Origin of the sequence: Stenotrophomonas sp. G4, assembly GCF_003428825.1 — a bacterium.
GTDB lineage: Bacteria > Pseudomonadota > Gammaproteobacteria > Xanthomonadales > Xanthomonadaceae > Stenotrophomonas > Stenotrophomonas indicatrix.
In genome coordinates, this window is the sequence record NZ_CP031741.1 from 761831 (window position 1) to 818134 (window position 56304).

51 protein-coding genes and 1 riboswitch (2 of these 52 only partly in view) are annotated in these 56304 nt (G+C 66.8%); of the genes, 34 read left to right on the plus strand and 17 right to left on the minus strand.

Annotated features, from left to right (window positions below):
* The 3 genes from ftsA to lpxC all read left to right on the plus strand — a co-directional run.
* Positions 1-341 carry the final stretch of a cell division protein FtsA gene (gene ftsA / locus D0Y85_RS03345; RefSeq protein WP_025876580.1) on the plus strand. It extends 895 nt beyond the left edge of the window, so the window shows 341 of its 1236 coding nt (coding positions 896-1236); the start codon falls outside the window, past its left edge; its stop codon occupies positions 339-341.
* Between the two features lie 171 nt (positions 342-512).
* Positions 513-1748: a cell division protein FtsZ gene (gene ftsZ, locus D0Y85_RS03350; RefSeq protein ID WP_117309539.1), complete on the plus strand. Its 1236-nt coding sequence runs from the start codon at positions 513-515 to the stop codon at positions 1746-1748.
* Positions 1749-1919: 171 nt separating this feature from the next.
* The gene (gene lpxC / locus D0Y85_RS03355; RefSeq protein WP_025876575.1) at positions 1920-2831 is read left to right on the plus strand and encodes a UDP-3-O-acyl-N-acetylglucosamine deacetylase; all 912 of its coding nucleotides are present in this window, start codon (positions 1920-1922) and stop codon (positions 2829-2831) included.
* A 280-nt stretch (positions 2832-3111) separates the two neighbouring features.
* Here the strand turns inward: lpxC and D0Y85_RS03360 are convergent, their stop codons facing one another.
* Positions 3112-3561: a DUF721 domain-containing protein gene (locus D0Y85_RS03360; protein WP_025876573.1), complete on the minus strand. Its 450-nt coding sequence runs from the start codon at positions 3559-3561 to the stop codon at positions 3112-3114.
* Positions 3562-3573: 12 nt separating this feature from the next.
* Here D0Y85_RS03360 and D0Y85_RS03365 point away from each other — a divergent pair, with 12 nt between their 5' ends.
* The 3 genes from D0Y85_RS03365 to D0Y85_RS03375 all read left to right on the plus strand — a co-directional run bounded on the left by D0Y85_RS03365 (position 3574) and on the right by D0Y85_RS03375 (position 8649).
* Positions 3574-4527 (plus strand): M23 family metallopeptidase, encoded by a 954-nt coding sequence (locus tag D0Y85_RS03365; RefSeq protein WP_025876571.1) that lies wholly within the window; start codon positions 3574-3576, stop codon positions 4525-4527.
* 339 nt (positions 4528-4866) lie between these two features.
* Complete coding sequence (gene secA, locus D0Y85_RS03370; protein WP_117309540.1) at positions 4867-7599, plus strand: preprotein translocase subunit SecA; 2733 nt, start codon at positions 4867-4869, stop codon at positions 7597-7599.
* Between the two features lie 96 nt (positions 7600-7695).
* A complete protein-coding gene (locus D0Y85_RS03375; protein WP_117309541.1) occupies positions 7696-8649 on the plus strand; it encodes a Nudix family hydrolase in 954 nt (317 codons plus the stop codon).
* Positions 8650-8800: 151 nt separating this feature from the next.
* On the opposite strand, the gene D0Y85_RS03380 is transcribed toward D0Y85_RS03375, so the two are convergent.
* Together D0Y85_RS03380 and metF are read right to left on the minus strand one after the other, a co-directional pair.
* Entirely contained in the window at positions 8801-9379 is a 579-nt protein-coding gene (locus tag D0Y85_RS03380) for a DUF4124 domain-containing protein (protein WP_117309542.1), read from the minus strand.
* A gap of 41 nt (positions 9380-9420) precedes the next feature.
* Entirely contained in the window at positions 9421-10248 is an 828-nt protein-coding gene (metF, locus tag D0Y85_RS03385) for a methylenetetrahydrofolate reductase [NAD(P)H] (RefSeq protein ID WP_059066021.1), read from the minus strand.
* A 204-nt stretch (positions 10249-10452) separates the two neighbouring features.
* On the opposite strand from metF, the gene D0Y85_RS03390 reads away from it, so the two are divergent.
* From D0Y85_RS03390 to D0Y85_RS03400, 3 genes are read left to right on the plus strand one after another with little or no spacing between them, the layout of a single operon-like run.
* The gene (locus D0Y85_RS03390) at positions 10453-11388 is read left to right on the plus strand and encodes an alpha/beta hydrolase (RefSeq protein WP_117309543.1); all 936 of its coding nucleotides are present in this window, start codon (positions 10453-10455) and stop codon (positions 11386-11388) included.
* 37 nt (positions 11389-11425) lie between these two features.
* Positions 11426-12475 (plus strand): histidine kinase, encoded by a 1050-nt coding sequence (locus D0Y85_RS03395; protein ID WP_117309544.1) that lies wholly within the window; start codon positions 11426-11428, stop codon positions 12473-12475.
* Positions 12472-13203: a LytTR family DNA-binding domain-containing protein gene (locus D0Y85_RS03400; protein WP_117309545.1), complete on the plus strand. Its 732-nt coding sequence runs from the start codon at positions 12472-12474 to the stop codon at positions 13201-13203. Before D0Y85_RS03395 ends, D0Y85_RS03400 begins: the two co-directional genes overlap by 4 nt.
* A gap of 6 nt (positions 13204-13209) precedes the next feature.
* Here the strand turns inward: D0Y85_RS03400 and D0Y85_RS03405 are convergent, their stop codons facing one another.
* Positions 13210-14733: an amidohydrolase family protein gene (locus D0Y85_RS03405; RefSeq protein ID WP_117309546.1), complete on the minus strand. Its 1524-nt coding sequence runs from the start codon at positions 14731-14733 to the stop codon at positions 13210-13212.
* Between the two features lie 136 nt (positions 14734-14869).
* On the opposite strand from D0Y85_RS03405, the gene D0Y85_RS03410 reads away from it, so the two are divergent.
* Entirely contained in the window at positions 14870-15427 is a 558-nt protein-coding gene (locus D0Y85_RS03410) for a DUF3228 family protein (protein WP_117309547.1), read from the plus strand.
* An 83-nt stretch (positions 15428-15510) separates the two neighbouring features.
* Entirely contained in the window at positions 15511-16128 is a 618-nt protein-coding gene (locus tag D0Y85_RS03415) for an energy transducer TonB (RefSeq protein ID WP_205420728.1), read from the plus strand.
* Here the strand turns inward: D0Y85_RS03415 and D0Y85_RS03420 are convergent.
* From D0Y85_RS03420 to ahcY, 3 genes are all read right to left on the minus strand, one after another.
* Positions 16125-16628, minus strand: coding sequence for a hypothetical protein (locus D0Y85_RS03420; RefSeq protein ID WP_117309549.1), 504 nt, complete (start codon positions 16626-16628; stop codon positions 16125-16127). The genes D0Y85_RS03415 and D0Y85_RS03420 overlap by 4 nt on opposite strands.
* Positions 16628-17101 (minus strand): Cys-tRNA(Pro) deacylase, encoded by a 474-nt coding sequence (gene ybaK, locus D0Y85_RS03425; protein ID WP_117309550.1) that lies wholly within the window; start codon positions 17099-17101, stop codon positions 16628-16630. Before ybaK ends, D0Y85_RS03420 begins: the two co-directional genes overlap by 1 nt.
* 319 nt (positions 17102-17420) lie before the next feature.
* Positions 17421-18866: an adenosylhomocysteinase gene (ahcY, locus tag D0Y85_RS03430; protein ID WP_025876541.1), complete on the minus strand. Its 1446-nt coding sequence runs from the start codon at positions 18864-18866 to the stop codon at positions 17421-17423.
* Between the two features lie 36 nt (positions 18867-18902).
* Positions 18903-18985: riboswitch (S-adenosyl-L-homocysteine riboswitch) on the minus strand.
* Positions 18986-19108: 123 nt separating this feature from the next.
* Between ahcY and D0Y85_RS03435 the strand changes: the two genes are divergently transcribed.
* Positions 19109-21625, plus strand: coding sequence for a prolyl oligopeptidase family serine peptidase (locus D0Y85_RS03435; RefSeq protein WP_117309551.1), 2517 nt, complete (start codon positions 19109-19111; stop codon positions 21623-21625).
* A gap of 172 nt (positions 21626-21797) precedes the next feature.
* Positions 21798-24509, plus strand: a complete 2712-nt coding sequence (gene ppc / locus D0Y85_RS03445) for a phosphoenolpyruvate carboxylase (RefSeq protein WP_117309553.1) — start codon at positions 21798-21800, stop codon at positions 24507-24509.
* A gap of 147 nt (positions 24510-24656) precedes the next feature.
* Here ppc and D0Y85_RS03450 read toward each other — a convergent pair whose 3' ends face one another.
* Positions 24657-25163 (minus strand): acyl-CoA thioesterase, encoded by a 507-nt coding sequence (locus tag D0Y85_RS03450; protein WP_025876535.1) that lies wholly within the window; start codon positions 25161-25163, stop codon positions 24657-24659.
* Positions 25164-25311: 148 nt separating this feature from the next.
* Positions 25312-26523 (minus strand): methionine adenosyltransferase, encoded by a 1212-nt coding sequence (gene metK, locus D0Y85_RS03455; protein WP_117309554.1) that lies wholly within the window; start codon positions 26521-26523, stop codon positions 25312-25314.
* Positions 26524-26836: 313 nt separating this feature from the next.
* Between metK and D0Y85_RS03460 the strand changes: the two genes are divergently transcribed.
* The 3 genes from D0Y85_RS03460 to D0Y85_RS03470 all read left to right on the plus strand — a co-directional run bounded on the left by D0Y85_RS03460 (position 26837) and on the right by D0Y85_RS03470 (position 30519).
* Positions 26837-28546 (plus strand): GNAT family N-acyltransferase, encoded by a 1710-nt coding sequence (locus D0Y85_RS03460; RefSeq protein ID WP_117309555.1) that lies wholly within the window; start codon positions 26837-26839, stop codon positions 28544-28546.
* Positions 28543-29343, plus strand: coding sequence for a UDP-2,3-diacylglucosamine diphosphatase (locus D0Y85_RS03465; protein WP_117309556.1), 801 nt, complete (start codon positions 28543-28545; stop codon positions 29341-29343). Before D0Y85_RS03460 ends, D0Y85_RS03465 begins: the two co-directional genes overlap by 4 nt.
* Before the next feature lie 117 nt (positions 29344-29460).
* Complete coding sequence (locus tag D0Y85_RS03470) at positions 29461-30519, plus strand: metal-dependent hydrolase (RefSeq protein ID WP_117309557.1); 1059 nt, start codon at positions 29461-29463, stop codon at positions 30517-30519.
* Positions 30520-30598: 79 nt separating this feature from the next.
* Here the strand turns inward: D0Y85_RS03470 and D0Y85_RS03475 are convergent, their stop codons facing one another.
* The 5 genes from D0Y85_RS03475 to D0Y85_RS03495 form a co-directional block, all read right to left on the minus strand.
* Positions 30599-31426 carry a class I SAM-dependent methyltransferase gene (locus D0Y85_RS03475; protein WP_117309558.1) on the minus strand — a complete coding sequence of 276 codons (828 nt, stop codon included), beginning with the start codon at positions 31424-31426 and terminating at the stop codon, positions 30599-30601.
* 10 nt (positions 31427-31436) lie between these two features.
* Positions 31437-32432 (minus strand): tRNA dihydrouridine synthase DusB, encoded by a 996-nt coding sequence (gene dusB / locus D0Y85_RS03480; protein WP_117311837.1) that lies wholly within the window; start codon positions 32430-32432, stop codon positions 31437-31439.
* A 184-nt stretch (positions 32433-32616) separates the two neighbouring features.
* Positions 32617-33027 carry a hypothetical protein gene (locus tag D0Y85_RS03485; RefSeq protein ID WP_117309559.1) on the minus strand — a complete coding sequence of 137 codons (411 nt, stop codon included), beginning with the start codon at positions 33025-33027 and terminating at the stop codon, positions 32617-32619.
* Positions 33028-33158: 131 nt separating this feature from the next.
* Entirely contained in the window at positions 33159-34124 is a 966-nt protein-coding gene (locus D0Y85_RS03490; protein ID WP_117309560.1) for a ribokinase, read from the minus strand.
* 26 nt (positions 34125-34150) lie between these two features.
* On the minus strand, positions 34151-35449 hold the full coding sequence (locus D0Y85_RS03495; RefSeq protein WP_032974926.1) for a nucleoside transporter C-terminal domain-containing protein: 1299 nt from the start codon (positions 35447-35449) through the stop codon (positions 34151-34153).
* Between the two features lie 193 nt (positions 35450-35642).
* On the opposite strand from D0Y85_RS03495, the gene D0Y85_RS03500 reads away from it, so the two are divergent.
* The 7 genes from D0Y85_RS03500 to D0Y85_RS03530 all read left to right on the plus strand — a co-directional run bounded on the left by D0Y85_RS03500 (position 35643) and on the right by D0Y85_RS03530 (position 42148).
* On the plus strand, positions 35643-36614 hold the full coding sequence (locus tag D0Y85_RS03500) for an aldo/keto reductase (protein WP_117309561.1): 972 nt from the start codon (positions 35643-35645) through the stop codon (positions 36612-36614).
* 198 nt (positions 36615-36812) lie between these two features.
* A complete protein-coding gene (locus tag D0Y85_RS03505) occupies positions 36813-37007 on the plus strand; it encodes a hemin uptake protein HemP (RefSeq protein ID WP_005412278.1) in 195 nt (64 codons plus the stop codon).
* A 152-nt stretch (positions 37008-37159) separates the two neighbouring features.
* A complete protein-coding gene (locus D0Y85_RS03510; RefSeq protein WP_205420729.1) occupies positions 37160-39346 on the plus strand; it encodes a TonB-dependent hemoglobin/transferrin/lactoferrin family receptor in 2187 nt (728 codons plus the stop codon).
* Positions 39347-39350: 4 nt separating this feature from the next.
* Positions 39351-39953, plus strand: coding sequence for a Hemin transport protein (locus D0Y85_RS03515; protein ID WP_117309562.1), 603 nt, complete (start codon positions 39351-39353; stop codon positions 39951-39953).
* 72 nt (positions 39954-40025) lie between these two features.
* On the plus strand, positions 40026-40961 hold the full coding sequence (locus tag D0Y85_RS03520; protein WP_117309563.1) for a DUF6607 family protein: 936 nt from the start codon (positions 40026-40028) through the stop codon (positions 40959-40961).
* A gap of 265 nt (positions 40962-41226) precedes the next feature.
* On the plus strand, positions 41227-41757 hold the full coding sequence (locus D0Y85_RS03525; RefSeq protein WP_117309564.1) for a hypothetical protein: 531 nt from the start codon (positions 41227-41229) through the stop codon (positions 41755-41757).
* Between the two features lie 151 nt (positions 41758-41908).
* Positions 41909-42148, plus strand: a complete 240-nt coding sequence (locus D0Y85_RS03530) for a hypothetical protein (RefSeq protein WP_117309565.1) — start codon at positions 41909-41911, stop codon at positions 42146-42148.
* An 85-nt stretch (positions 42149-42233) separates the two neighbouring features.
* Here the strand turns inward: D0Y85_RS03530 and D0Y85_RS03535 are convergent, their stop codons facing one another.
* Together D0Y85_RS03535 and D0Y85_RS03540 are read right to left on the minus strand one after the other, a co-directional pair.
* Entirely contained in the window at positions 42234-44747 is a 2514-nt protein-coding gene (locus D0Y85_RS03535; RefSeq protein ID WP_117309566.1) for an FtsX-like permease family protein, read from the minus strand.
* Positions 44744-45391: an ATP-binding cassette domain-containing protein gene (locus D0Y85_RS03540; protein ID WP_117311839.1), complete on the minus strand. Its 648-nt coding sequence runs from the start codon at positions 45389-45391 to the stop codon at positions 44744-44746. Before D0Y85_RS03540 ends, D0Y85_RS03535 begins: the two co-directional genes overlap by 4 nt.
* A 75-nt stretch (positions 45392-45466) precedes the next feature.
* On the opposite strand from D0Y85_RS03540, the gene D0Y85_RS03545 reads away from it, so the two are divergent.
* The 3 genes from D0Y85_RS03545 to D0Y85_RS03555 all read left to right on the plus strand — a co-directional run bounded on the left by D0Y85_RS03545 (position 45467) and on the right by D0Y85_RS03555 (position 48340).
* A complete protein-coding gene (locus D0Y85_RS03545; RefSeq protein WP_059066041.1) occupies positions 45467-46114 on the plus strand; it encodes an arylesterase in 648 nt (215 codons plus the stop codon).
* 90 nt (positions 46115-46204) lie between these two features.
* The gene (locus D0Y85_RS03550) at positions 46205-46918 is read left to right on the plus strand and encodes a response regulator transcription factor (RefSeq protein WP_002811889.1); all 714 of its coding nucleotides are present in this window, start codon (positions 46205-46207) and stop codon (positions 46916-46918) included.
* Between the two features lie 150 nt (positions 46919-47068).
* Positions 47069-48340 carry a HAMP domain-containing sensor histidine kinase gene (locus D0Y85_RS03555; protein ID WP_032974932.1) on the plus strand — a complete coding sequence of 424 codons (1272 nt, stop codon included), beginning with the start codon at positions 47069-47071 and terminating at the stop codon, positions 48338-48340.
* A 151-nt stretch (positions 48341-48491) separates the two neighbouring features.
* On the opposite strand, the gene D0Y85_RS03560 is transcribed toward D0Y85_RS03555, so the two are convergent.
* Positions 48492-49190: an SGNH/GDSL hydrolase family protein gene (locus tag D0Y85_RS03560; RefSeq protein ID WP_117309567.1), complete on the minus strand. Its 699-nt coding sequence runs from the start codon at positions 49188-49190 to the stop codon at positions 48492-48494.
* Between the two features lie 235 nt (positions 49191-49425).
* On the opposite strand from D0Y85_RS03560, the gene D0Y85_RS03565 reads away from it, so the two are divergent.
* From D0Y85_RS03565 to D0Y85_RS03600, 8 genes are all read left to right on the plus strand, one after another.
* On the plus strand, positions 49426-49821 hold the full coding sequence (locus D0Y85_RS03565) for a diacylglycerol kinase (protein WP_117309568.1): 396 nt from the start codon (positions 49426-49428) through the stop codon (positions 49819-49821).
* 32 nt (positions 49822-49853) lie between these two features.
* Positions 49854-50603, plus strand: coding sequence for a TerC family protein (locus D0Y85_RS03570; RefSeq protein WP_059066043.1), 750 nt, complete (start codon positions 49854-49856; stop codon positions 50601-50603).
* Between the two features lie 274 nt (positions 50604-50877).
* A complete protein-coding gene (locus D0Y85_RS03575) occupies positions 50878-52038 on the plus strand; it encodes an MFS transporter (RefSeq protein WP_117309569.1) in 1161 nt (386 codons plus the stop codon).
* A gap of 557 nt (positions 52039-52595) precedes the next feature.
* Complete coding sequence (locus tag D0Y85_RS03580) at positions 52596-53216, plus strand: LemA family protein (RefSeq protein WP_025877902.1); 621 nt, start codon at positions 52596-52598, stop codon at positions 53214-53216.
* A 3-nt stretch (positions 53217-53219) separates the two neighbouring features.
* A complete protein-coding gene (locus D0Y85_RS03585) occupies positions 53220-54104 on the plus strand; it encodes a TPM domain-containing protein (RefSeq protein WP_025877904.1) in 885 nt (294 codons plus the stop codon).
* Positions 54104-54598, plus strand: coding sequence for a TPM domain-containing protein (locus D0Y85_RS03590; protein ID WP_117309570.1), 495 nt, complete (start codon positions 54104-54106; stop codon positions 54596-54598). Before D0Y85_RS03585 ends, D0Y85_RS03590 begins: the two co-directional genes overlap by 1 nt.
* An 84-nt stretch (positions 54599-54682) precedes the next feature.
* On the plus strand, positions 54683-55570 hold the full coding sequence (lgt, locus tag D0Y85_RS03595) for a prolipoprotein diacylglyceryl transferase (protein WP_117309571.1): 888 nt from the start codon (positions 54683-54685) through the stop codon (positions 55568-55570).
* Positions 55567-56304, plus strand: the 5' portion of a protein-coding gene (locus D0Y85_RS03600) for a thymidylate synthase (RefSeq protein WP_117309572.1). 57 nt of this gene lie beyond the right edge of the window; only the first 738 of its 795 coding nucleotides appear in the window; its start codon is at positions 55567-55569; its stop codon lies beyond the right edge, outside the window. Before lgt ends, D0Y85_RS03600 begins: the two co-directional genes overlap by 4 nt.

Consider the following 56304-nt stretch of genomic DNA (forward strand, 5'->3'; position numbering starts at 1 on the left):
AGGGCCGCTACGAAGAGATCTTCGAAATGGTGCAGGCCGAACTGCGCCGCTCCGGCTTCGAGGAACTGGTGCGCGCCGGCATGGTGCTGACCGGTGGTGCCTCGAAGATGGAAGGCGTGGTCGAACTGGCCGAGGAAATGCTGCAGATGCCGGTACGCGTGGGCATCCCGCAGCACGTTACCGGGCTGGGCGAAGTGGTGGGCAACCCGGTGCATGCCACCGGCGTGGGCCTGCTGCTGATGGGCAGCCAGATCGAGCATCCGCGCCGGCCGTCGCTGCCGACCGGCCGCGCCGGAAGCATGTTCAAGAAGCTCAAGACCTGGTTCCGCGGCGAATTCTGACGCGGCACCTGTAACACCCGGGCGAAGCCCGGTCGCAACACCCGCAGTACCCGCATCACGACGCAACAACGCAACACACAACCCACACAGCCGCAACGGCAACATGACACGCGAAGGCAGGAGGCCCGACCGTCCATGCCACCGACAAGCGGATACAACGAGGACACGGACATGGCGCATTTTGAACTGATCGAAAAGATGGCACCCAATGCGGTGATCAAGGTGGTTGGCGTGGGCGGCGGCGGCGGCAATGCCGTGGCGCACATGGTCAACTCGGCAGTGGATGGCGTGGAATTCATCACCGCCAACACCGACTCGCAGGCCATCAAGAATTGTGGTGCCAAGCTGCAGCTGCAGCTGGGTACCAATGTCACCAAGGGCCTGGGCGCAGGCGCGAACCCCGAAGTCGGCCGCCAGGCTGCGCTGGAAGACCGTGAGCGCATCATGGACGCGCTGCAGGGTGCGGACATGGTGTTCATCACCGCTGGCATGGGCGGTGGCACCGGTACCGGCGCTGCGCCGGTGGTGGCACAGCTGGCCAAGGAAATGGGCATCCTGACCGTGGCCGTGGTCACCAAGCCGTTCCCGTTCGAAGGCCGCCGCCGCATGCAGGTCGCGCTGAAGGGCATCGAAGAACTGAGCCAGCACTGCGACTCGCTGATCACCATCCCCAACGAGAAGCTGATCACCGTGCTGGGTCGCAACGCGACCATGATCCAGGCCTTCCGTGCCGCCAACGACGTGCTGCAGGGCGCCGTGCAGGGCATCGCCGACCTGATCGTGCGTCCGGGCCTGATCAACGTCGACTTCGCCGACGTGCGCACCGTCATGTCCGAAATGGGCCTGGCGATGATGGGTACCGGTACCGCCCGCGGCGATGACCGCGCGCAGGCCGCGGCCGAGTCGGCCATCCAGAATCCGCTGCTGGACGATGTGAACCTGGCAGGCGCCAACGGCATCCTGGTCAACATCACCGCCGGTGCCGACTTCACCATGGCCGAGTTCGACGAGATCGGCCGCACCATCGATGGCTTCGCTTCGGAAGACGCGACCGTGGTGGTGGGTACCGTGCTCGATCCGGACATGCAGGACGAAGTGCGCGTGACCGTGGTCGCCACGGGCCTGAACCGCGTCTCGGCCAGCAAGACCCAGCGTCCGGGCGAGCGTGCACCGATCAAGCTGGTCCGCAACGCCACCACCGGCCAGCCGGAGTTCGGCGAGTTCGACAACGGCGGCGACGCCGTGTCCAAGGCCGTCGGCGGCATGGGCCTGGGCCTGCGTCGTGCCAGCAGCGACAGCGTGGCAGCTTCCTCCCCGTCGGCTCCGGCCTCCTCGGCCCCGGCCGCGGCGGAACTGCCGAACGATTACCTGGACATCCCGGCGTTCCTGCGCCGCCAGGCGGACTGATCGACGCTGCTCGGGGCTTGTCCCCCCCGGGTTGCGTCACCATGTCCTGAAAACGCGGGCGCCGGGCCAGGATGGGCCCGGCCGCCCTGCTTCACGCGCGTCCCACCGGCGTTTCAGCCGGGGTAGGGGACCCTGCGTGTTAATCTACTGTGTCACTTCCGGTCGTCCCCCATGATCCAGCAACGCACCCTCAAGAACACGATCCGCGCCACCGGTGTAGGCCTGCACAGCGGCGACAAGGTCTACATGACCCTGCGTCCGGCGCCGGTCAACCATGGCATCGTGTTCCGGCGCGTGGACCTGGATCCGGTCGTGGAAGTGCCTGCGAAGGCCGAACTGGTCACCGAAGTGACCCTGTGCACCGGCCTGACCTGCAATGACGCCAAGATCCAGACCGTCGAGCACCTGATGTCGGCCCTGGCCGGCCTGGGTGTGGACAACATCATCGTCGAACTGTCCTCGGCCGAGCTGCCGATCATGGACGGTTCGTCCGGCCCGTTCGTGTTCCTGCTGCAGTCGGCAGGCATCGTCGAACAGGATGCGCCCAAGCGCTTCATCCGCGTGCTGAAGACCGTGGAAGTGACCGAGGGCGACAAGATGGCCCGCTTTACCCCGTATGAGGGGTACAAGCTGGGCTTCACCATCCAGTTCGACCACCCGATGATCCCGGCCAAGCAGTCGCGCCAGGAAATCGAGTTCTCGACGATGGCCTACACCAAGGAAATCTCCCGCGCGCGCACCTTCGGCTTCATGCGCGACCTGGAATACATGCGCGAGCGCAACCTGGGCCTGGGCGGTTCGATGGACAACGCCATCGTGCTCGACGAGTTCCGCGTGCTCAACGAAGACGGCCTGCGCTACGCCGACGAATTCGTGCGCCACAAGATTCTTGACGCGATCGGCGACCTCTATCTGGCCGGCGGCCAGGTGCTGGGTGCCTACGAGGGCTTCAAGTCCGGCCACGCGCTCAACAACAAGCTGGTGCGGGCGCTGATGGCCGATGCCACTGCCTGGGAATGGGTCACTTACGACTCGCCGGCCGTGCCGGACCCGGTGGTGTACGCCACACCGGCCTATGCCTGATTTCACAAGTTGTTGAATTTGAATGCAAAAACGCCGCCTTCCAGGGCGGCGTCTGCGTTTCCGGCGTTGTTTGACGCACTGGCGCAGTTGGTGACGCGACGGCGGGGCCGAGGTCACGGTTTTGTGAACCTGTTGGATCCGAAGCCTGAATTTAACGTTGTTTTAACAACAATCTAACGACTGGCCCACCGGGGCCAGCTAGGATGCGACCCGGCCCCCGAAATGTTTCACGCTGCGGTGACACGCGCGACGGGGAGTGGAGCAGGACGCTCCGCTGCTTTCAGGTTTCCCGCTTCGGTTTCGAAGGAAGGTCCTGCAGAGCTGCCAAGGCGTCGCGTAGCCCTTTGTGCGTGGCGGCTGAAACTGCGTGGGGTCCATTCCGGTTGTCGAGCGCTGGGGAGCGCGTGGGAGTGGGAGACGCAGTCTTGACGGTCACCTTGGTGGCCTTCAGCCCGATGGACCGGGCCGCGTCGAGCAACTGGGCTTCGGCAAGCCGCAACTTGGCATGCCAGACCGGGGACTCGACGAGAAAAACGAGGTGTTCCCCGTCCACATTGGCCAGCCGGCAACGGCTGCGCAGAGGTGGCGGCAACTGGGGGCGCAACTGACGGTCCAGCGCGTCGAGCCATAGGGCACGCCGCAGCGGGTTCCCGCTTTTGTCCGCCATCACTGCATCCAGGGCCGGTTTCGGTCGGGATGCGGGACGAACGCTGGATTTCGGCTCAGACATGAAAACTCACTGATGGCATTCAAAAAGATCGTAATCAAAACGCGTGAAGGACAGGCCAAATCGGCGCTCACGCGTTTGCGGTTCTACTTCGAGGACCGCCCCCGAGCCCTGCTGGGCAGCGTGCTCGGCGCAGGTTGCATTATCGGCCTTGCCGGTGGAATTGGCGTCAGCGCGCTCAATGACTCGCGCCTGCAGGCCAAGGTCGACCGCCAGGAGGCCGAGCTGGCCAAGGTCCAGCGCGATGCGCAGACCCAGGTCAACGCGCTGGCTGCCCGCCTCGGCGAGCTGCAGGCGCAGGCCACCCGCCTGAACGCCCTGGGCGAGCGACTGACCCAGATGGGCAAGCTGGAAGACGGCGAATTCGACTTCAACGAGACCCCCGGCCTCGGTGACGGCGATGCCGGCGGCCCGACCGCCGACATTCCGGTGAAGGACGTCAACGCCGACTTACAGGTGCTGGAGCAGCGCTTTGCTGCTTCAGGCCGCCAGTTGTCGGTGATGGAATCGCTGATGTTCGACCACCAGCTGCAGCAGAACGCCGTGCCCTCGCGCATGCCGATCCGCAACAGCTACGTCACCTCCGGCTTTGGTACCCGTGCCGACCCGTTCGGTCGCGGTGCCGCCACCCACAAGGGCATGGACTTCCACGCCCGCGTCGGTGACCCGGTGATGTCGGTGGCCGACGGCGTGGTCAGCTTCTCCGGGGTCAAGGGCGGCTACGGCAACGTGGTCGATGTGGACCACGGCAATGGCTATGTCACCCGCTACGCGCACAATTCGCGCCTGGTGGTGAAGGTCGGCGACCTCGTCCGTGCCGGCCAGGAAGTGGCCAAGGCCGGTTCCACCGGTCGTTCGACCGGCGCCCACGTGCACTTCGAGGTGTGGGAGAACGGCAACGTGGTCAACCCGCGCAAGTTCCTCGGCGATGGCGGCAATACCCCGGTCGGGCGCATCACCCGCGGCTGATTCCGCTTTGGGGTGCCGGCCGGCGGCCGGCACTACCGCCCCCGGAGTACGGGGGCAGCGCCGTAGGCGCGGGGGTGTGGAGACCAGGTAAGCGGGGCCCGCGGTTCGCGCAGCGAAGCGTGGGAGCGCCAGCGCGCATGCGCTGACGCGTACCCGGCCAGCGGCCGGCACTACCGGAATGTTCGGATGCCAATGCCGCCACAGGGTTGAAACCCCAGCGGCCCATCCCAAGCTACAATGGGTGTTGCCATCGACAGGGCGCCAGGCGCCCTGATTCGTTTGCGGCGGACGGATCCTTCCCGGAGCCGTGCGGCATTTCCATCCAACCCGGTTCCCTCAATGATCAACAGCCTGCTTACCCGCGTATTTGGCAGTCGTAATGAACGACAGCTGCGCCAGCTCAACCGCATCGTCGCCAAGATCAATGCGCTGGAGCCGGAGATCGAGAAGCTTTCCGACGAGCAGCTGCAGGCCAAGACGCCGGAGTTCAAGCAGCGCATCGCCGGTGGTGAAGCCTTGGACAAGGTGTTGCCCGAAGCGTTCGCGGTCTGCCGCGAGGCCGGTCGCCGCGTGCTGGGCATGCGCCACTACGACGTGCAGCTGATCGGTGGCATGGTGCTTCACCTGGGCAAGATCGCAGAAATGCGCACCGGTGAAGGCAAGACCCTGGTGGCGACCCTGCCGGTGTACCTCAACGCGCTGGAAGGCAAGGGCGTGCACGTGGTCACCGTGAACGACTACCTGGCCCGCCGCGATGCCGCGCAGATGGGCAAGCTGTACAACTGGCTGGGCCTGAGCGTAGGCGTGGTCTACCCGGGCATGCCGCACAGCGACAAGCGCGAAGCGTATGGTTCGGACATCACCTACGGCACCAACAACGAATTCGGTTTCGACTACCTGCGCGACAACATGGCGCTGTCCAAGGCTGACCGCTACCAGCGCGGCCTGCACTACGCCATCGTCGACGAAGTCGACTCCATCCTGATCGACGAAGCGCGTACCCCGCTGATCATCTCCGGCCCGGCCGACGATTCCCCGGAGCTGTACATCCGCGTCAACCGCATCGTGCCGAACCTGGTCAAGCAGGAAGCGGAAGACGGCGAAGGCGATTTCTGGGTCGATGAGAAGGGCAAGCAGGTGCACCTGTCCGAAGCGGGCATGGAGCACGCCGAACAGCTGCTGGTGGAAGCGGGCATCCTCGATGCCGAGACCGAAGGCCTGTACGCGGCGCAGAACCTGACCGTGGTCCACCACCTCAACGCCGCCCTGCGCGCGCACGCCATCTACCAGCGCGATGTGGACTACATCGTGCGCGATGGCGAAGTGGTCATCGTCGACGAATTCACCGGCCGTACCCTGGCCGGCCGCCGCTGGTCCGATGGCCTGCACCAGGCGGTGGAAGCGAAGGAAGGCGTGCCGGTCCAGCGCGAGAACCAGACGCTGGCCAGCATCACCTTCCAGAACCTGTTCCGCATGTACAAGAAGCTGTCCGGCATGACCGGTACGGCCGATACCGAAGCGTTCGAATTCCAGAGCATCTATGGCCTGGAAGTGGTGGTGATCCCGACCAACCGCCCGACCATCCGCAAGGACAGCCCGGACCAGGTGTTCCTCAACCGCAAGGGCAAGTTCAATGCGGTGCTGGCCGACATCGAAGAGTGCGCCAAGCGCGGCCAGCCGGTACTGGTGGGTACCACCTCGATCGAAACCTCGGAAATGCTGTCCGAGCACCTGCGCAAGGCGGGTGTGAAGCACGAAGTGCTCAACGCCAAGCAGCACGACCGCGAAGCGACCATCGTCGCCAACGCCGGTCGTCCGGCCGCCGTGACCATCGCCACCAACATGGCCGGTCGTGGTACCGACATCGTGCTGGGCGGTTCGCTGGAAGCGGAAATCCACGAGCTGGGCGAAGGCGCGACCGACGAGCAGAAGGCAGCGGTCAAGGCCGAGTGGCAGAAGCGCCATGACGCGGTCAAGGCGGCCGGCGGCCTGCACATCGTCGGCACCGAGCGCCACGAATCGCGTCGTATCGACAACCAGCTGCGTGGCCGTTCGGGCCGCCAGGGTGACCCGGGCTCGTCCCGTTTCTACCTGTCGCTGGAAGACAACCTGATGCGCATCTTCGCCTCCGACTGGGTGCAGAAGGCCATGCGCATGATGGGCATGAAGGAAGATGACGTCATCGAAGACCGTCTGGTCAGCCGCCAGATTGAAAAGGCGCAGCGCAAGGTCGAGGCCCACAACTTCGACATCCGCAAGAACCTGCTGGACTTCGACGACGTCAACAACGACCAGCGCAAGGTGATCTACGCCCAGCGCGACGAACTGCTTGACGCCGAGTCGGTGAAGGACAACGTCGATGGCATCCGCGACGACGTGATCTTCGACGTGGTCGCCCGCTTCGTGCCGCCGAACTCGGTGGACGAGCAGTGGGACCTGCGTGGCCTGGAAGCCACGCTGCAGTCGGACTTCGGTGTGGACATGTCGCTGACCGATCTGGTCAAGTCGCACGAGGAGCTGGACGCCGAAGGCATCACCGCCAAGGTGCAGGAGCGCATCAACCAGCACTTCGCCGAGAAGGAAGCGGGCGTGGGCGAAGAGACCATGCGCGCGCTGGAGAAGCACGTGATGCTGACCGTGCTCGACCAGAGCTGGAAGGAGCACCTGGCGCGCATGGATTACCTGCGCCAGGGCATCTACCTGCGCGGTTATGCGCAGAAGCAGCCGAAGCAGGAATACAAGAAGGAAGCCTTCGAGCTGTTCTCGGACATGCTGGAGAACGTCAAGCGCGAAGTAGTGACCCTGCTGGCCCGCGTGCGCATCCGCAGCGACGAGGAAGTGCAGGCTCTGGAAGCGGCCGAGCGGCAGCAGGTGGAAGCCCGCCTGAGCCAGTCGCAGTTCCAGCACCAGGACGCTGGCGGCTACGGCGCCGACGAAGAGGCGGCGCAGGTGGAGGCCGCCCAGCAGGGCGTGGCGCAGCTGCAGCGTGACGAGCCCAAGATCGGTCGCAACGATCCGTGCCCGTGCGGCAGCGGCAAGAAGTACAAGCACTGCCACGGCCAGCTGAGCTGACCCCCGGAGAGCCCCGCGAAAGCGGGGCTTTCCTGTTCTGGGCCTTGAAGCGCCCGGCGATTGCGCCGGTGCCCCGCTTTTCGGCATGCTTCGGCCATGCCTTCCCCGAAACGATCGATCCACGTCGTAGCCGCCGTCATCACCGACGCCCGCGGCCGCATCCTGCTCAACCGCCGTACCGAAAGCCGCGACATGGCCGGCCTCTGGGAATTCCCGGGCGGCAAGCGCGAGCCCGGTGAGACCTCCGAACAGGCGCTGGTGCGCGAGCTGCACGAGGAGCTGGGCATCGAGGCCGAGGTGGGCGAGTGGATCATGGACGTGCCGCAGCGCTACCCGGACAAGGACCTGACCCTGGAAGTGCGCCACGTGCGCAGCTGGAAGGGCGCCCCGCGTGGACGCGAGGGCCAGGCCATCACCTGGGTGACGCCGGACAAGCTGGTCCGTTATTCAATGCCGCCGGCTGACCTGCCGGTGGTGGCCGCACTGCGCCAGCCGGACTGCTACCTGATCACCCCTGCGCCGGACATCGATGAGGGCGGCCTGCAGCGTTGGCACGGCCAGCTGCAGCAGGCGGTGGCTTCGGGGCAGCAACGCATCCAGCTGCGCCTGCCCGCCGAGCATCCGCAGCGTCAGGGCGTGATCGAGCAGGCCGTGCGCGCGCATCGGCGCGGTGTGCAGTGGCTGCTCAACCGCGATATCGAACTGGCGCGCACCCTCGGCGTTGGCGTGCACCTGGGCAGCGAGCAGCTGCAGTCGCTGCAGGAACGGCCGCTGCCGTCCGGGCAGCTGGTGGCCGCCTCCTGCCACGGGCTTGAGCAGTTGCTGGCCGCACAGCGGCTGGGCTGCGACTTCGCCGTGCTGGGGCCGGTGCAGGCCACTGCGAGCCATCCCGATGCAGTGCCATTGGGGTGGGAGGCCTTCGCCGCGCTGCGCGCCCAGGTCTCGCTGCCGATCTATGCGCTCGGCGGCATGACACCGCAGCATGTGGTCGAGGCACGCCGGCATGGCGGGCAGGGTATCGCCGCCATCCGCGGACTATGGCCGGCGTAGCGCGATACACAGGATCGGATCCCGCGACGCGGGGCTCTGACCTCCTCGCTTGAATCCGGGGTCGGAGCCCTTTCCGCTGGAAGGGGATCCGACCCCTCACCGCAAGCAGTAGATCCACGCCATGCGTGGATGGCGGTTCAGCAGCACCCGCTCACAACGTAATCCAGAAACACCCATACTGCCGCCGCAGCCCAAGCACGGTCGCCGCACGCGTGGCGCTGCCCGGCAGGGTCTGCTCCAACCGCAACCCGATCGGATGGCGCCGTGCAGCCGGCATCGGCACCGTTTCCGAATCCTGCGAGGCGATGCCCTGGCCCTCATCCAGATCCTGGCGCGGATACACCGGCACCACGTCCACCAGCGGCCGCCGCACCACCGATTCCAGCTGGCCAAGAATCCGCTGTGCGCCGGCATCGGACACCGCGCCCCACAGGTACAGCGAAGAAAGCCGGTTCACATCACCGATGCCGACCGCCGTGTGCAAAGCCTGCACCAGTTCGCTCAGCCGGCGCGGGCAGCTGCTGCCGAGGCTGTCGCGTTGCAGGGTATTGCCGGAAGGCGCCGGCGGTGGCCGCCGGGACTGCGCGCCCAGGCTGTCGCAGGGGCGGTCGGTATAGACACTTTGCCCCTGCGGATCGGTGCAGCGGTTCAAGCGCGTGGTCTGCGCCTGCACACCGGCGCAGACACCGGGCAGCAGCAGGACCAGCAACAGGGACAGGACGAGCTTCATCGACGCAGCGTAGCGCCGATTGCGATAACGCAGCGTACTTTTCAGCCTTGCAGCAGCTTCAGTACCGAGACCGTCGGCTTGGCCAGGTTCAAGGTGTAGAAGTGCAGGCCCGGTGCGCCGCCTTCGACCAGGCGCTGGCACAGCTTGGCCACCACTTCGGCGCCGAAGGCGCGCACCGATTCGGCGTCGTCACCGTAGGCCTGCATCTTGCGGCTGATCCAGCGCGGGATTTCCGCACCGCACTGTTCGGAGAAACGGCGCAGCTGGCTGAAGTTGGAGATCGGCATGATGCCCGGGGTGATCGGCACCTGCACGCCGAGCCGCTGCACTTCGTCGACGAAGTGGAAGTAGGCGTCGGGATTGAAGAAGTACTGGGTGATGGCGGCATCGGCACCGGCGTCGACCTTGGCCTTGAAGTGCTTCAGGTCGAGCAGGGCGTCCTGCGCTTGCGGATGCGTTTCCGGATACGCGCCCACTTCGATGCGGAAGGCATCACCGTGTTCGGCACGGATGAAGGCGATCAGTTCGGAGGCATAGCGCATGTCGCCAGGAAAGCCCATGCCCGAGGGCAGGTCGCCGCGTAGTGCCACCAGGCGCCGGCAGCCGATGGCGCGGTAGAGCTTGAGCAGTTCGCGGATTTCCTGGCGGGTACCGCCGACGCAGGACAGGTGCGGTGCCGCGTCGAAGCCGTGGTGCTGGTTGAGATGGCGCACGGTCTCGGAGGTGTAGCTGAGGGTCGAGCCACCGGCGCCGAAGGTGCAGGACACGTACTCGGGGGCATAGGCCTTCAGCCTGGCCGCGGCACGGTCCAGCTGGGTGCGCTGTTCGTCGGTCTTGGGCGGATAGAACTCGAAGCTGATGGCGGTCATGGCACGGGCGGCGGCATCGGGTGCGAAGCAGTATATCTCTTCATCGAGATGGATGTGTGATGGATGTGCGGGGTCAGGCCGTCCCGTGCAGGCGACCGTTCGCCCCGCTGACGGGCCGTTGCTCCGTAATCGCAACCGGGGCAACGGGAGCGAAGCCAGGCTGGTCCCAATCCCGGCACCACCCACGCGATGAAGGAGCAGACGATGAAGATCTTCCAGGCACTCTGGTACGCGATGAAGGACTTGGCCGGGCTGGCGATGATCGGCATGGCGATGGCCGTGCTTGGCTCAGGCCCGGCCCATGCCACAGCCGTCGATAAAGCCGCCGTTGCAGGCGCAGTGCAGGTCGAGGTGCTCGGCAAGGGCCGTCCCTTGCTGATGATTCCCGGGCTCAACAGCAGTGCGGAGGTCTGGCGTGAGACCTGCCTGACCCTGAAGGACGTGCAGTGCCATCTGGTGCAACTGCCGGGTTTTGCTGGTGCGGCGCCTGCCGATCCGCGGCCGGCCGATTTCCTGCCGGCGATGCGCGACGAACTGCTGGGCTATCTGCAGGCGCGGCACCTGTCGAAGGTCGCCGTGATCGGTCACAGCCTGGGGGGTGTGCTGGCGATGCAACTGGCACTGAAGGCACCCGATAGCATCGGCCCGCTGGTGATCGTTGATTCGCTGCCGTTCTATGCGGCGGTGATGAACCCGCAGGCCACCGCGCAGAACGTGGGGATGATGGCCGGGCAGCTGCGTGAAGGGCTGCTGGCGGCCGATGAGGCCAGCTTCAATGCACGCAACGATGCGACCGCCAAAGCCCTGACCCGCAGCACCCAGCATCTGCCGGAGCTGCAGCGTTGGGGGCGCGACAGTGATCGCACGAGCATGGCCGATGCGATGTACTCCATGCTGGTGCGCGATCTGCGTGATGACATCGCCGGCATCCACACGCCGGTCCTGGTGCTGGGCAGCTGGGCCGCTTACCAGTCGATGGGGAGTACGCAAGCCAGTACCCGTGCGCAGTTCCAGGCGCAGTACGCGAAGCTGCCGGGTGTGCAGATCGAGATGAGCGCACAGGGTTACCACTTCCTGATGTGGGATGATCCGCGTTGGCTGCAGGCGCACGTGCGCCGCTTCCTCGCCGCACATCCCTGACCGCCGTATGCCCTTTCCTCCACCGCCAAGGCTGCTCATGGACGCTACCACGCCATCCCGCCGCTTCTGGATCCTCAATGCGCTGGCATGGGCAGGCTATGCGACGTACAGCCTGTGGCTGGGGGTGCGTATCGGCGGCGGTACGCTGTTCAGCGGCGTGGTGTTGATCTCCCTCAGCATTGCCGTTTCCCTGTGGTTGTGCAGCGGCGCGCTGCGTTCGGTCGCACTGCGGCAGCGCTGGTGGGATGGCAGTCTGGGCAGCCTGGTGTTGAAACTGGCAACTGGCGTGGTGGTCGGCGCCAGCATTGCACAGGGGCTGACGGCGGCATTGCTGTTGCCGGCGCTGGCCCTGGGCTGGGTGCAGTTGCCCGGTGGGCATGCCGACTACCAGTTGTCGTCGGTCGTGCTGTACTGGATGAACACCGCCCTGTTCCTTTTGATGTGGACGGGCCTGTGGGCGGGCCTGCATGGCTTGCGCCGCGCGCGCCACAGCGAGCTGGCGCGATTGCGGGTGGAGGCGGAGCGCAGCGCCCTGGAACGCGATGCGTTGCGTGCGCGGCTGAATCCGCATTTCATGTTCAACGCATTGAACAACCTGCGAGCGCTGATTCTGGAAGACCCCGAGCGTGCCCGCGACATGGTCACCCGCCTGTCGCGTACGCTGCGCCACGCGTTGGCCCACAATCGCAGCGAGCAGGTGACCCTGGCCGAGGAACTGGAAGTGGTCGACGACTATCTGGCCATCGAGGCGATCCACTTCGAACAGCGTCTGCAGGTGCGGCGGGAGATAGCCGCAGAGGCTGTGCAGGCACAACTGCCTGCGATGGCATTGCAGCTGTTGGTGGAGAACGCAATAAAACATGGCATTGCCAGCCGCGCGGGCGGCGGCGAGGTACATATCCGCGCGTCGCTGGAAGATGATCTGCTGCGCCTCCAGGTGGACAACCCGCTCTGCACTGGCGGTGAGCCTGCGCACGGGCATGGTGTGGGACTGGCCTACCTGCGCGCGCAGCTTGGCACGCGCGGCCGTTTCGTCCTGCAGCCGGTCGGCGACCGCATGCAGGCTCTGCTGGAGATTCCGCAATGACGGCCGTGCTGCGTGTGTTGATTGTCGATGATGCACGGCTGGCGCGACAGGAACTGCGGACGCTGTTGTCGGCGCTGCCGTGGGTGCAGTGCGTGGGCGAGGCCGACGATGTGCCTGCTGCGCGCGAGGCGATCGCCACGCTGGCGCCGGACCTGGTGTTGCTGGATGTGCAGATGCCGTCCGGTACCGGCTTCGATGTACTGGACGGGTTGGAAAGGGTGCCCTCGGTGGTGTTCGTCACTGCCTACGACACCTATGCAGTACGCGCGTTCCGGGCCAATGCACTGGATTACCTGGTGAAACCGGTGGAAGCGCCGCGACTGCTGGAAGCGCTGCAGCGTGCACGCCATCATGCGGCGTTGGATACCGAGCCTCCCATGATGCACGGCACGCTGGGTGCGCAGGACCAGGTGTTCGTGCGCGAAGGCGAGCGCTGCTGGTTCGTGTCCATTGCCGAGATCCGTCGATTGGTTGTGGACGGCAACTACACGCGGCTGTGGTTCCGAGACCAGAACGCATTGCTGGCCCGCAGCCTGAGCGCGTTGGAGGCACGCTTGCCATCGGACCTTTTCTTTCGTGCCAACCGCAACACGCTGGTCAACCTGCGGCGCATCCGTGCGGTCACGCCGAGCATTGGCGATGGCTACGATCTGGCACTGGATGATGGCAGTGAAGTGGAGGTATCGCGGCGGCAGGCACGGGAGCTTCGCGAGCGGATGGCGCTTTAGCCGATCCTACAGTTCCGCGCTGACCGGGCTGGTCACGAATCCCCACAGCAGCCGCGCCATGACCGCAGGTGAGCGTGCCTGCGCGCGGGAGTAGGCCAGCAGTGCATCCAGCCTTGGACGGTCGTAGAGGTGACCGGCCAGCAGCACCGCATGCACGCGCCGGCTGTTGCCGATGTCCAGCAGAGGATTGCCGTCCAGCAGCACCAGGTCGGCCGCTTTGCCGACCTCGACACTGCCATGCCGGGCCTGCAGGCGAAGGTGCTGTGCGGCGTGCAACGTGGCTGCGCGCAGCACGTCGGCCTGGCTGAGTCCGGCCTGGTGCAGCAGTTGCAGTTCATCGTGATAGCGGAAGCCGCCAAGCCCGGTGTCGGTGCCCACCAGCACCGGAACGCCAGCGCGGTGCGCAGCGCCGGTCAGTGCCAGGCCATGATTGAAATAGGCCTGCAGCGCGCGCTCTCCACGTTGGCCTGGGTAGCGGGTGACGGTGGCCTGCAGGTCGTCGCGCCAGGCCCAGCGCGAAAGCGGATCGAGGTGCGCCAGCCGCGGGTCGTCGATGAAGCCCGGATCGCGCGCGCGGGCGTCCTCCTCGCGGGTGACATGGGTGGGCACGAACGCGCTGCCACTGGCCTGCATCAGTGCGAAGGCGGCGCTGCACGTTGCAGGCTCGTAGCTGTCCACCATGCGCTCGGCCAGGGCTGCCGGGTCTTCTCCATCCAGCGCCCCGCTGCGCCATGCCGCTGCGGATCCGGCGCAGTGGCGAACGAACAGATGTGCGTGTTCAAAGCTGTGCTGTCCCGCCTGCAGTGCCTCTTCCAGCGCCACCGCCCTGGGCAGGTGGCCCACCAGCGGACGATGCAGTTGCCGCGCCTCGGCAGCCAGCCGTTGGTAGGTATCCGGGCGCAGCCGGTTGTAGACCTTAAGTGCATCCACGCCGCGCTCGGCGTACTCACGCGCGCGACGGACGGCGTCCTGTGGTGCCAGCGCAGGGTCTTCGAAGTAGAAGCTTGCCACCTGTACGAATCGCGGCGCGGTCAACGTGCCAGCGATGGCCTGTGCGCTCCAGCGACGCTTGTCAGCGACGCAGGCGATCAGCGGATCGGTCGGCTGCGGGCAGTCCATCATGTCGCGGGTGCCGGTGATGCCGTTGGCCAGCATCAACGGGAACTGCAGTTGCGGCGACAACTGCAGTGCGTGGGTGTGCATGTCCCAGAAGCCGGGCAGCAGCCAGCGGCCACCGGCGTCGAATACGTGCAAGGTGGCGTCGTGGGGGCCATTGCCGATGGCGATGATGGTGCCGTTGCGCACCGTCACAGTGGTGGGCGCGCTGGCGACGCCGTTCTGCACGTCCACCACCCGCGCATTGATGATCACCCGGCTGTTGCCGACATCGGGTTGCGGCGGCGCTGGCAACGGCCAGATCAGGGCGGCAGCGAACAGCAGGGCCGGAGCGAGAAGCACAGCCGCTACTGCCTTCAGCAGAGGCCGTTGGTGTGATCGACGGGAAGGGGACAACGCGCGTGCTGCATCCATGAGCCTGCAATCCCTACGGTAGGTCGAGGGCAGGGTGGGGCAAGTCCGGTTCGGATGCCAGTGACTCTCGGCCTGCTCCCCTTGCACCGCCGGTGGCGGTTACCCTGTGCAGCGGATTCTTCGATCACACCGCGCCATGTCCATCGTCCTCACCGATTTCGCCCGCCCCCGGCTGTTCCCGCGCGTACCGCGCGCCAACACCATCCAGGACTGCAGCGCCGAGCAGTTCCAGGCGCATCTCAACGCGCACCCGCCGCTGAAGGTGCTCGATGGCTATGCACCGTTCTGCAAGCTGTTCGTCTATGAAAACTGGACCAGTACGCGCTGCCTGACGGTGCCGATCACCGACGCCAACCGGCACCTGCTGCGCAGTGGCTACGAGGCGCGCAACCGTGAGGAACTGCCGGTGCTGGTGCGCTGGTTCGAGGGCGTGGAATCGCCGCGGGCCAATTACCTGGTGGTGATCCTGTACAGCGCCGAGCAGCTGGCCAAGGAAGGTTCACCCATCGATGCGGATTGGGGCATCGTCGGCTGCATCTATACCGCCGAGCCGGAAGAAGTGCCAATGGCGCCGATCACCATGATGCGCAATGCGCTGGGCGTAGACGAGGGTGGCTCGGGCGTGCCGCTGGACCGCCAAGCCTATCAGCGCGCGGTGGCGTTCTGGGAGAGCAACGCCAACTGGCGGCCGTGATGAGACGTTGTGAAACGGCCACGCAACCACACGCTACGATGGCGGCAGATTGAGGCAGGAGGTGTAGAGCGATGATGGGACGCATGAATCCACGGGGCGTTGTGTTGATGGCCGTGCTTGCCGCTGGTGGTTGCTCGGCGGTATACGACGCCGACGCTTCCTGCGGAAGCTTTTCCGAGCCGGCGGCGCTCCGTGATGCAAGTGTCGACCAGTTGCAGGCGTCCAACACCGGAGGGCGCTGCACGTTCCGCGCCACCGGGCGCGATGCAGCAGCGTTGCAACGCCAGCAACGCATGCTGGAGGCGATCTCCCTCATCGCATGTGGCAAGCCGGCACACGCCCAGCCGACGCAGGGAACACCGGGATTCGAACTGCAGATGCCATCGCGCTGCCCGCTCTCGGCACGCACCTCGTTGGTCGTCCAGGATGCCGCTCGCTGGCGTCTCGACCGCCCGTCCATGCCGAGCTACCCGGCGGCTGCACGCGCTGACAACCTGCAGGGCAAAGCGAGCATGAGCGTGCTGTTGAACGACCAGGGGCACGCCGAAGCTGTCATCGTGGCGGGCTCCAGCGGTCATCCGCTGCTCGACGAAGCAGCGGTGAAGGCCGCGCTGGGATGGCGGTGGAAGCGGGAGGGAGGGACCTCCGGCACCCCGCGCATGAGCCTTGTGCCTGCCACAGCGACGTTTGCGAGCGACTAACCGGCCGAGCGCCCCGCCAGCGGTGTCCACTCCCACCACGGGTAGTGGTACTCGCGGTCGGTGGCATCCCAGCGCTGGCCGCAGCAGGTGCAGGCCACCCGATGGCGGTCGCCCCAGCCATCCTCGGCCACGCCCAGTTCCAGCAGCCGCACATGCCCCTGCTCGATGAGCCGGCGTGGGTCGAAGAACAGGTAATCCGGATACAGCGCGCACAGGCAGCCTTTGCGCTCGTGCCAGTAGCGCAGGCGGCGCAGCGCGGCCTGCAGGTGCACACCGTTGCTGACCAGCGCACCGCCAAGCTGCACGCCCTGGCAGGCCTGCTCGATCCGCTCGATCTGCGACGCCAGCGCATCCAGCGTTGTAGCGCTGAACAACCGTGCCAAGCGGCTGCTGGCGGCATGGATACGACTGGCATCGCGCGACAGCAGGTCCAGCAGCAGCACATCGGCCTGCGGGTCGTCCAGCCGCGGTGGCGGCGATGTGGACCAGGGCCAGCGCATCAACGGGGCCTGCCGATCGCGGCGTAGTGGCCGCCGGTCAGGTGCAGCAGGTCGGCCGGTGCCAGCTCCACTTCCAGGCCACGCCGTCCCGCGCTGACGTGCAGGGTGGGCAGTGCCTGCGCGCTGGCGTCGAGAAAACTGCGCAGGCGCTTCTTCTGCCCAAGCGGGCTGATGCCGCCGACCAGATAGCCGGTTGCGCGCTGCGCGGCATCGACGGCGGCCATCTCGCACTTCTTGCAGCCGGCCGCCTCGGCCAGTGCTTTCAGATCAAGCTGGCCGGCCACCGGTACGATGGCAACGAGCAGTTCGTGCGTTTCGGTGCTGGCCAGCAGGGTCTTGAATACCTGAGCCGGGTCCAGGCCCAGCTTTTCGACGGCTTCGCCGCCGTAGGATTCGGCATGGGCATCGTGCAGGTAGCTGTGCACGGTATGGGCGATCTTCTCGCGCTTGAGCAGGTTGATGGCCGGGGTCATGGGCATATCGTAGCGCCGCGCGCGGGCGTTGCCTTGACCGAGACTACTGCGGGTGGCCAATGGAAAGCATCCACGCATGGCGTGGATCTACCATGGGACCGATGGACGGCATCCACGTGCGGCGTGGATCCACCGTGGGACCGATGGACGGCATCCACGCATGGCGTGGATCTACTGGGTCGGGCGATACATGCGGATCCACGCCATGCGTGGATGCGTGGTGCACGACCGCACGCCAAAGCAGGACGGGCGCCCGAAGGCGCCCGTCCGTGTGTTGCATGCACTGGTAGTGCCGGCCGCTGGCCGACACCTGCAGGCATCAGTAGCGGTAATGATCCGGCTTGAACGGACCTTCCACCGGCACGCCGATGTAGTCGGCCTGTTCCTGGCTCAGGGTGGTCAGCTTCACGCCGATCTTTTCAAGGTGCAGGCGGGCCACTTCTTCGTCCAGCTTCTTCGGCAGCAGGTACACCTTGTTCTCGTAGGTGCCCTTGTTGGCCCACAGGTCGATCTGGGCCAGGGTCTGGTTGGCGAACGAGTTGGACATCACGAAGCTCGGGTGGCCGGTGGCGCAGCCCAGGTTGACCAGGCGGCCTTCGGCCAGCAGGAAGATCGCATTGCCGTTGGGGAAGATGTACTTGTCCACCTGCGGCTTGATGTTGACGTGCTTCACGCCCGGGAAGGCGACCAGCGCATCGACCTGGATCTCGTTGTCGAAGTGGCCGATGTTGCAGACGATGGCCTGGTCCTTCATCGCGCTCAGGTGCTCGATGCGGATGATGTCCTTGTTGCCGGTGGTGGTGACGTACAGGTCGGCACGGCCCAGGGTGGATTCGATGGTGTTGACCTCGAAGCCTTCCATCGCCGCCTGCAGGGCGCAGATCGGATCGATCTCGGTGACCACCACGCGCGCGCCGTAGGCACGCAGCGACGCGGCGCAGCCCTTGCCGACGTCACCGTAGCCGCAGACCACGGCGACCTTGCCGGCCAGCATCACGTCCATCGCGCGCTTGAGGCCATCGGCCAGCGACTCGCGGCAGCCGTACAGGTTGTCGAACTTGCTCTTGGTGACCGAGTCGTTGACGTTGATCGCCGGGATCAGCAGGGTGCCGGCCTGGGCCAGCTGGTACAGGCGGTGCACGCCGGTGGTGGTTTCTTCCGAAACGCCCTTCCAGTCCTTGACCACGCGGCCCCAGTAACCCGGGCGCTCCTTGGCCACGCGCTTGAGCAGGTTCTTGATGACCTGCTCTTCGTGCGAAGCGGCCTTTTCGTCGACCCAGGTGCTGCCGTTTTCCAGCTCGTAGCCCTTGTGGATCAGCAGGGTCACGTCACCGCCGTCGTCGACCACCAGCTCCGGGCCGGTCAGGGTGCCGTCGGGCAGGGTGAAGGTCAGCGCGTCCAGGGTGCAGTCCCAGTACTCTTCCAGCGACTCGCCCTTCCAGGCGAACACGGGGGTGCCGGTGGCGGCGATCGCCGCAGCGGCGTGGTCCTGGGTCGAGAAGATGTTGCACGAAGCCCAGCGCACGTCGGCGCCGATGTCCTTCAGGGTCTCGATCAGCACCGCGGTCTGGATGGTCATGTGCAGCGAGCCGGTCACGCGCACGCCCTTCAGCGGCAGCTCGGCCTGGTACTTGCGGCGGATGGACATCAGGCCCGGCATCTCGTGCTCGGCGATGTCCAGTTCCTTGCGGCCCCAGTCGGCCAGGGTGATGTCGCGGATCTTGTAGTCGCCTTCGGTGGAGAAGGTCTTGGCAACAGCATTCATGCAGTAGCTCCGGTTGTGGGCGAGCGGATGCTCGCATCTGGCCGGGCGCCGTTGTTGCAAAGCCACCTGGCCGAGCCTGGCCGGTCTCAAGGGATCCGGTCGCAGCGCCCCTCGGCAGGGGAGGATGCCCATTATATCGCGCCTCCGCTGTGACACGGCGATGACCCAACCATCGGCAGATGGGCGGAGGTGCATGGCCTGTTAAGGTCGAGGGCTTCACGCAGCGAACAGGTGGAACAATGATGAGCACGCACGCACGCCGCAACCGGCGCTTGACTGGCCTGGTCCTGTCGATGGCCCTGCTGGCGGTGGTCCCGCAGGCCTGGGCTGCGGCACCGCAGGCGGCCGCAGCCCAGGCACAGGGCGTGGCCGGTTTCGAGCTGCCCTCGGCTGCCCTGCAGGCCGTGGTCGACGCGCCGCGGGCGCCGTCGCTGTTCCTGTCGCCGCGCCGCGATGTGGCCGCGCTGATGCAGATGCCGTCGCTGCCGTCGATCCAGGTGGTGGCGCAGCCGGAGCTGAAACTCGCGGGCCTGCGCATCAATCCGAAAACCTTTTCCGACAGCCGCTTCAGCTTCGGCCAGAAGCTGTGGCTGATGAATGTGGCCGACGGCAAGGAGCGGCAGATCAGCGGGTTGCCGGCCTCGCTGTCGATCGCCAGCCTGACGTGGTCGCCGGACCAGAAGTGGCTGGCCTTCAACCAGGTCGATGCCGCTACCGGTGCAAATGAGCTGTGGCTGGTGGACGTGGCCGGCGGCAGCGCCCGTCGTCTGGTCGCGGGCCTGAACACCGTTCTGGGCACTGGCTACCAGTGGTTGCCGGACAGCCGGGGCCTGGTGGTGTTCACGCGCCCGGCCAACCTTGGCGCCGCGCCGGCTGCAGATGGCATCCCGACCGGCCCGGCCGTGCAGCAGACCAGCCAGGGCGGTGGCGTGGTGTCCATCCGCACCTACCAGGACCTGCTGAAGAACGAGGCCGACGCGCGCCAGTTCGATTACTACGCCACCACCCAGCCGGTGGAGGTCAGCCTGGATGGGCAGAGCCGTGCCATTGGTGCGGCCGGCATCTTCATGGGCTTTGCGGTGTCGCCCGATGGCCGCTTCGTGCTCAGCCAGCCGGTGCAGCGTCCGTACTCCTACGTGGTGCCGCTGAGCAGCTTCCCGCGGCGCATCGAAGTGCTCGACCGCAGCACCGGCAAGCTGGTGCATACCGTGGCCGTACGGCCGCTGGTGGAAGGCCTGCCGACCGGCAACGATGCCGAAGTGACCGGCGTGCGTGACATCAGCTGGCGCGGCGATGCCGATGCCACCCTGGTCTGGGCCGAAGCGCAGGATGGTGGCGACCCGAACCGGGAAGCCAAGGTGCGCGATGCGGTGTTCATGCAGGCCGCACCGTTCGACACGCCGCCGGTGACCCTGGCCCAGCTCGGCAGCCGCTATGCCGGCATCAGCTGGGGCCGCGGCGACCTGGCCCTGCTCAACGAATCGTGGTGGAAGACCCGCCGCAGCAAGACCTGGCTGATCGCACCGGACAACGCCAGCGCCGATGCCAGGCTGCTGTGGGATCGCGACGCGCAGGACCGCTACGCCGATCCGGGCCGCCCGCTGATGGCCAGTGATGACCGCGGCCGCTCGCTGCTGCAGACCACCGCTGATGGCGGCAGCCTGTACCTGGCCGGTGCCGGTGCATCGCCGGAAGGCGACCGTCCGTTCGTTGATCGCTTCGACGTGGCCAGCGGCAAAGCAACCCGCCTGTTCCATTCGCAGGCACCGACCTACGCCGCGCCGGTAACGCTGCTGGATGCGCAGGCCAGTTCGCTGCTGATCAGCCGCGAGAGCCCGGACGAGCCGACCAACTTCTACGTGCAGTCGTTGGCCGACACCAACGCCGCACCGCGTGCGCTGACCCATTTCGCCCATCCGCTGCCGCAGCTGAAGGGCGTGCAGAAGGAGCAGATCCGCTACAAGCGCAAGGACGGCGTGGACCTGACCGCGACCCTGCTGCTGCCGCCGGGCTATGACCCCAAGCGCGATGGTCCGCGGCCGCTGCTGATGTGGGCCTACCCGGGTGAGTTCAAGAGCGCGGCGGCCGCCAGCCAGGTGACCGATTCGCCGTACCGCTTCAACGCCATCAGCTACTGGGGCCCGCAGGCGTTCCTGGCCAAGGGCTATGTGGTGCTGGCCAGTCCGTCGATGCCGATCATCGGCGAAGGCGACAAGGAACCCAACGACACCTACATCGAACAGCTGGTGGCCAATGCGCAGGCCGCAGTGGACGAGGTGGTGCGGCGTGGCGTGACCGACCGCGAGCACATCGCCATCGGTGGCCACTCCTACGGTGCGTTCATGACCGCCAACCTGCTCGCGCACACCCGCCTGTTCAAGGCCGGTATCGCGCGCAGCGGCGCCTACAACCGCACGCTCACCCCGTTTGGTTTCCAGGCCGAAGAGCGCAACTACTGGCAGGCCCAGGACGTGTACCAGAAGATGGCGCCGTTCAATTACGCCGACAGGATCAAGGATCCGATCCTCTTCATCCACGGCGTGGACGACAACAACTCGGGCACCTTCCCGATGCAGAGCGAACGCATGTTTGCCGCAGTGAAGGGGCTGGGCGGCACCGCCCGCCTGGTGATGCTGCCGAACGAGTCGCATGCCTACCGCGCACGCGAATCGATCATGACCATGCTGGCCGAAAGCGAGCGCTGGCTGGAGCAGACCCTGGGTCCGGTGCAGCAGGGCAAGGCCAAGAAGACGCGCTGACCAGTGCTGGTAGTGCCGGCCGCTGGCCGGCAACCTCATGGACCTGCGCAACGTGAGGTTGCCGGCCAGCGGCCGGCACTACCAGATGAAACCATTTCTGCATCGCAGCATGGCACGCGTTCTGGTTTAGGCTTGGGGTCTGGATCCGTTGACCGAGGCCTGTGCGTCGCCGATGAACGAGTACCGCAGCAGTATCGAATTCGCTTCCCCCGATCTTCCCCTGCGTGACGACGTGCGCCGTCTGGGTGCACTGGTCGGTGACCTGCTGGTCGAGCAGGTGTCGGCTGCCTTTCTCGATGACGTCGAGGACGTGCGTACGCGTGCCATTGCCCGCCGCGAGAACCAGGCGCCGCTGTCAGAGCTGGCCGACGGCCTGGCCGGGCGTGAACCGCAGCAGGCCGAGACCATGGTGCGTGCGTTCAGCACCTACTTCCAGGTGGTCAACATCGCCGAGCGTGTGCATCGCATCCGCCGCCGCCGCGACTACCAGCGCGCCGTTGCCGCCGCACCGCAACCCGATGGCCTGCAGGATGCCCTGCAACACCTGAAGGCGCAGGGCGTTGGCCTGGACGAACTGGCGCAGTGGCTGCCACGCATCGATATCGAGCCGGTGTTCACCGCGCACCCGACCGAAGCGGTGCGCCGCGCGCTGCTGGAGAAAGAGCAGCTGATGGTGGCCAGCCTGGTCGACAACCTCGACGGCCAGCGCACGCCGGGTGAAGCAGCCGCAGATGCCGCGCGTTTCCGCATGGCGTTGACCGCCTCGTGGCAGACCACCGATTCCTCGCCGGTGCGCCCGACCGTGGACGACGAACGCGAACACGTTGGCTTCTATCTGGTGCAGGTGCTGTACCGGGTGATCCCGGTGCTGTACGAATCGCTGCAGCAGGCGCTGCGCGATACCTATGGCGCGGAACTGCCGCTGCCGCGCCTGCTGCGTTTCGGCACGTGGGTGGGCGGCGACATGGACGGCAATCCCAATGTGGATGCGCACACCATCCGCAACACGCTGGATGCACAGCGCGTTGCCGTGCTGGGCCGCTACCAGAAGGAACTGCTGCAGCTGGCCAGCCTGCTCAGCCAATCCACCGAGCGGGTGGGGGTAAGCGATGCACTGCAGGCGCGCGTCGCGCATTACCAGCAGTTGCTGCCGCAGGTGCAGTCGCGGCCACGCCATGCCGACATGCCGTATCGGTTGCTCAATGACCGCATGCGCGCACGCCTGCAGGCCACGCTGGATGATGCCGACGGCGCCTATGCCGGCCCGGACGAGCTGATCGATGACCTGCAGCTGATCCTCGACAGCCTGCGCGCGAACCGGGGCGAACATGCCGGCGGCTTCGCGGTGCAGCGCCTGTTGTGGCGTGTGAAGACCTTCGGCTTCCATCTGGCGCGGCTGGATGTGCGCCAGGAATCGAGCGTGCATGCGCGCGCGCTGGCGGCAGTGCTGGGTGGCGATGCGGCATGGGACGCATTGGATGCAGCGGGTCGTGCACGCCGGCTGGCACCGCATGCCAGTGGTGAAACGCCATTGCCTGTTGGCGATGATGAGGGCAACCAGCGCTTGGATGCAGTGTTCGCGGCCTTGGCCGATGCCCGTGCGCGGCATGGTGGCGACGCGCTGGGCAGCTACATCATCTCGATGGCGCACGACCGTGGCGATGTGCTGGCGGTGCTGGCCCTGGCGCGTCGTGGCGGCCTGGTCGATGACGCCGGCCACGTGCCGCTGGATATCGCGCCGCTGTTCGAAACCGTGGACGACCTCAAGCGCGGCACCGCGACGCTGCGCGATCTGCTGGCCGATCCGGTGTACCGCGCGCATCTGCGTGCACGCGAGGACGTGCAGATGGTGATGCTCGGCTATTCGGACAGCAGCAAGGATGGTGGCATTGCCGCATCACGCTGGGGCCTGCAGCGCGCACAGGTGGAGCTGCTGGAGGTGGCTGCCGAAGCGGGCCTGCGCCTGACCTTCTTCCATGGCCGCGGTGGCTCGATCAGCCGCGGTGGTGGCAAGACCACACACGCGGTCGATGCATCGCCACGCGGCAGCATCGATGGCCGCCTGCGGGTGACCGAGCAGGGCGAGGTGATCCACCGCAAGTACGGCATCCGCGCGCTGGCACTGCGTTCGCTGGAGCAGGCCACCGGTGCGGTGCTGCGCGCCAGCCTGCGCCCGCGTGCCGCCGAACCGCGCGAGGATGATTGGCGGCCGGTGATGGACGTGGTCGCCGGTTCCAGCAGCGAGGTCTATCGGGCGTTCGTGGGCCAACCGCGTTTCATGGACTACTTCCGTACCGCCACGCCGATCGATGTGATTGAACGGATGACGCTGGGATCGCGGCCGTCGCGCCGGCTCGGCCAGGATGCGGCCTTGACCAACCTGCGCGCGATTCCGTGGGTGTTCGCCTGGAGCCAGGCGCGCGCGGTGATTCCGGGCTGGTATGGGGTCGGCAGCGGCCTGCAGGCGGCCGCCGACGCCGGCCATGAAGCCACGTTGCGTGAAATGGCGCGGGACTGGCCGTTCTTCCGCACCTTCCTGGATGACATCGCGATGGTGCTGTCCAAGGGGGATATCACCATCGCCGAACAGTTCTCGCGCCTGTCCGGCGAGCTGCACGATGCGTTCTTCCCCCAGGTCGAGCGCGAACTGGAGCTGACCCGGCACTGGCTGCTGGCGCTGATGGAGCAGCAGACCCTGCTGGACCACGACGCGCGGCTGGCGCTGTCGATCCGCCTGCGCAATCCCTATGTGGACCCGATCAGCGTGCTGCAGGTGGACCTGCTGCAGCGCTGGCGCGAAAGCGGACGCGAGGACGACGACCTGCTGCGCGCACTGGTGGCCTGCGTGAATGGTGTCTCGCAGGGCGTGCAGAACACGGGGTGATGCGCATCCGCCGGGCATGGCCCGGCGAACTCGCATTGGTAGTGCCGGCCGCTGGCCGGCAATTACGGCGTTCCCAGGATTCACGAGGTTGCCGGCCAGCGGCCGGCACTACCGGTTTGCCAAGTGCCGAGCCCGGTCGGCCCGCTTTCACTCTTCCGGCGACGGCGGATTGGACGCCAGCAGTTCCAGATGCCGCTGCTCCATTTCCTGCCGCAGCTGGCGGCGGATCAAGGCTGCGGCCTGCCGGCGCTTTTCGTCCGAACTGGCCGGCTGCAGCGATGGAACCGGCGTCGGCCGGCCGTCCTCGTCCACCGCCACCATGGTGAAAAAGCAGCTGTTGGCGTGGCGCACGCTGCGCTTGAGGATGTCCTCGGCCACCACCTTGACGCCGATTTCCATCGACGAGGTGCCTGTGTAGTTTACCGAGGCCAGGAAAGTGACCAGTTCGCCCACCGCGATCGGCTGCCGGAACACCACCTGGTCCACCGACAGGGTGACCACGTAGCGGCCGGCATAGCGGCTGGCGCAGGCATAGGCGACCTGGTCGAGCAGGCGCAGGATCGCGCCACCGTGGACCTTGCCGGAGAAATTGGCCATTTCCGGCGACATCAGCACGGTCATGGACAGCTGGTGGGATTTGAGTTCGGTCGACATGGGGCGATTGTATCGGCAACCACCGGCACTACCATCTGCCGGCCAGCGGCCGGGACGCTCATGATGTGCGCAAACCGAGGCATGGTTGCCGGCCAGCGGCCGGCACTACCGGAAGCAGAAGGGCCGCTTGCGCGGCCCTTCGTGTTTCTTATTTCAGCTTCGCATCGGCGCGCAGGGCGGCGGCGCGATCGGTCTTCTCCCAGGAGAAGGCCGTGGCGTTGACGGTCTCGCCTTCGCCGTTGATGTAGCTGAACTCCTTCGGCTTGCGGCCGAAGTGGCCGTAGGCCGCGGTCTGCTGGTACATCGGGTGGATCAGGTCCAGCATCTTGATGATGCCGTACGGGCGCAGGTCGAAGTGCTTGCGGATCAGCTTCTCGATCTTGTCGTCGCTGATCTTGCCGGTGCCGAAGGTGGTGACCGAGATCGAGGTCGGCTCAGCCACGCCGATGGCGTAGGAGACCTGCACTTCGCAACGGTCGGCCAGGCCGGCGGCAACCACGTTCTTGGCGACGTAGCGGGCAGCGTAGGCGGCCGAACGATCGACCTTGGACGGATCCTTGCCGGAGAACGCGCCACCACCGTGACGAGCCCAGCCGCCGTAGGTGTCGACGATGATCTTGCGGCCGGTCAGGCCGCAGTCGCCCACCGGGCCGCCGATCTCGAACTTGCCGGTCGGGTTGATGTGGAACTTGGTGCCCTTGTGCAGCCACTTGGCCGGCAGCACCGGCTTGATGATCTCTTCGCGGACGGCCTCGATGAGGTCCTTCTGCTTGATGCCCGGGGCGTGCTGGGTCGACAGGACCACCGCGTCGATGGCCGAAACCACGCCGTTTTCATAGCGCAGGGTGACCTGGCTCTTGGCGTCCGGGCGCAGCCAGGACAGCGCCGAGTTGCGCTTCTTGCGGATCTTGGCCTGCTGCTCGACCAGGCGGTGCGACAGGTGGATCGCCGCCGGCATGTAGCTGTCGGTTTCGTTGGTGGCATAGCCGAACATCAGGCCCTGGTCGCCAGCGCCCATTTCTTCCGGCTTCTTGCGGTCAACGCCCTGGGCGATGTGCGGGGACTGCTTGCCGATCAGGTTCAGCACGCCGCAGGTGGCGCCGTCGAAGCCGACGTCGGAGCTGTCATAGCCGATGTCCACGATGACCTTGCGGGTCAGCGCTTCCAGGTCGATCCAGGCGCTGGTGGTGATTTCGCCGGCAACGATGGCAACGCCGGTCTTGACCATGGTCTCGCAGGCCACGCGGGCGCGCTGGTCCTGGGTCAGGATCGCGTCCAGCACCGCATCGGAGATCTGGTCGGCAACCTTGTCCGGATGGCCTTCAGAGACCGACTCGGAGGTGAAGAGGTAGCTGGACATCAGGCTTAATATCCTTTGATTCGGATGGAAAGATGGGCGCGAATGATACACGGGGTGCGCCGCCTGTGCATTGTGAACCTGTATGGGTTGCCGGTGGTTAAGGTGTTGTGCCCGGCAGGGCAAGGCCTGGCGGGCATTGCGGCGGCATCGTGCACAGGCAGTGTTCCACTGGCGTGACCATTGCCGCCCCCGCCGGCACCGGGTGGGCCTGCCCAGGCGCCGTCATCATTCTGCCGTCAAACCGCCATCTGGCTGCCGCCTGCCGGGCGCAGGCTCTCGGCCAACCCGGCCGCCGGGCAGGAGGGGACACGCCATGCAGGAACTCGAACAGCGTCTGCAGCAACGCTATCCCGACTGGTTCCATGGCCGTCGCGGCCAACTGGCCCGGCCCCTGCTGCGCAGCGTCGGACGCTGGTCGCGGCTGGACCGGATCGAGGCGTTCCTGCGCCGCAACGCCAACGTGCGCGGTTTCGACTTCGTCGCCGCCGGACTGGAGTTCATCGAGGGTCGCTACCACGTGGATCCCGCCGCGCTGGCGCGGATCCCTGCCACCGGCCGCCTGTTGATCGTGGCCAACCACCCTTCCGGCGCGCTGGATGCGCTGGCGCTGCTGGATGCGGTCGGCCGCATCCGCCGTGACGTGCGGATCGTGGCCAACGATCTGCTGGGCGCGATCGGGCCGCTGCAGGACCTGCTGCTGCCGGTACGCATCCTCGGCGGCAAGGTCCAGCGCAGCAGCCTGCAGGCGGTGGAGCAGGCGCTGGCGGCCGAGCAGTGCGTGATCGTGTTCCCGGCCGGCGAGGTCTCGCGGCTGTCGCTGCTCGGCATCCGCGATGGCCGCTGGCAGCGGGGGTTTGTCCGCTTTGCCCGCGCCGCCGCCGCACCGGTACTGCCGGTACGGGTGGAAGCGCGCAACTCGGCGCTGTTCTACGGCGCGTCCACCCTGTTCAAGCCGGCTGGTACGGCACTGCTGGCACGGGAGATGTTCGCCCGCCGCGGCCGGCCGCTGCGGCTGCGCATCGGCGAACCGATGCAGCTGGGGCAGGGTGATCCCGGCGCGCAGCTGCTGGCGGTGCGCCGCGCGGTATATGCGCTGGGGCGCGGCACAGCGATTGCCGAAGGCTGCCCGGCACGGCCCGAGCCGCTGGCCGCGCCGGTGCCGCCTGCACAGGTCGCCGCTGCGATTGCCGCCGCCACCGTGCTGGGGCAGACCGCCGATGGCAAACAGATCCTGCTGGCCAGCTGCACGGCCGATTCGCCGCTGCTGCACGAGCTGGGGCGGCTGCGCGAACTGACTTTCCGCCAGGTGGGCGAGGGCACTGGGCGCAGTCGCGACCTGGATGACTTCGACCTGCACTACCAGCACATCGTGATCTGGGACGGCACCGCCCAGCGCATCGCCGGTGGCTACCGGATCATGCGGGGCGCGCAGGCGCTGGCGCGCCGGGGCCTGGCCGGGCTCTACAGCGCTTCGCTGTTCCGCTATTCCGACGACGCCATTCCCCGCATTGCCGAAGGCCTGGAATTGGGACGCAGCTTCGTGGTGCCCGATTACTGGGGCAGCCGCAGCCTGGATTACCTGTGGCAGGGCATCGGCGCTTACCTGCAATGCCAGCCCGGCATCCGCTACCTGTTCGGTGCGGTGTCGATCAGCGCCGCGCTGCCACGCGATGCGCGCGAGCAGCTGGTGGCCTATTACCAGCGTTACTACGGTGCGGCCGATGGCCGGGTGCAGTCGAACCGGCCGTTCCAGTACTTCGCCGCGCCACCGTGCTTTGGTGAGATGGATGCGGCGGCCGCCTTCGACGTGCTGAAAGCCAATCTCGCCGCGCTTGGTACCGGTGTGCCTACCTTGTACCGGCAGTACACAGACCTGTGCGAACCCGGCGGTGCACGGTTCCTGGCGTTTGGCGTCGATCCGGATTTCAGCGACTCGATCGACGGCCTGATCGAAGTCGACCTGCACGCGATCCGGCCACACAAGCGCAAACGCTATCTGCGCGATGCGGGGATGCCGGCATGAGCACGCTGGCGAACCTGGCACCGCATCGTCGCGCCGTGTTCGTCTCCGATGTTCATCTCGGGTCGCGGCATTGCCACGCCACCGAGCTGGCGCGTTTCCTCGGCACCCTGCGCTGCGAGCGACTGTATCTGGTCGGCGACATCATCGACCTGTGGTGGATGGCACACCGACGCGCCAACTGGCGGCAGTCGCACAGCGAGGTCATCCTGGCCCTGCACGCGCTGCGACGCGCCGGTACCGAGATCATCTACATCCCCGGCAACCACGACGCCTCGCTGCGCCAGGTGTGCGGCCTGATGTTGCCGGCGATGCAGGTGCGCCGCCGTGCGATCCACACCACCGCCGATGGCCGCCGGCTGCTGGTGGCGCATGGCGACGACTACGACGGTGTCACCCACTTCGGTGGCCTGCATGAGCGGTTTGGTGACTGGCTGTACTACCGCATCCTCACCGGCAACCATCTGTTGAATGCGGTGCGGCGCCGACTCGGGATGCGCTACTGGTCGCTGTCCGAATTCCTGAAACGGCAGAGTGGTGCCGCTGAACGCTACATCGAGCGCTTCGTGCAGGCCGGCCTGGACGATGTTCGCCGGCGAGGCCTCGACGGCATCATCTGTGGGCACATCCACCGCGCCGCACTGATCGAACGCGACGGTCTGGTCTACGCCAATGACGGCGACTGGGTGGAGAGCCTGACGGCATTGGCCGAGGACCACGACGGCGCCTTGCGGCTGCTGGACCACAACGGGCGGACGTTGGTGGAGCTGCCGGGAGCACGGTTGTCGCAGGCGGCGTGATCCACAGCTGCAGGGACAGGCCCACGCGCGGCTGCGGCCGCACTGGCAGCTGACTGACGCGCCGCCGGGCAGGAAACCGCCGCTGCACGAAGATCGCCAAGCCGCTAGCATCGGCCGATGGACTCATTGACCCAGATCGTTCTTGGCGGCGCCGTCGCTGCCGCCATCGCCCCGCCTGGACACCGCCGTGCCGCCCTGCTGGCCGGTGCCGCGCTCGGTACCCTGCCGGACCTGGATGCCCTCTGGCTGGGCTTTGCCGCCGCCGACCCGGTGGCGAACATGACCGACCATCGCAGCTTCAGCCATTCGCTGCTGGTGCTGCCGTGGGTGGCCGCGCTGATCTGGTGGCTGTTCAAGCGCTTCGGCAACGGCCGGGTGGCGCAATCACCGCTGCGCTGGTTCTGGGCGATCCAGCTGGCGCTGGTCACCCATCCGGTGCTGGATGCGTTCACTGTCTACGGCACGCAGCTGTGGTGGCCGTTGCAGCCACATCCCGCGATGGGCTCGAGTGTCTTCATCATCGATCCCGGCTACACGGTGTGGCTGCTGCTGGGCTGCGTGCTGGCCTGGTTCGGCCGCGGGCGACCGTGGGTGGGCAAGGTGCTCTGCGTTGCGTTGCTGCTCAGCAGTGCGTACCTGGGCTGGGGGCTGATCGCCAAGGCACAGGTCGACCGCGCCGCGCAGCAGAGCCTGGCCGCGATGGGCCTGGGCGACGCGCCGCGGTTCTCGGTGCCGATGCCGTTCAATACCCTGTTGTGGCGGGTCGTGGCGATGACCCCGAATGGCTACGTGGTCGGTGACCGCTCGCTGGTGGCCGACCACGGGCCGATGCGTTTCGAGGGGCATCCGTCCAACGTGCAGGCCTTGCGCGAAGCGGCGGGAATTCCGGCAGTACAGCGCCTGCAGTGGTTCAACCGTGGCTTCATGCGCGCACAGGTGGTGCACGGCAGGTTGGTGCTGAGCGACCTGCGCATGGGACTGGAGCCGGACTACACCTTCAACTTCGCGGTGGCCGAGCAGGTTGATGGCCACTGGCGCGCGATCGTGCCCGAGCAGTTGCGGGTGGACTACAGCAACCCGGCCGCGCGTGCCGATGCCGGCCGCCGGTTGACGGCGATGTGGCAGCGCATCTGGCACGAGCCGGCGGCGGCGGACGGCGCCGCCGCGCACCCGTAGATCCACCCCATGCGTGGATGGCGCAGCCCATCAGCACAGTAGATCCACGCCATGCGCGGATGGCGTGTACCGCGGCCGCTCAATACACCGTGGCGCGGCCCTGCACGAACGAATAGAAGAACACCGCGTTCGGATCGTTCTGCACCAGCCGGAACTCGCGGCGCATGCCCTCCACCGTCTCTTCGTCCACCGTGCCGGCCTGCAGCAGCTGGTCGGCCGCCGACAGCAGCAGCTGTTCCCAGAACGCGATCATGGTCTTGCGACGTGCCGGTTCGCGGTTGTCCAGATGGATGGTCTTGATCTCGGTGTGCACATCGCGGAAGCCACCGGCCAGCAGTAGGTTGCCCAGCTTGGCGCCGACGAACGGATCACCGCCGTGGTCATACTGGAAATCGTTGAAGGCCATCCAGTAGCGCCAGATGTGCGGCGAATACGGATCAAGCAGGAACGAGGCATTCATCACTTCAGTGATGTACACCGGCGAGCCCGGGGCCAACACGCGGCGTACTTCACTCAGCACGCGCGCCGGCGAGGGTACGTGTTCCAGCACCCAGCACAGGAACGCCGCATCGAAGCTGCGCGCCTCGAAAGGCAGTTCGCCGGCATCGGCCTGCTGCAGGGTGTAACGGTCGCTGCACCACGGCGTGCGCGCCAGGTTTTCCCGCGCGGTTTCCAGCTGGGCCTCGCTCAGGTCCACGCCGGTCACGTGCAGCTCGGGGAAGCGGCGCAGCAGGATCTCGGTCTGCGCGCCCACGCCACTGCCGACTTCCAGCAGGCGCTTTGCGCCGCTGTAATCGATCTGGCCGAAGATGCTCGATTCCAGCAGGCGTGCCTGGGTCATCAGGCGCTGCTGCTCGGTGCCGGAGAACCCGTGCAGGTAGGTCGGGGAAGAAATCGGCGGGGTCATGGCGGCGGGCTCAGGCAGCGGAAGACATCGCCGGTTCCCCGGCGATCAGGCGGTCGAAATAGTCGGTGGTCAGCGCGATCTGGCTGGCCGGGTCTTCAGCACGGTTGACCACCGCGCGGAACGCGGCATTCTCCGGCCGGTCCTTGGCGTACCAGCCCAGGTGCTTGCGCGCGATGCGCACACCCTGCGGTTCGCCATAGAAGTCGTGCAGCGCGTGCAGGTGGCCGAGCAGGATGTCGCGCACTTCGGCCAGCGACGGCGGCGGCAGCTCCTCGCCGGTGGCCAGGTAATGCGCCACTTCGCGGAAGATCCACGGCCGGCCCTGTGCGGAGCGGCCGATCATCACCGCATCCACGCCGGTCTGCTGCAGGACGAAGGCGGCCTTCTGCGGCGAATCGATATCGCCGTTGGCGATCACCGGGATGCGCAGCGCGGCCTTGATCTCGCCGATCGTGGCGTACTCGGCCTGGCCGGTGTAATACTGGTCGCGGGTACGGCCGTGCACCGCCAGCGCAGCGATGCCACTGTCTTCGGCGATACGCGCGATGAGCGGGCCATTGCGATGGTCGCAGTCCCAGCCGGTGCGGATCTTCAGCGTCACCGGCACGTCCACCGCGTTCACCACTGCTTCCAGGATGCGCGCGACCAGCTGCTCGTCGCGCATCAGCGCTGACCCCGCCCAGGCGTTGCACACCTTCTTGGCCGGGCAGCCCATGTTGATGTCGATGATCTGCGCGCCATGGTCGACGTTGTAGCGCGCGGCCTCGGCCAGCTGCTGCGGCTCGGTGCCGGCGATCTGCACGCTGATCGGCGCCGGTTCACCCGCATGGTCCATGCGGTGGATGGACTTGCGCGTGTTCCAGAAGCGCGGGTCGCTGATGGTCATTTCCGAGGCGGCCAGGCCTGCGCCCAACCGTTTGCACAGCAGGCGGAAGGGTTTGTCGGTAACGCCGGCCATGGGCGCCAGCACGACGTTGGGGGCAATGGAGTACGGGCCGATCTGCATGCGCCCATTGTAGGGCGCGGCCGGTGCCCCGGCTGGATTGGCGGCGTTCCGGTTCAGGCCGATCCGGACCGACCTCATGCCGGACGGGCATCAGCAGATGCTTGATGGTCGCTTCCGTCGCCCCCATGGGCAGGGAAGGATGGGGGGTTGGGGCTGCGCTGCGCGAAGACCCCTGCGGCTGGATTCAGCGGGCCGCGCCGAAGGCGAACGCCAGGCCTAGGGCCAGGCAGGCCAGTGAACTGAGCAGCCAGAACCGGCGCCCGTTGTAACCCGGGCGGAGCACGCCCAGCGCGAACCCCATGGCGGCGCGCAGCAGCAACAGCGTGGCGATGCCGGGCAGCACCCAGTCACTACCGGGCAACGGCGCATGCCGTGTTGCGGCCAGCGCGTAGAGGGCCCAGGCCAGCAGGACGGCGGTAATGCCGGCTGTCATCAGCGGCGGCCACCAGTGCCCGGCCGCGGCCAGCCGGATCACCCGTCGGCCGGCACCGAAGCGTTCATACCAGGAGGCACCGAAGGCGATGCAACCGATGTGCAGCAGGGCCGCAATGGCACTGCCGGCGGCCGCGATCAGCAGCCAGGGGAATCCATCCATGCGCCGATGGTGGAAGCGGCCGCGTTCCGGGGCAATGCGTCAGAGCGTCGCACACCGCGCATGCAGGCCTGCGCGAAAAAAAGCCCGGGTGTCTGCACACCCGGGCTTCTTCATCCACGCATGGCGTGGATCTACTTCACTTCGGCATCGGCCGGGGTGAAGCGCGGCATCGCCGCCGCTGCGCCTTCCTTCTCGGTCGAGCGACCGGCGAACTGGTTGGCAAAGCGCACGTGGCGGGCGAACGGAGCGTCCGGCACCTGTGCCATCGAGGCCACCAGCGCACCGTTGAAGGCATCGCCGGCACCGGTGGTGTCGATCGCCTGCACCTGTTCGGCACCCACGCGGTAGTACGGCTGGGTGTCGCCACGCAGGTGCTCGTCGGCATGCGACACGAACACGCCCACCGAACCCAGGGTCACCACCACCGTGCCGTTGCCGACCAGCTTGCGGCACAGCGCGTGCAGGCTGGCACCGTCCAGCGCGGCGACGTCGTTGGCATCCACGCGCTCGCCGACATGACGGCCGAGCAGGGCGGCGAACTCGGTTTCGTTCGGGGTGATCACATCGGCCAGCTTCAGCAGGCCGATGCTCGACGGGGCGTCGGCCGGGGCGGCGTTGAGAACGGTGGTGACACCGGCCTCGCGGGCCACGGCCAGGGCCGCTTCGATGGTCTGCACCGGCGATTCCAACTGCACCAGCACCACTTTGGCAGCGGTCAGCAGGGCCTGCTGCTGCTGCACGAAGTCGGTGCTCAGCGCCGCGTTCGCACCCGGACCGATGACGATGGTGTTGCGGCCACGGGCATCGACGTAGATGCCGGCGGTGCCGGTCGGCTCGCTGCTGGCTTCGGCGATCAGCGCGAAACCATCCTGCGCGGCCAGGTCACGGGCGGTGGCACCACCGGCGTCGTCGCCCAGCGCACACAGGAAGCTGGTGTCAGCGCCGGCACGGCAGGCGGCAACGGCCTGGTTGAAACCCTTGCCACCGGGACCGGTGCTGTAGCGGCCGGCAATGGTCGCACCCGGTGCCGGCAGCGACTCGCACCGCCACACGTGATCGACATTGAAGGAACCGACGACAACGACACTGCTGCTCATAGGGAATCTGTTCTCGAAACTAGGGTTCAGCTGAAATGCGTCAGCACGCCGGCGATGGTAGCCGTCATGAAGGTGGCGATGGTACCGCCCAGCACCGCGCGCAGGCCGAACTTGGCCAGGTCGTGGCGACGTTCCGGTGCCAACCCGCCGATGCCGCCAATCTGGATCGCGATCGAACTGAAATTGGCGAAGCCACACAGCGCGTAGGTGGCGATCAGGCGACCTTCGTCGGACAGGCTCATACCCGGCACCTGGCCATTCACGATCTTCGACAGTTCGGTGTAGGCGACGAACTCGTTGATCACGACCTTCTGGCCGATCAGCGAACCGACGGTGGTGGCGTCGGCCCACGGGGTGCCGATCACCCAGGCGATCGGGGCCAGCACGTAACCGAAGATGGTCGACAGGTCGGTCGGCTTGCCGATCGCAGCCGCCAGGCCGGTCACTTCACCGATCCAGGTCAGCGGCGCATTGAGCAGGGCGATCAGGGCGATGAAGGCCAGCAGCATCGCACCGATGTTCAGGGCCAGCTTCAGGCCGTCACCGGCGCCGGCGGCGGCCGCGTCGATGATGTTGCTGGAGGTCTTCTCCACTTCCATCTTGACCGTGCCGCGGGTCAGCGGGGTGCCGGTTTCCGGAATCAGCAGCTTGGCCACGACCAGGGTGGCCGGAGCCGCCATGATGCTGGCCGCCAGCAGGTGCTTGGCGTAGAACGCCTGCTGCACCGGATCGCCACCGCCCAGCATGCCCACGTACGCGGCAAGCACGCCGCCGGCGATGTGGGCCATGCCGCCGATCATCATCGTCAGCAGCTCGGACTGGGTCATCCTGGCGATGTACGGACGCACCGTCAGCGGCGCCTCGGTCTGGCCGATGAACACGCTGGCACAGACGCTGGTGGTTTCCGCACCGGACACGCGCATCACCTTGGTGATCGACCAGGCCATCACCCGCACGATCGCCTGCATGACATTGAGGTGGTACATGACCCCCATCAGCGCCGAGAAGAAGATGATCGTCGGCAGCACCTGGAAGGCGAAGATGAAACCGTAGTTCTTGACGTCCATCAACGAGCCGAAGATGAACTTCGAACCTTCGTTGACGAAGCTCAGCACCTTCACGAAGCCCTGGCCCAGCGCATCGAACACGTCGCGCCCGCCCGGTACCAGGATCACCAGGGCCGCAAAGGCGATCTGCAGGGTGATGCCGGTGGCGACCAGCTTCCAGTCCACCGCGCGCTTGTTGTTGGAAAACAGCCAGGTGATGCCGATCAGCACCGCCAAACCGAACAGGCCGAAGCCGATCCTGCCCAAACCTTCGACCATCTGAGTGACTCCCCTGGGGCGTCGCGAAAAACGGGAAGCCTAGTGCAGGGCAGGGGCCGGAGCAAGGAAAAGCCGTCTGCGCGCGGCCATCGGCTCCGATCAGGCCAGCAACAGCAAGGGGTTGCGCCTGCCGGGACAGGTAGAATGGTGGCTTGATCCCGGCCCGTATGCGGGCCCGCAGCAGGAGAATCGCATGCTCTACCGTCGCCTTGGCTCCACCGGCCTGCCGATGTCCGCCCTGTCCTTCGGCGCCTGGGTGACCTTCGGCGACCAGGTGCCGCGCGACGAGGCGCGCAACCTGGTGGCGGCGGCCTGGGACCATGGCATCAACTTCTTCGACAACGCCGAGGGCTACGCCAACGGCCGCGCCGAGCAGGTGATGGGCGATGTGATGGCCGACCTGCGCCTGCCGCGCGATGGCTTCTGTGTGTCCAGCAAGGTGTTCTTCGGCAGTGCCAAGGACCCCCGGCCGACCCAGCGCGGCCTGTCGCGCAAGCATGTGACCGACGCCTGCCATGCCGCACTCAAGCGCCTGCGGGTGGACTACCTGGACCTTTATTACTGTCATCGTCCGGATCCGGACGCGCCGATCGCTGAGACGGTGCATGCCATGGACACCCTGGTCCGGCAGGGCAAGGTGCTGTACTGGGGCACGTCGGAATGGTCGGCGAACCAGATCCAGGAGGCGGTGGACATCGCCGCGCGCCACAACCTGCAGGCGCCGTCGATGGAGCAGCCGCAGTACAACCTGCTGCACCGGCAGCGGGTGGAAGTGGAGTACGCGCCGCTGTATGCCACCGCCGGACTGGGCACCACGATCTTCTCGCCGCTGGCCTCGGGCCTGCTGAGCGGCAAGTACGACGAAGGCGTGCCGGCCGATGCGCGCCTGGGCCGCGAAGGCATGGGCTGGCTGCAGGACCTGGTACTGGGCGACAACGCCGATGAGCGTTTGTCCCGGGTGCGCCGCTTCAGTGCGGTGGCCCGCGAGCTGGGTCACGCCCCGGCCAGCCTGGCCATCGCCTGGTGCCTGCGCAATCCCAACGTTTCCAGCGTGATCCTCGGCGCCAGCCGGGTCAGCCAGCTGCTGCAGAACCTGCAGGCGCTGAACGTGCTGGCGCAGGTGGACGACGCCGGCTGGGCGCAGGTGGAAGCCGTATTCGCCTGAGGAACGGGGACAGGTGGCAGGGCCGAACCCACGCTCGGTCGGCCCTCCCCGAGCCCAGTCGGGCCCATTTCAATAGATGGTAGCTATCGAATTTTAAATTTCGATCATTAATTCCATCAATGAAGTTGAGAATGGTTGTTGATTGTGAACTGAGAATCATTATCATTTAACCCGTCCCTCGCACGAGTCCAGATGCTCATGAATGCTCAACCTGTACTGCTGCGCCCCGAAACGCTGACCCTCCGCGACCGCCCGGTGCGTGTCGTGCCGCCGGAAGAGGTCATCGACAGCGAAGCCCTGCTCAAGGGCCGTCGTGAAATCCTGATCCAGCACGGTGACCGCTTCTACCGTCTGCGTCATACCAGCAACGACAAGCTGATCCTGACCAAGTAACGCGGTCTGGTCGCCCGCCTCCCTCCCTCCTGTCGGCAGCACCGGCAGGGTGGGCGACCCGTCCGCGCCTGCTCTCTCCCCCTCGGTCTACCGTTCATGCCTGTCTGGTGTGGCGGTGGCCGGGGGTTCCCCTGCCTGACCGAACGATGCCGATGACCCGCCCGACTGCCCTTTCCATTGCCCTGTGGATGGCTCTGCCGCTGTCCGCCCACGCTGCTGCCGATGCCGCGCCCGACGCGCGCGAGTTCGATCGCGTGCAGGTCAGCGCCACCCGTACCGAACGTGCGGTCAGCGATGTCGCCGCCACCGTCGATGTGATCGACCGCGAGCAGATGGACCGGCAGCTGGTACAGGACATCAAGGATCTGGTCCGCTACGAGCCGGGCCTGTCGGTCAGCCGCAGTGCCACCCGTTTCGGCCTCGGCAGCATCCGCATCCGTGGCCTGGATGGCAATCGCGTGCGCATCCAGACCGATGGCATCGCCATGCCGACCAGCTTCAACATCGGCTCGTTCTCCAACGCCAATCGCAACTTCACCGACCTGGACACGCTCAAGCGCGTGGAGATCGTGCGCGGCCCGGCCAGTTCGCTGTACGGCTCGGACGCACTTGGCGGCGTGGTTGCCTTCGTCACCAAGGATCCGGCTGATTACCTCAAGGATGGCAAGGACAGCTACGTCGGCCTGAAATTCGGCTACGACGGCGAGTGGAAGGGCCTGCTCGGCGGCGTCACCAGCGCCTTCGGTGGCGAACACTGGAGCGGCATGGTCAACATCAACCACCGCCAGGGCCAGGAAACCGACAACAAGGGCGATGTGCGCAGCGATGACAACACGCGCACCGCGGCCAACCCGCAGGACCGCGATGGTCGCAGCGGCCTGGCCAAGCTGGTCTATGCGCCCAGCGAAGACCAGCGTTTCCGCCTGACCGTGGAAGGCAACGAAGACAACACCGATACCGATGTGCTGTCCTCGATCGACCGCACCACCACCACCGGCATGAAGGCGCGCGACAAGCAGAACCGCACCCGCGTGTCCTTCGCCCACGAGATGGATGCGCTGGACAAGGGCTTCGCCGACAGCCTGCACTGGCAGGTCTACACGCAGGACAGCGAAACCACGCAGCGCACCGATGAGGCGCGCGCCAACGGCAGCCGCCGCCATCGCCAGTTCAGTTTCGACCAGCGCGTGTATGGCCTGCAGGCGGTGTTCAACAAGGCCTTCAGCACCGGCAGCGTCGAACACGCGCTGACCTATGGCTTCGATGGCGCCCGCACCGAGATCCGCCAGAAGCGCGATGGCTACCAGGTCAGCAATCGTGGCGTGGTCAGCACGACGATCCTGCCCGACGCGTTCCCCGTGCGCGATTTCCCGATCAGCAAGACCACCGAGCTGGGCCTGTACGCGCAGGATGAAATGCGCCTGGCCGATGGCAGGCTGTCGCTGGTGCCGGGCGTGCGCGTGGACCGCTACGAACTGAAGCCGGACGTGGACAGCATCTTCGCCGAGGACAACCCCGGCGTGGCCGTGTCGGAGCTGAAGAAGACCAGCGTGTCGCCGAAGTTCGGCCTGGTCTATCGCTTCACCGACGAGTGGTCGCTGTTTGCCGGTTACTCGCGTGGTTTCCGCTCGCCGCCGTACAACGACGTCAACCTCGGCTTCACCAATTTCGCTTTCGGCTATACCGCCATTCCCAATCCGGACCTGAAGCCGGAAACCAGCGATGGCGTTGAACTGGGCCTGCGCTTCCTGTCGCCGGCGGCGTACGTGAGCGTGAGCGGCTACTACAACGACTACAAGGACTTCATCGAGTCGCAGACGCTGGTGGGTACCAACCCGCAGGGCCTGATGGTGTTCCAGTCGCGCAACATCGCCGACGCACGCATCTACGGCGCCGAACTGAAGGCCGGCGTCGACTTCGGCCAGATCCGTCCCGCACTGCAGGGCTGGGCGTTGCGCAGTGCGGTGGCGTGGTCGCGCGGCGACAACAAGACCGAAGACACGCCGCTGGATTCGGTCGATCCGCTGCGCGGCACTGTCGGCCTGATGTACGACACCGATACCTGGGGTGTCGAACTGGCAGGCACCTTCGTCAAGCGCAAGGACCGGCTGGCCAGCACCACCACCTATCGCCCGGCGGGCTATGGCGTGGCCGACCTGATGGCGCACTGGAACTTCGCCCCGGGCGCCACCTTCAACGTCGGTGTCTTCAACCTGGGTGACAAGCGTTACATCGACTGGTCCAACGTCGGCTCGACCCTGTCGGCCACCAGTACCGTTCTGGACCGCTATACCAGCCCCGGCCGCACCCTGTCGGCCAGCCTTGCCGTGTCCTGGTGATCCCATGAGCCGAGCCCTGTCCGCGCGTCGCCTGCCGTCCTCCCTGTCGCGTTCGTCGCTGCGGGCCTGGCCTGCGCCGGCACAGCTGGCAGCGCTCGGCACCGTGTTGTGCCTGTATCACGCCGATGGCAACGAGCTGGGCGGTTGGCGCCAGGCGGTATCGGTGCATGCCTGCCAGGGCGTGGACAGCGAGGGCCTGCGCGAAAGCCTGTGCTTCCTCGATGCACGTGGCCGTTGCGTGTGGCGCCTTTACCTGTTGCCGGACAGCGATTTCCTGGCCTGGGACCGGCTGCTGGCGACGCTGCCGCCGGGTCCTTCGCACGATAGCGATGGCAGCGTCGGTGAGCGCCTGTGGCGGCGCCTGGCCGGGCACCTGGGCGGACAACGCTGGCGTCTGTGCACGCTGCGCCTGCACGCCGCCGACGAGGGCCGGACCCTGGCCGCCAGCCTGTCCACGCTGTCTTCGCTCGGTGCCGCCACCGCGCGCCGCATTGCACGCATGGAAGGCGCCGAAGGCGAACTGGCGATCGACGACTGCTGTTGCGCCGACGCCGCACGCCGCCCTGCCGCGCGCGCTCCCGGCGACCTGCCGCTGGTCCGCCTGTGACCTGATTGCGATGGATTGCCTGCCGGCCAGGATGGCCTTTCCACGAAACCTGCAACCCCGAAGGAAGACCCGATGAAGTTCCAGACAGCCAGCGTGATGGTGCTGCTCGCCGCCAGTGGCGCCGCCAGCGCGCAGCCCTCCGACATCGCCCGCGACCATGACAGCATCCTTGCCATGCAGGGTGAGTACACGGTGGATTTCGCTTTCGATGAGACCGTGCTGCTGAAGCCGGGCTACGAGCGCGCGCCGGCCATGCGCAGCGGTGGCAACGAAGTGGTGATCGTGGTCGAGGACACGCCGAAGCGCATCGTGCTGCAGCACCTGCTGCTGGACGAGAAGAGCGGCCACGTGACCAAGCACTGGCGGCAGGACTGGGTGTATGAAGCGCCGAACCGCTTCGAGTTCAGCGCCGACCAGACCTGGCAGGTGCGCACGATCGCGGCCGCAACCAACCAGGGCGCCTGGACCCAGTGCGTGTACGAAGTCAGCGATGCACCGCGCTACTGCGGCACCGGCACGTGGACCTACCTCAACAACGTGCCGACCTGGACCAGCGACATCAGCTGGCGGCCGCTGCCACGCCGCGAGTACACCAAGCGCAGTGATTACAACGCGCTGGCCGTGGTCAACCGCCACACCCTGACCCCGAACGGCTGGACCCACGAGCAGTTCAACACCAAGGTGCAGCGCAATGCGGATGGCAGCCAGGTTGAAATCGCCCGCGAATTCGGCTTCAACGACTACATCAGGACCACCGAGGTCGACTTCACCCCGGCGCGCGACTACTGGAAGGCCACCGCCGGCTACTGGAACAAGGTGCGCCAGCGCTGGGACGGCTACCTGACCCAGGCCCCGGGCGTGCACCTGAAGACCAAGCTGGACGGCATGGCGATGATCATCCCGTTGTTCACCCAGGCCGAGGACGTGCAGGCCGGCAAGAAGGTGAAGGACGCGCAGATCGACGAAGTCTTCGCCAAGTACGTGGAAAAGGCGCCGAAGGAAGGTTGATCGGCGCGCTGCGGTGCCGGCCTGGCCCGGCACTGCATCCACGCATGGCGTGGATCTACCGGACGTGCGCTGCTCTGGTGGGTGCCGAGCTTGCTCGGCACGCTCTCCGGCGGTGACCGCATGTGGCATCCATGCATCGTGCCGCTTTTTTTGTGCCGGATGCGTCTCGCTATGACGCATTTCACTGCGATTTTCCGCGTATTTCTGCGAGAGGCGGGCACGCGATAGGATGGGCAGCCCGTGCTGTCCACGATCTTCCCCGTCGATGAAACTCTCCACCCTCTGCAGTCAGCTGCTGCCCGGCGAAGCCTGCGATGACATCGACGGCTTCTTTCTCGAAATCGATGACTTCGAAGAGGTGCCGATTGTTTCGCGTTTGCGGCGGATCGACGAATTGCTAGCGCGCCTGGGGCCTCGATGGACATCGGCCTATCTGCTCAGTCTCTGCAACCACTTGCTTTCAACCGTCCGCATTGCTGGCAAGGTGCGCGGTGGGACGGGCCCGGAGATGTTTCTGGCATTGAGCTTCACCGACTTCGAGCTGCATGCGGAGGAGGGCGTTTTGCTTCCCAGCGTCTTCTACTACCCAGGCGCCGAAGGCGTTGCCTTGGGGGATCGCCTTCTGCGCGATTGCGGCACGATCATCTCGGCGGAAATCGCGCTGGTGCGCTCCGTGTTCGAAGATGCAGGCATGCTCGCGGGCTTTCGCTTCTGCGAAAGCCGCACTGATGGTCCCCCGGCCCACGACGTCGTCCGTGTCTTTGCGATTCCAGTGCCCGAAGGCAGCGAGTGCTGAGGGTGAGCGTGCCAGATCCCCCGATGTTCGATGACTACCTGACCAACCCGATAACCTACGACCGTCTCGAGCAGCGTTTCCTCGACCACTTCGACGCCGACATCTACGCCGCCGGGCTGCGCCCCGAGGACTTCCGAAGCCGCACTACAACGTGTTCTTCGTCGATGGCACGAAAGACCGTGAAGCCAATCCTGTTTTTTCCGCTAAGCACCTGCCCAGCGGCAACCTCGTCCGTATCGTCATTTTCGAAAGCCACCCGGAATACACCGAAGTTCACAATCGGGTAGGAGATAACGACGACCAGGACGGGCTCTGCCTGCTCATGGCGCTTCCGGACATGCAGTGCGCGATGGACATGACCGTGGCCTGGGCGAAGCAGCAGGCGTCGTGAACCGCATCCACGCATGGCGTGGATCTACCGGGATCATCGGTAATGCATCCACGCCATGCGTGGATGCCTTTGCCACAGAACAGCGTCAGGCTTCGCGCAGCGCCAATGCCGGTGGCGTGTGCAGGATCCGCCGGGTCCCCAGCCAGCCGGCCAGCAGGCTCAGCGCGATGCCGAGCAGGCCACCCAGCAGCAGGCCCGGCCAGGGCGGCAGCAGCGGCAGTTCGAACACCTTCTGCGACACCGCAACGCCGATCACCGCTGCCGCGCCCACCGCCAGCAGCGCCGCCAGCGCGCCCAGCGCACCGAACTCGACCAGCACCGCGCCACGCAGCTGGCGCCGCGTCGCACCCAGCGTGCGCAGCACCGCGCTGTCATAGCGGCGCTCGCCCGCCGTTGCCTGCAGCGCCGCCAGCAGCACCAGCACGCCGGCCAGCAGGCTGAACACCATCACCAGCTGCACCGCCTGCGCCACCCGTTCCATCACATCGCGCACCTGCGAGATCACTGCATCCACGTCCAGCAGCGACAGGTTCGGCTGCGCGCGCACCAGGGCCCCGAGACCCGCTGCCTGTCCCGCCGGCAGATGGAATGCCGACAGCAGGTTGTGCGGTGAATCGCCCACCGCGTTCGGGTTCAACAACACGAAGAAGTTCGGCCGGAAGGTATTCCAGTCGGCCTTGCGCACGCTGGTAACGCTGAACTCGCGCTGCTGCTCGCCCACCGCAATGGTGATGCGGTCACCGGGATACACGCCGTAGCGCTTGGCCCAGCCGATCTCCACGGATGCCTCCGCGGCGGTGCTGTCCGGCTTCCAGAACGTGCCGTTGACCAGCGTATTGGCCGGCGGGAACGTGCTGCGCCAACTGAAGTTCAGCGGCCGGTTCTCGTCATCGTCGTCGCGCTGTCCTTCACCCTGCGGCTGATTGTCGTCGGCCGGCGTGCGATCCACTCGCAGCGGCGGCTTGCCGTTGATCGCGATCAGGCGGCCGGTGGCCATCGGTTCGATGCTGGCATCATCCGCACCCAGGCCCTGCAGTGCGGCCAGCACGCTGTCGCGCTGCTCGGGCTGGATGTTGATCAGGAAATAATTGGGCGTGTCCGCAGGCAGGCGCTCGCGCCACTGCTGCAGCAGGCCGGGGCCGATCACCGCCAGCAACAGCAGGGCGCACAGCGACAGTGACAGCCCCACCAGCTGCATCACCGCCAGCATCCGCCGTCGCGTCAGCGCCGCCAGGCCCAGCCGCCAGTTGCCGTGCAGGCGGTGCTGCAGGCCACGCAGCAGCTGCAGCAGCAGGAACCCGACCACGCCCGCGGCCACCGCCAGCCCGGCCAGGCCACCCAGCACCCACAGCGCCAGTTTCAGATCGCCGGTGACCTGCACCGCCAGTACCAGGCTGGCCGCCAGCGCAGCCACATAGGCCAGCAGCGAGGCCGGCGGCAAGGCAGCGAACGAACGGTTGAGCACGCGCATCGGCGGCACGCCACGCAGGCGCAGCAGCGGCGGCAGTCCGAAGCCGAACAGCAGCAACAGGCCGATTCCCGCGCCGGTCAGCGCAGGCATGGCTTCGGGCAGCGGCAGGCGTTGCGGCACCAGGCTGCCCAGTACCTGCACCAGTCCTTCCTGTGCCGCCATGCCCAGGCCGATGCCGATCGCACACGCCGGCACCGCCAGCATCAGCAGCTGCAGGGCCAGGCCGGCCAGGATGTCGCGCTGGCGTGCACCCAGGCAGCGCAGGATCGCCACCTGGTCGATGCGACGCAGCGCGAACCGGTTGGCCGCCAGTGCGGTGGCAACGCCGGCCAGCAGCACCGCCAGCAGCGCGCTCAGGCCGAGGAAACGACCGGCCAGGTCGAAGGCCTGGCGCACACCGCGCTGGGTATCGTTCACGCTGAGCAGGCGCATGCCTTTTACCTGCGGCAGCAGCCATTGCCGGAATGACGCGATGTCGGCGGCAGGGCCGGCGAACATCACCCGGTAATTGATGCGGCTGCCGGGGCCGAGCAGGCCGGTGCCTTCCACGTCGGCGCGGTTGACCAGCAGGGTCGGCGACAGCGTCAGCAGGTCGCCACCGGCATCCGGCTCCGATTCGATGATGCCGGCGATGCGCAGCGTGCCCGCACCGAATTCCAGATCGTCGCCCGCCTTCAGGCCCAGTGCCTGCAGCAGGCGTGGGTCGGCATAGGCCTGGCCCTTGGCCGGCATTCCGGCATCGGCGATCAGCGCACCGCCGGGCGTGGCACGCACGCGCAGCGCGCCGCGCAGGGGGTAGCCCGCTTCCACGGCCTTGATGCTGGCCATCTGGCTGGCATCGCCCTGGAACAGTACGCTGCCGAAGCTGGCCAGCCGCGTATGCGCCAGGCCGCGTCGCTGCGCCTCCTCAGCGAACGCGGCGGGCGGGTCATCGCGGCCGGCCACGCCGAGGTCGCCGCCGAGCATTTCCGCTGCGCTGCCGGTCAGTGCCAGGTTGACCCGGTTCACCAGCGTGCCCACCGCCGTCATCACCGCCACGCCCAGCACCAGGGCGGCGAACACCGTCAGCAGGTCACCTGCCAGGGCCTCGCGGCGCAGCGCGCGCCACGCATGCCGCAGCAGGTTCATGCGTCCACTCCATGTTCCACCGGCTGCAGGCGGCCGTTGTCGATGCGATGGATGTACTGGCAGCGCTGTGCCAGGCGCAGGTCGTGGGTGACCAGCACCAGCGTGGTACCGCTGCCGGCATTGAGTTCGAACAGCAGATCGCTGATGTGCTGGCCGGTGGCCTGGTCCAGCGAGCCGGTGGGTTCGTCGGCGAACAGGATGCGCGGGCGGCTGACGAATGCCCGGGCAAGGGCAACACGCTGCTGCTCGCCGCCGGACAACTGCCGCGGGTAGTGGCGGGCGCGATGCGAGAGCCCGACCGCAGCCAGCACCTCGTCCACCCGCGTGCGGTCCTCGCGCCCGGCCAGTTCCAGCGGCAGCGCGATGTTCTCGGCCGCCGTCAGCGCCGGCAGCAGATGGAAGCTCTGGAAGACGAAGCCGACGTCGCGCGCGCGCAGCTGTGCACGCGCTTCTTCGTCCAGTGCCGTCAGATCCTGGCCCCCCAGCGCGATGTGGCCACGGCTGGGCAGGTCCAGTCCGGCCAGCAGGCCGAGCAGGGTGGTCTTGCCGGAACCAGAGGCGCCGACGATGGCCACGCTGGTGCCTTCATGGACGGTCAGGGTGATGTTGTCCAGTATGTGGACTTCACCCTCCGGGCCATGCACGGATTTGCCGACCTGGTCGACGGCGATGGCGACGGGCGCGCTGCGGGGGGACAGGCTGTCGATGAGGAGACTCCAATGCACAAGACGGAATGGAGCCGGCAAGCCGGCGCAATGATGATGCTGCTGCTAGGGTTGCTGCTGTTGCCGGCACTGGCGTGTGCCAAAGGTCCGGGCGGCGGTACCGTGCTGGTGCTCGGTGACAGCCTCAGTGCCGCCCACAATATCCCGGCCGATGCCGGCTGGGTCAGCCTGCTGCAGCAGCGGGTCAGGCAGCAGTCGAAAACCCCGCCGCGCATCGTCAACGCCAGCATGAGCGGGGAAACCACCGCTGGCGCGCTGACCCGCCTGCCGGGCCTGCTTGGCCGGGAGAAGCCCACGGTGGTGGTGATCGCCCTGGGTGGCAACGATGCGCTGCGCGGGCTGACCCCGGCGCAGGTGCAGGGCAACCTGGAAAAGATGGTGCAGGCCAGCCAGAAGGCCGGTGCCAAGGTGCTGCTGCTGGGCATCGATGTGCCGCCCAATTATGGGCCAGGCTACCGCCAGCGCCTGGCTGCGGCGTACCGGGCACTGGCCACGCAGTACAAGGTGCCGTTGCTGCCGTTCCTGCTGGAAGGCGTGGCCCTGCAGCCCGGCTTGATGCAGGCCGACGGCCTGCATCCCACCGCCCAGGCGCAGCCGAAGGTGCTGGACAACGTCTGGCCGCTGCTGAAACCGCTGCTGTGAGCAGGCCATCTTCTTTTCATTGACGCAACTTCACATCGCGTGCACCGTCGATCGGGCATGTTTCACAAAGCTGAAGAAAGAGGGATTCTCATGCGTCAGACGAAGGAGACTTCCGGCTTGGTGCTGGTGGTCGAAGACAACCGCAATATCTCCGAGATGATCGGTGAATACCTGGAAGGCCGTGGTTTCGAGGTCGACTATGCGCAGGATGGCCTGGACGGCTACCGTCTGGCTGCCGAGAACAGCTACGACGTCGTCGTGCTGGACCTCATGCTGCCGCGGCTGGATGGCATCGAAGTGTGCCGCCGGCTGCGCAACGATGCGCGCAAGTCGACCCCGGTGCTGATGCTGACCGCGCGCGACACGCTGGATGACAAGCTCACCGGCCTTGGCTTTGGTGCCGACGATTACCTGACCAAGCCGTTCGCGATCCAGGAACTGGAAGCCCGCCTGCGCGCGCTGATCCGCCGCGAACGTCGCCAGGTGGGTTCGGAAGTGCTCAAGGTCGCCGACCTGGTGCTCGATCCGGTCAGCATGCGTGCCACCCGTGCCGGCACCGAGCTGCAGCTGTCGCCGATCGGCCTGCGGCTGCTGACCATCCTGATGCGTGAATCGCCGCGTGTGGTCACCCGCCAGGAAATCGAGCGCGAGATCTGGGGCAACGGCCTGCCTGATTCGGACACGTTGCGCAGCCATCTGTACAACCTGCGCAAGATCATCGACAAGCCGTTCGATCGGCCGCTGCTGCACACCGTGCAGAGCGCGGGCTATCGCATCGCCGATATCGCCCAGCCGATGGCCTGATCGACGTCGTGCCGGTGTTGCAGCAGAACCGGCACGGCCGTGGTCGGCAGGGAAGGGGTGAACGTTCCGGATACCGGGTCGTCATCGTCCATGCACGATCACGGCACAGCGCGCTGCCTATAATCGCAGCGCTCTGACCGGGACACCGCAATGCCGCACGGCCTGCCGCGCAAGATCCGTATCGCTTTCATCCTGCAAGCCGTGCTGGCCAGCCTGGGTATCCTGCTGGGTGCCTGGCTGGTTTCGCTGGTGATCAAGCACAGCCTGGTGGGCGCTGCCCTGCGCGAAGAAGCGGCGTACTACTGGACACTGCACGAGGCCTCGCCCGTGCAGCCGCCGCCCAACACCCAGAACATCCGTGGCTACCTGCTGGAACGCGGGCAGTCCAGCCTGTCACTGCCGGCCAACCTGCGCACGTTGGAACCGGGTTTCCACGAACTGCCCGACGACGATCAGCTGGTGCTGGTCGACGCCCGCGAAGAGGGGCGCCTGTACCTGGTGTTCCTGCGCTCGCGCGCGGAGATGCTGGCGTTCTGGTTCGGCATCGTGCCGGTGCTGCTGACCCTGCTGGCGGTATATGGCGCCTCCTGGATCACCTACCGTGCCTCCAAACGCCTGGTATCGCCGGTGAACTGGCTGGCGCGTCGTGTCTCGCGCTGGGATCCGGGCCATCCGGAAGCGGCCGACCTGGAGCCGAACAAGCTGCCGGCGGACATGCAGGGCGAGACCCGGCAGCTGGCGGCGGCGCTGCATTCGCTGGCCAACCGGGTCACCGCGCACGTGGCGCGCGAGCGCAACTTCACCCGTGATGCCAGCCATGAACTGCGCACGCCGCTGACGGTCATCCGCGTGGCCAGCGACATGGCGCTGGGCGATGAAAGCCTGGAGCCGCGCCTGCGCCGCAGCCTGCAGCGCATCCAGCGTGCCGGGCGGGACATGGAAGCGGTGATCGATGCCTTCCTGATCCTGGCCCGTGAGGCCGACGTCGAGCCGCAGGTGGAACTGTTCGACGTCAACGACATCGTCCGTTACGAAGTGGACAACGCCAACGAGCTGCTGGTGGGCCGGCCGCTGGCGGTGCACCTGCACAGCGACGCGGCCGTGCAGCTGCACGCACCGCCGCGGGTGCTGCAGGTGGTGGTCAGCAACCTGGTGCGCAACGCCTGCAGCTATACCGATGAAGGCCGCATCGACGTGCATGTGCACAACGACCGGGTAGTGGTGAGCGATACCGGCATCGGCATGTCCGCCGACGCGCTGTCGCGTGCGTTCGAGCCGTTCTATCGTGCCGATCCCAGCCGACCGCAGGGCACTGGCCTGGGGCTGTCGATCGTGCGCCGCCTGTGTGACCGCTTCGGCTGGAAGGTCAGCCTGGCCAGCGAGCTGGGCAAGGGCACCGAGGCGACGGTGATTTTCCGCTGAGGGCCGCTTGCCACCTCGGTAGTTGCCGACCTTGGTCGGCGCTTTCACTGGGAAGCAGGTGGACGCATTCATGCCAACCAAGGTTGGCAACTACCGGAGCACGCGCGTTGTCGCGGTAGTGCCGGCCGCTGGCCGGCAACTTCGGGATCAATCAGTTGCAGTTGACCTTCGGCGCCAGCGCCTTGGTCCAGATCGCATAGCCGGCCGGGGTCATGTGCAGCATGTCCTCGCGGAACAGCGACGCATCGGGCTGGCCGTCGGCCCCGAGCATCGGTGTGTAGATGTCGGTGTAGCCGGTGTTGGGCAGCTTCGCCAACGCGGCCTTGATCTTCGCGTTGGCGTCGTTGATCGCCGGCAGCAGGTGCGCTCGCGATGGGCTGGGCTTGATGGAGACGTATTCCACCTTCGTCTTCGGCAGGTCGCGATGCACGCGCTGCACGAAGGCCACCACGTCATCGCGTACCTGGGTCGCGCTGCGGCCGCTGTTGAGGTCGTTGTCGCCGGCGTAGAAGAACACCTTGCACGGCGCGTACGGCACGATGGCCTGGCCGGCGTACCAGGTGCTGTCACGCACTTCCGAACCTCCGAAGCCGCGGTTGAACACCGGTTGCCCCGGGAAATCCCGGGCCAGGCTGTCCCACATGCGGAAGGACGAGCTGCCGATGAACTCGATGCCACCACGCGGCGGCGGATTGGTGCGGTCGGCGGCGGCGAAGGCGGCCATGTCGGCGGCCCAGGCCACGTTGGAGACCTGCGCAGGGACCTGCGGCGGCGCCGGCGGGCTCAGGGCCTGGGCCAGCGGCGCGGCCAGCAGGCCGAGCAGGATCAGGCAGGTGCGGGGACGGGTCATCAGGCACTCCGGCAGGGCAGGGGGTATCCATCATAGAAGCTGGGCTGGCCCCGCGCTTGGCCGTGCTGGGCCGTTCGCGGGGTCGTTCGCAGGGCCTCGCGGCGGGGCGTGCGGGGTGCCATTGCCGCCCTTGTGGCAAAATGGGGGCTGTCTGCCTATCCCTGTGCACCCATGATTTCCTGCCGTGCGTCTGAGCGGTCGCTGCGCCGCGCCCCTGTTGCTGGATCCATCACCCGTGGCTGATCAGTTCGGCCACATGCCCCGCGGCCCGCGCCGCATCTTCCAGGCCGCCCGCTGGTCCTGGCAGGGCCTGCGTGCTGCCTGGCTGCACGAGTCCTCGTTCCGGCTGGAGGTCTACCTGCTGGTGCTGCTGACCCCGCTGGCGATCTGGCTGGGCCAGACCCCGGTGGAGCGCGCGCTGATGATCGGCTCGATGCTGCTGGTGCTGGCGATGGAGCTGGCCAATTCGGCCATCGAGGCGGTGATCGAACGCTATGGCGCGGAAATCCACGAACTGGCCGGCCGCGCCAAGGACATGGGCTCGGCGGCGGTGTTCGTGCTGATGATGAACGTGCTGCTGTGCTGGGCCCTGGTGCTGGTGCCGCGGTTGTTGCCGGCCAGCGTCGGCTGATCCTTCTTCCTTCCCCTTGTTGAAGACTTCCCATGTCCCTTGAGTTTCTCGCCGATCCGAACGTCTGGTTGACCCTGTTCACCCTCAGCGCGCTGGAAATCGTGCTCGGCATCGACAACCTGGTGTTCATCTCCATCGCCGTCAGCAAGCTGCCGGAGAACCGCCGCCCGTTCGCGCGCCGCCTCGGCATCGCGGTGGCCTGCATCACCCGTATCGGCCTGCTGGTGTCGCTGGCGTACCTGGCGCACATGCAGGCAAACCTGTTCACCGTGGCCGGCATGGGCATCTCCATCCGCGACCTGGTGCTGATCGTCGGTGGCCTGTTCCTGATCATCAAGGGCTGGATGGAGATCAAGGAGATGATCACCGGTGGCGAGGACGAGGACCCGACCACCACCAAGACTTCGGCCGTGTTCGGCTACGTAATCGCGCAGATCGCGGTCATCGACATCGTGTTCTCGCTGGATTCGGTGATCACCGCCGTCGGCATCGCCGACCACGTGCCGGTGATGGTGGCGGCGATCCTGTTGTCGGTGGCGGTGATGCTGCTGGCGGCCAACCCGCTGGGCCGCTTCATCGATGCCAACCCGACCGTGAAGATGCTGGCCCTGGCCTTCATCCTGCTGATCGGCGCGGTGCTGATCCTGGATGGCCTGGACGTGCACGTGCCCAAGCCCTACATCTACGCGGCGATGGGCTTCTCGGTGCTGGTGGAGTGGCTGAACCTGCTGATGCGCCGCCGCGCACGCGAACACCACGTGCCGGGCGCCGGCGACTGGTAAGCAAGCGAGACAGAACCCCCGGCCCGGCCGGGGGTTCTGCGTTCCAGGCGCCGCTGCGCTCGCCGGGCATGGCCCGGCGCTACCCAAGCGTGGGCCCGTCCCGATAGCGCCGGGCGATGCCCGGCGGGGCTTCTTCCCGCAATGCCGGCTTGCACCTTCCACTTGTGAATCGGGATCAACACTGTTTTCCCGCGTAGTGGCTTACTCCCGGCCGGCAAAGCGCGCAGGCTACGCGCTCATTTTCCACAGGGCCTGCCCCACGCAGGCAATCCCCATGAATTCCAGAGCCGCATTGCTGGCCCTCGCCGTCGGCGCCTTCGCCATTGGCACCACCGAGTTCACGCCGATGGGCCTGCTGCCGGTCATCGCCAGCGGAGTGGGGGTCAGCATCCCCACCGCCGGCATGCTGATCACCGCCTATGCCGTGGGCGTGATGCTGGGCGCACCAGTGATGACCCTGCTGATGGGACGCTTCGGCAAGCGCACCGCGCTGATGCTGCTGATGTCGATCTTCGTGGTCGGCAACCTGCTGTCGGCGCTGGCCCCGAACTACGGCCTGCTGCTGCTGTCACGGCTGGTGACCAGCCTCAATCACGGTGCGTTCTTCGGCATCGGCGCGGTGGTCGCCGCCAGCCTGGTGCCGAAGGAGAAGCAGGCCGCGGCGGTGGCGACGATGTTCATGGGCCTGACCATCGCCAACATCGGTGGCGTGCCGCTGGCGACCTGGGTCGGCCAGCAGCTGGGCTGGCGCCTGGCCTTTGCCGGCACCGCCGTACTCGGTGTGGTTGCGATCACCGCGTTGGCCATGGCACTGCCGCCGTCGGCCGCGGGCGCGCGTCCGGATGTGCGGCGTGAACTGAAATCGATCATGCAGCCGCAGGTGCTGCTGGCGATGGCCACTACGGTGCTGGGTGCAGGTGCGATGTTCACCCTCTACACCTACGTGGCGCCGGTGCTGACTGAACTGACCGGTGCGTCGAATGCTTTCATCGCGCTGTCGCTGGCATTGATCGGCATCGGCTTTACCTTCGGCAACGGTATTGGCGGCCGCCTGGCCGACTGGTCGCTGGACGGCGCCACCCGGATCCTGCTGGCGGTACTTGCGGTGCTGATGTTCGTGCTGCCGCTGGCCTTCATGAGCCACGCGACTGCGGCGCTGGGTGTACTGCTGTTCGGTGCGGCGACCTTCGCCATCGTGCCGCCGTTGCAGATCCGGGTGATGCAGGCGGCCAGCGAGGCGCCGGGTCTGGCGTCGTCGATCAACGTCGGTGCGTTCAACCTCGGCAATGCACTGGGCGCGGCGCTGGGTGGTGCGGTGATCAGCCTGGGGCTGGGGTACGCGGCGATTCCGGTGGCCGGTGGGCTGCTGGCAGCGTCGGCACTGCTGCTGGCGTGGCTGGGGCGGGCGCGTGCGCCGCTGGCTGAGGCTTGCTGAGGGACGTGTTCCGGCAGGGCTGCGCCCTGCACCCGCAGAGGCCGGAGCAACAGCCAGAGCAACGTCTAAAAGCGGGTTTCCTGTGGGATGGCGGGGTGGGTCAGCTTGCGGGGGACGCTGCAAGTACGTCCATGTAAGCTCGGTCGCGCCATCCATGGCGCTCACGCCCCCGCAAGCTGACCCACCCCGCCTTCGACAGTGTTCCGCGATCTGTCGGAACCTGCTGCTGATGGTGGGTGCCGACCGTTGGTCGGCACGAATGCCTGGAGCATGGGCTTTCGCTTTTGCTCTTTTTTGATCTTTCCCGCGGTGCGCAGGAAATTGTCCGTGGCCGGGAGGGTGAGTGGGCTGGGGGCGTAAGCGCCATGGATGGCGCGCCCGAGCCTACAAGGACGTATTCACGGCGTCCCCCAGCCCACTCACCCTCCCGGCCCACCCCGATATCCAGCAGACATGACCACCGCGGAGGGGGCGGCGCCCGATGGCCGGCACTCTCCACACGTCCGTTAACACCGACCATGGCATGCTCGGCGCTCAGTCCACCCGGAGCCTTGGCCATGCGCCTGCTGACCCGCCTCATCCCATTGCTGCTGCTGGCCTCCCTGCTGTCCGGCTGCGGCTACAACGCCATCCAGCAGAAGGACGAAGCGGTGAAGGCCAGCTGGTCCGAAGTGCTCAACCAGTACAAGCGCCGCGCCGACCTGGTGCCCAACCTGGTGCAGACCGTGAAAGGTTTCGCCAGCCAGGAAGAACGCGTTCTGACCGAAGTCACCAACGCCCGTTCGCGCGTTGGCCAGATCAACGTCAACGCCGACGATGAAGCCTCGCTCAAGCAGTTCCAGCAGGCCCAGGGCGAACTGGGCAGTGCGCTGTCGCGCCTGCTGGTGGTTACCGAGAACTACCCGGTGCTGAAGTCCGACCAGAACTTCCGCGACCTGCAGGCGCAGCTGGAAGGCACCGAGAACCGCATCACCGTTGCCCGCGGCCGCTACATCCAGCAGGTGCAGGACTACAACACCTACATCCGCTCGTTCCCGCAGCTGATCACCGCCAAGATCTTCGGCTACCAGCCCAAGCCGAACTTCACCGTGGAAAACGAAGCGCAGATCTCCAACGCGCCGGCGGTTGATTTCGGCAACGCGCCGCAGCAGCAGCCGGCCCCGGCTCCGGGCCACTGACCGATGCGCCTGGCCGCCACACTGCTGGCCCTGCTGCTGTGGCTGCCGATGACCGTGCAGGCGCAGACGCTGGCGCCGATTCCGGCGCTGGATTCGCCGGTGGTCGATACCACCGGCACCCTGGATGCCGCGCAGAAGCAGGCGCTGGTGCAGCAGGCGCTGGACCTGCAGCAGCGCAAGGGCAGCCAGATGCAGGTGCTGGTGGTGCCGACCACGCAGCCGGAAGACATCGCCCAGTACACCACCCGGGTGTTCGACCAGTGGCAGATCGGTCGCAAGGGCGTGGATGACGGTGTGCTGCTGGTGGTGGCCAAGGACGATCGGCGGGTGCGCATCGAACCGGGCTATGGCCTGGAAGGCGCGATTCCCGACGCGATCGCCAACCGGGTGATCCAGGAATACCTGGTGCCACGCTTCCGCGCCAATGACTATGCCGGCGGCATCACCGAGGCCACGGCGGTGCTGGTGAGGATCATCGACGGCGAAGCCCTGCCGGCGCCGGTCAGCAGCCAGCAGGGACGCGCCCCGGACGGGGGCGGTGATACCTGGATCCTGGCATTGTTCATCGGCGTGTTCGCCGGCAGCATCCTGCGCGGCGTGTTCTCGCGGGTACCGCGTCCGCTGCGCGGCCTGCTGGGGGGCGCTGGAGCGGCGGTAGCGGCCTTCCTGTTCACTTCCACCTTGCTGGCCAGTGGCCTGGCCGGCGTGGTGGGCCTGGTGGTGGCGATGCTGTCCGGCCATCCGGGGCGTTTCGCCGGCGGTGGCGGTTGGGGCGGAGGCAGCTGGGGCGGCGGCGGCTTCGGCGGCGGGGGTGGGTTTGGCGGTGGCGGCGGCTGGGGCGGCGGTGGTGGCCGTTCCGGCGGCGGTGGCGCGTCGGGAGGCTGGTGATGATCCAACGTCTGTGCAGGCATCTGTTTTCGCCGTCGGTACGGCGGGCGTTCCCGCCGGCCACGCTGCAGGCGATCACCGAGGCGATCGCCGCGGGCGAGCAGCGCCATGGCGGCCAGGTGATGTTTGCGGTGGAGGCCGATCTGCCACTGCATGCGCTGTGGCACAAGGTCACCCCGCGGCAGGCGGCCGAGCATGCCTTCGCGCGCCTGCGCACCTGGGATACCGCGCACAACAACGGCGTGCTGATCTACCTGCTGCTGGCCGACCACGCCATCGAGATCGTGGCCGACCGTGGCCTGCAGGGGCGGGTCGCGCCCGAGCAGTGGCAGCGGGTCTGCACGCATCTGCGCGAAGGCCTGCGCAGCGCGCAGCCGGTGGCGGCGTTGCGCGATGCCATCGACGAGGTTTCCTCCCTGGTGGAGGGGCACTTTCCGGCCTCGGCGCGGTCCGATCAGGACGGCCTGCCGGACACGCCGCAGATCCTGGGCTGAAGCCCGGCAATCGGGCGACGGCGGCCACGACGAGGCCGCTCCCGGGCGGCGCTAGAATATCGGCATCCCTGCAAGGCGCCCTTCATGATCTATTTCCACGACATCGACCCCATCGCCCTCTCGTTGGGACCGATCAAGGTGCACTGGTACGGCATCATGTACCTGCTCGGCTTCACCGCCGCCTGGCTGCTGGGGCGCAAGCGGATCACCGACGGGCGCCTGCCGGGCGTCGACGCCAACGGCTTCTCCGACCTGCTGTTCTACGCCATGCTTGGCGTAGTGCTGGGCGGGCGCATCGGCTACATGCTGTTCTACGCGCTGGGCGATTTCCTGCACAACCCGCTGCTGCTGTTCAAGGTGTGGGATGGCGGCATGAGCTTCCACGGCGGCCTGCTCGGCGTGATCGCGGCCTGCTGGTGGTGGTCGCGCAAGCATGCGCTGCACTTCTTCGACACCATGGATTTCATGGCGCCGCTGGTGCCGCTGGGCCTGGGCTTTGGCCGCATCGGCAACTTCATCGGCGCCGAGCTGTGGGGCAAGTACACCGACGGCAGCTGGGGCGTGGTGTTCCCGTCCGGCCTGCCGGCACCGTTGAACCAGCTCGACCACGCCACCCTGCAGTCGCAGTTTGCCAGCGGTGCGCTCAACCAGTTCGCGCGCCATCCGTCGCAGCTGTATGAAGCGCTGCTGGAAGGGCTGGTGATGTTCGCGGTGTTGTGGACGGTGTCGGCCAAGCCGCGCCATCGCTATCTCATCGGCGGCCTGTTCGCGCTGCTGTATGGCATCTTCCGCTTCGCCGTCGAGTTCGTGCGCATGCCCGACAACGGCGTCTACGTGGCCTTCGGCTGGCTGACCAAGGGCCAGATCCTGTGCGTGCCGCTGATCGCCTTCGGCCTGGTGCTGCTGGTGATGTCGCGCCGCGCGCCGGTGCTGCAGCCGCAGCCGCTGGTGACGGCGGAGGGCAAGGCATGAAGGCCTACCTGGACCTGCTCTCGCACGTGCTCGAACACGGCGCGGAGAAGAGCGACCGCACCGGTACCGGCACCCGCAGCGTGTTCGGCTGGCAGATGCGCTTCAACCTCAACGACGGCTTCCCGCTGGTCACCACCAAGAAGCTGCACCTGCGCTCGATCATCCACGAGCTGCTGTGGTTCCTGAAGGGCGACACCAACATCGGTTACCTCAAGGACAACCAGGTGCGCATCTGGGACGAGTGGGCCGACGAGAACGGTGACCTCGGCCCGGTGTACGGGAAGCAGTGGCGCAGCTGGGCCACGGCCGACGGCGGCGAGATCGACCAGATGCAGTGGCTGGTGGAGGAGATCAAGCGCAATCCGGATTCGCGGCGGCTGGTGGTCAGTGCCTGGAACGTGGGCGAGCTTTCGCAGATGGCGTTGATGCCGTGCCACAACCTGTTCCAGTTCTACGTGGTCGACGGCAAGCTCAGCTGCCAGCTGTACCAGCGCAGTGGCGACATCTTCCTCGGCGTACCGTTCAACATCGCCAGCTACGCATTGCTGACCCACATGGTGGCGCAGGCCACCGGCCTGGGCGTCGGCGATTTCGTGCACACGCTGGGCGACGCGCACCTGTATTCGAACCACTTCGAGCAGGCCCGCGAGCAGCTGTCGCGTGAACCGCGCGCGCTGCCGACGCTGTGGTTGAATCCGGAGGTGACCGATCTGTTCGGCTTCCAGTTCGATGAC

Coding starts and splice junctions, on each gene's coding strand:
- D0Y85_RS03415 (WP_205420728.1), top strand. CDS start 15,511: ATGAATCCACGGGGCGTTGTGTTGATGGCCGTGCTTGCCGCTGGTGGT.
- D0Y85_RS03500 (WP_117309561.1), top strand. CDS start 35,643: ATGCTCTACCGTCGCCTTGGCTCCACCGGCCTGCCGATGTCCGCCCTG.
- dusB (WP_117311837.1), bottom strand. CDS start 32,432: ATGCAGATCGGCCCGTACTCCATTGCCCCCAACGTCGTGCTGGCGCCC.
- D0Y85_RS03365 (WP_025876571.1), top strand. CDS start 3,574: ATGGCATTCAAAAAGATCGTAATCAAAACGCGTGAAGGACAGGCCAAA.
- D0Y85_RS03585 (WP_025877904.1), top strand. CDS start 53,220: ATGCGCCTGGCCGCCACACTGCTGGCCCTGCTGCTGTGGCTGCCGATG.
- secA (WP_117309540.1), top strand. CDS start 4,867: ATGATCAACAGCCTGCTTACCCGCGTATTTGGCAGTCGTAATGAACGA.
- D0Y85_RS03545 (WP_059066041.1), top strand. CDS start 45,467: ATGCACAAGACGGAATGGAGCCGGCAAGCCGGCGCAATGATGATGCTG.
- D0Y85_RS03525 (WP_117309564.1), top strand. CDS start 41,227: ATGAAACTCTCCACCCTCTGCAGTCAGCTGCTGCCCGGCGAAGCCTGC.
- metK (WP_117309554.1), bottom strand. CDS start 26,523: ATGTCCAGCTACCTCTTCACCTCCGAGTCGGTCTCTGAAGGCCATCCG.
- D0Y85_RS03410 (WP_117309547.1), top strand. CDS start 14,870: ATGTCCATCGTCCTCACCGATTTCGCCCGCCCCCGGCTGTTCCCGCGC.
- D0Y85_RS03590 (WP_117309570.1), top strand. CDS start 54,104: ATGATCCAACGTCTGTGCAGGCATCTGTTTTCGCCGTCGGTACGGCGG.
- D0Y85_RS03465 (WP_117309556.1), top strand. CDS start 28,543: ATGAGCACGCTGGCGAACCTGGCACCGCATCGTCGCGCCGTGTTCGTC.
- D0Y85_RS03510 (WP_205420729.1), top strand. CDS start 37,160: ATGACCCGCCCGACTGCCCTTTCCATTGCCCTGTGGATGGCTCTGCCG.
- D0Y85_RS03555 (WP_032974932.1), top strand. CDS start 47,069: ATGCCGCACGGCCTGCCGCGCAAGATCCGTATCGCTTTCATCCTGCAA.
- D0Y85_RS03495 (WP_032974926.1), bottom strand. CDS start 35,449: ATGGTCGAAGGTTTGGGCAGGATCGGCTTCGGCCTGTTCGGTTTGGCG.
- D0Y85_RS03460 (WP_117309555.1), top strand. CDS start 26,837: ATGCAGGAACTCGAACAGCGTCTGCAGCAACGCTATCCCGACTGGTTC.
- D0Y85_RS03420 (WP_117309549.1), bottom strand. CDS start 16,628: ATGCGCTGGCCCTGGTCCACATCGCCGCCACCGCGGCTGGACGACCCG.
- D0Y85_RS03575 (WP_117309569.1), top strand. CDS start 50,878: ATGAATTCCAGAGCCGCATTGCTGGCCCTCGCCGTCGGCGCCTTCGCC.
- metF (WP_059066021.1), bottom strand. CDS start 10,248: ATGACCGCCATCAGCTTCGAGTTCTATCCGCCCAAGACCGACGAACAG.
- lpxC (WP_025876575.1), top strand. CDS start 1,920: ATGATCCAGCAACGCACCCTCAAGAACACGATCCGCGCCACCGGTGTA.
- D0Y85_RS03470 (WP_117309557.1), top strand. CDS start 29,461: ATGGACTCATTGACCCAGATCGTTCTTGGCGGCGCCGTCGCTGCCGCC.
- D0Y85_RS03390 (WP_117309543.1), top strand. CDS start 10,453: ATGAAGATCTTCCAGGCACTCTGGTACGCGATGAAGGACTTGGCCGGG.
- lgt (WP_117309571.1), top strand. CDS start 54,683: ATGATCTATTTCCACGACATCGACCCCATCGCCCTCTCGTTGGGACCG.
- D0Y85_RS03485 (WP_117309559.1), bottom strand. CDS start 33,027: ATGGATGGATTCCCCTGGCTGCTGATCGCGGCCGCCGGCAGTGCCATT.
- D0Y85_RS03435 (WP_117309551.1), top strand. CDS start 19,109: ATGAGCACGCACGCACGCCGCAACCGGCGCTTGACTGGCCTGGTCCTG.
- D0Y85_RS03475 (WP_117309558.1), bottom strand. CDS start 31,426: ATGACCCCGCCGATTTCTTCCCCGACCTACCTGCACGGGTTCTCCGGC.
- D0Y85_RS03535 (WP_117309566.1), bottom strand. CDS start 44,747: ATGAACCTGCTGCGGCATGCGTGGCGCGCGCTGCGCCGCGAGGCCCTG.
- ppc (WP_117309553.1), top strand. CDS start 21,798: ATGAACGAGTACCGCAGCAGTATCGAATTCGCTTCCCCCGATCTTCCC.
- D0Y85_RS03560 (WP_117309567.1), bottom strand. CDS start 49,190: ATGACCCGTCCCCGCACCTGCCTGATCCTGCTCGGCCTGCTGGCCGCG.
- D0Y85_RS03375 (WP_117309541.1), top strand. CDS start 7,696: ATGCCTTCCCCGAAACGATCGATCCACGTCGTAGCCGCCGTCATCACC.
- D0Y85_RS03450 (WP_025876535.1), bottom strand. CDS start 25,163: ATGTCGACCGAACTCAAATCCCACCAGCTGTCCATGACCGTGCTGATG.
- D0Y85_RS03580 (WP_025877902.1), top strand. CDS start 52,596: ATGCGCCTGCTGACCCGCCTCATCCCATTGCTGCTGCTGGCCTCCCTG.
- ftsZ (WP_117309539.1), top strand. CDS start 513: ATGGCGCATTTTGAACTGATCGAAAAGATGGCACCCAATGCGGTGATC.
- ybaK (WP_117309550.1), bottom strand. CDS start 17,101: ATGACCCCGGCCATCAACCTGCTCAAGCGCGAGAAGATCGCCCATACC.
- D0Y85_RS03490 (WP_117309560.1), bottom strand. CDS start 34,124: ATGAGCAGCAGTGTCGTTGTCGTCGGTTCCTTCAATGTCGATCACGTG.
- D0Y85_RS03505 (WP_005412278.1), top strand. CDS start 36,813: ATGAATGCTCAACCTGTACTGCTGCGCCCCGAAACGCTGACCCTCCGC.
- D0Y85_RS03360 (WP_025876573.1), bottom strand. CDS start 3,561: ATGTCTGAGCCGAAATCCAGCGTTCGTCCCGCATCCCGACCGAAACCG.
- D0Y85_RS03395 (WP_117309544.1), top strand. CDS start 11,426: ATGGACGCTACCACGCCATCCCGCCGCTTCTGGATCCTCAATGCGCTG.
- D0Y85_RS03550 (WP_002811889.1), top strand. CDS start 46,205: ATGCGTCAGACGAAGGAGACTTCCGGCTTGGTGCTGGTGGTCGAAGAC.
- ahcY (WP_025876541.1), bottom strand. CDS start 18,866: ATGAATGCTGTTGCCAAGACCTTCTCCACCGAAGGCGACTACAAGATC.
- D0Y85_RS03515 (WP_117309562.1), top strand. CDS start 39,351: ATGAGCCGAGCCCTGTCCGCGCGTCGCCTGCCGTCCTCCCTGTCGCGT.
- D0Y85_RS03570 (WP_059066043.1), top strand. CDS start 49,854: ATGTCCCTTGAGTTTCTCGCCGATCCGAACGTCTGGTTGACCCTGTTC.
- D0Y85_RS03520 (WP_117309563.1), top strand. CDS start 40,026: ATGAAGTTCCAGACAGCCAGCGTGATGGTGCTGCTCGCCGCCAGTGGC.
- D0Y85_RS03380 (WP_117309542.1), bottom strand. CDS start 9,379: ATGAAGCTCGTCCTGTCCCTGTTGCTGGTCCTGCTGCTGCCCGGTGTC.
- D0Y85_RS03405 (WP_117309546.1), bottom strand. CDS start 14,733: ATGGATGCAGCACGCGCGTTGTCCCCTTCCCGTCGATCACACCAACGG.
- D0Y85_RS03400 (WP_117309545.1), top strand. CDS start 12,472: ATGACGGCCGTGCTGCGTGTGTTGATTGTCGATGATGCACGGCTGGCG.